Annotated in this window: 54 protein-coding genes, 1 other RNA gene and 1 pseudogene (2 of these 56 only partly in view); 46 read left to right on the top strand and 10 right to left on the bottom strand. The window is 64.5% G+C overall.

What is annotated here, in order from left to right; genetic code table 11:
• The 17 genes from HTY51_RS14375 to HTY51_RS14295 form a co-directional block, all read left to right on the top strand.
• On the top strand, positions 1-473 hold the 3' portion of the coding sequence (locus tag HTY51_RS14375; protein ID WP_174253361.1) for a hypothetical protein. 199 nt of this gene lie to the left of the window's left edge; 473 of the gene's 672 nt are visible here — the last part of the coding sequence; its start codon lies off the left edge, out of view; the stop codon is at positions 471-473.
• Positions 437-817, top strand: a complete 381-nt coding sequence (locus tag HTY51_RS14370) for a hypothetical protein (RefSeq protein WP_174253360.1) — start codon at positions 437-439, stop codon at positions 815-817. Before HTY51_RS14375 ends, HTY51_RS14370 begins: the two co-directional genes overlap by 37 nt.
• A gap of 14 nt (positions 818-831) precedes the next feature.
• Positions 832-1,383, top strand: coding sequence for a GNAT family N-acetyltransferase (locus HTY51_RS14365; RefSeq protein ID WP_174253359.1), 552 nt, complete (start codon positions 832-834; stop codon positions 1,381-1,383).
• A complete protein-coding gene (locus HTY51_RS14360; protein WP_174253358.1) occupies positions 1,384-3,078 on the top strand; it encodes a hypothetical protein in 1,695 nt (564 codons plus the stop codon).
• Positions 3,071-4,033: a phosphotransferase family protein gene (locus HTY51_RS14355; protein ID WP_174253357.1), complete on the top strand. Its 963-nt coding sequence runs from the start codon at positions 3,071-3,073 to the stop codon at positions 4,031-4,033. The genes HTY51_RS14360 and HTY51_RS14355 overlap by 8 nt, the downstream gene beginning before the upstream one ends.
• Positions 4,030-4,491, top strand: coding sequence for a hypothetical protein (locus HTY51_RS14350; RefSeq protein WP_174253356.1), 462 nt, complete (start codon positions 4,030-4,032; stop codon positions 4,489-4,491). The genes HTY51_RS14355 and HTY51_RS14350 overlap by 4 nt, the downstream gene beginning before the upstream one ends.
• 44 nt (positions 4,492-4,535) lie before the next feature.
• Positions 4,536-5,597 (top strand): DegT/DnrJ/EryC1/StrS aminotransferase family protein, encoded by a 1,062-nt coding sequence (locus HTY51_RS14345; protein ID WP_254606896.1) that lies wholly within the window; start codon positions 4,536-4,538, stop codon positions 5,595-5,597.
• The gene (locus tag HTY51_RS14340; protein WP_174253354.1) at positions 5,594-6,367 is read left to right on the top strand and encodes a class I SAM-dependent methyltransferase; all 774 of its coding nucleotides are present in this window, start codon (positions 5,594-5,596) and stop codon (positions 6,365-6,367) included. Before HTY51_RS14345 ends, HTY51_RS14340 begins: the two co-directional genes overlap by 4 nt.
• 10 nt (positions 6,368-6,377) lie before the next feature.
• Positions 6,378-7,592, top strand: a complete 1,215-nt coding sequence (locus tag HTY51_RS14335; protein WP_217448213.1) for a glycosyltransferase family 1 protein — start codon at positions 6,378-6,380, stop codon at positions 7,590-7,592.
• A 15-nt stretch (positions 7,593-7,607) separates the two neighbouring features.
• Positions 7,608-8,357 carry a glycosyltransferase family 2 protein gene (locus HTY51_RS14330; RefSeq protein WP_174253353.1) on the top strand — a complete coding sequence of 250 codons (750 nt, stop codon included), beginning with the start codon at positions 7,608-7,610 and terminating at the stop codon, positions 8,355-8,357.
• Entirely contained in the window at positions 8,354-9,289 is a 936-nt protein-coding gene (locus tag HTY51_RS14325) for an SDR family oxidoreductase (RefSeq protein WP_174253352.1), read from the top strand. The genes HTY51_RS14330 and HTY51_RS14325 overlap by 4 nt, the downstream gene beginning before the upstream one ends.
• Positions 9,289-9,849 carry a sugar transferase gene (locus HTY51_RS14320; protein WP_174254298.1) on the top strand — a complete coding sequence of 187 codons (561 nt, stop codon included), beginning with the start codon at positions 9,289-9,291 and terminating at the stop codon, positions 9,847-9,849. The genes HTY51_RS14325 and HTY51_RS14320 overlap by 1 nt, the downstream gene beginning before the upstream one ends.
• Before the next feature lie 28 nt (positions 9,850-9,877).
• Positions 9,878-10,255: an H-NS family nucleoid-associated regulatory protein gene (locus tag HTY51_RS14315; protein WP_174253351.1), complete on the top strand. Its 378-nt coding sequence runs from the start codon at positions 9,878-9,880 to the stop codon at positions 10,253-10,255.
• A gap of 16 nt (positions 10,256-10,271) precedes the next feature.
• Positions 10,272-12,137: a nucleoside-diphosphate sugar epimerase/dehydratase gene (locus HTY51_RS14310; protein WP_174253350.1), complete on the top strand. Its 1,866-nt coding sequence runs from the start codon at positions 10,272-10,274 to the stop codon at positions 12,135-12,137.
• Positions 12,138-12,176: 39 nt separating this feature from the next.
• Positions 12,177-13,067 (top strand): acetylglutamate kinase, encoded by an 891-nt coding sequence (argB, locus tag HTY51_RS14305; RefSeq protein WP_174253349.1) that lies wholly within the window; start codon positions 12,177-12,179, stop codon positions 13,065-13,067.
• Positions 13,068-13,161: 94 nt separating this feature from the next.
• Positions 13,162-13,806, top strand: coding sequence for a nucleoid occlusion factor SlmA (slmA, locus tag HTY51_RS14300; RefSeq protein WP_174253348.1), 645 nt, complete (start codon positions 13,162-13,164; stop codon positions 13,804-13,806).
• Between the two features lie 55 nt (positions 13,807-13,861).
• A complete protein-coding gene (locus HTY51_RS14295; protein WP_174253347.1) occupies positions 13,862-14,710 on the top strand; it encodes a fumarylacetoacetate hydrolase family protein in 849 nt (282 codons plus the stop codon).
• A gap of 50 nt (positions 14,711-14,760) precedes the next feature.
• Here the strand turns inward: HTY51_RS14295 and HTY51_RS14290 are convergent, their stop codons facing one another.
• Positions 14,761-15,324: a hypothetical protein gene (locus HTY51_RS14290; RefSeq protein ID WP_174253346.1), complete on the bottom strand. Its 564-nt coding sequence runs from the start codon at positions 15,322-15,324 to the stop codon at positions 14,761-14,763.
• Positions 15,325-15,590: 266 nt separating this feature from the next.
• Between HTY51_RS14290 and HTY51_RS14285 the strand changes: the two genes are divergently transcribed.
• Genes HTY51_RS14285 through HTY51_RS14245 form a run of 9 tightly spaced genes read left to right on the top strand, consistent with a single transcriptional unit; the run spans position 15,591 to position 25,263 of the window.
• Positions 15,591-16,346 (top strand): TetR/AcrR family transcriptional regulator, encoded by a 756-nt coding sequence (locus HTY51_RS14285; RefSeq protein ID WP_174253345.1) that lies wholly within the window; start codon positions 15,591-15,593, stop codon positions 16,344-16,346.
• A gap of 3 nt (positions 16,347-16,349) precedes the next feature.
• Complete coding sequence (locus HTY51_RS14280) at positions 16,350-18,146, top strand: acyl-CoA dehydrogenase C-terminal domain-containing protein (protein ID WP_174253344.1); 1,797 nt, start codon at positions 16,350-16,352, stop codon at positions 18,144-18,146.
• A 16-nt stretch (positions 18,147-18,162) separates the two neighbouring features.
• On the top strand, positions 18,163-18,594 hold the full coding sequence (locus tag HTY51_RS14275; RefSeq protein WP_174254297.1) for a DUF2147 domain-containing protein: 432 nt from the start codon (positions 18,163-18,165) through the stop codon (positions 18,592-18,594).
• 21 nt (positions 18,595-18,615) lie between these two features.
• On the top strand, positions 18,616-21,036 hold the full coding sequence (locus tag HTY51_RS14270) for a 3-hydroxyacyl-CoA dehydrogenase/enoyl-CoA hydratase family protein (RefSeq protein WP_174253343.1): 2,421 nt from the start codon (positions 18,616-18,618) through the stop codon (positions 21,034-21,036).
• 23 nt (positions 21,037-21,059) lie between these two features.
• Positions 21,060-22,253: an acetyl-CoA C-acyltransferase gene (locus HTY51_RS14265; protein WP_174253342.1), complete on the top strand. Its 1,194-nt coding sequence runs from the start codon at positions 21,060-21,062 to the stop codon at positions 22,251-22,253.
• A gap of 4 nt (positions 22,254-22,257) precedes the next feature.
• The gene (locus HTY51_RS14260; protein ID WP_174253341.1) at positions 22,258-23,187 is read left to right on the top strand and encodes an alpha/beta fold hydrolase; all 930 of its coding nucleotides are present in this window, start codon (positions 22,258-22,260) and stop codon (positions 23,185-23,187) included.
• Positions 23,184-24,008: an acyl-CoA thioesterase II gene (locus HTY51_RS14255; RefSeq protein ID WP_174253340.1), complete on the top strand. Its 825-nt coding sequence runs from the start codon at positions 23,184-23,186 to the stop codon at positions 24,006-24,008. Before HTY51_RS14260 ends, HTY51_RS14255 begins: the two co-directional genes overlap by 4 nt.
• A gap of 5 nt (positions 24,009-24,013) precedes the next feature.
• A complete protein-coding gene (locus HTY51_RS14250) occupies positions 24,014-24,778 on the top strand; it encodes an enoyl-CoA hydratase (RefSeq protein ID WP_174253339.1) in 765 nt (254 codons plus the stop codon).
• A complete protein-coding gene (locus HTY51_RS14245) occupies positions 24,778-25,263 on the top strand; it encodes a thioesterase family protein (protein WP_174253338.1) in 486 nt (161 codons plus the stop codon). The genes HTY51_RS14250 and HTY51_RS14245 overlap by 1 nt, the downstream gene beginning before the upstream one ends.
• Here the strand turns inward: HTY51_RS14245 and HTY51_RS14240 are convergent, their stop codons facing one another.
• Positions 25,264-25,683, bottom strand: coding sequence for an acyl-CoA thioesterase (locus HTY51_RS14240; protein ID WP_174253337.1), 420 nt, complete (start codon positions 25,681-25,683; stop codon positions 25,264-25,266). It abuts the gene before it with no gap.
• A 40-nt stretch (positions 25,684-25,723) separates the two neighbouring features.
• Here HTY51_RS14240 and HTY51_RS14235 point away from each other — a divergent pair, with 40 nt between their 5' ends.
• The 11 genes from HTY51_RS14235 to HTY51_RS14185 all read left to right on the top strand — a co-directional run bounded on the left by HTY51_RS14235 (position 25,724) and on the right by HTY51_RS14185 (position 37,879).
• Positions 25,724-27,541: an ABC transporter ATP-binding protein/permease gene (locus HTY51_RS14235; protein WP_174253336.1), complete on the top strand. Its 1,818-nt coding sequence runs from the start codon at positions 25,724-25,726 to the stop codon at positions 27,539-27,541.
• A 36-nt stretch (positions 27,542-27,577) separates the two neighbouring features.
• Complete coding sequence (locus tag HTY51_RS14230; protein WP_174253335.1) at positions 27,578-28,504, top strand: LysR substrate-binding domain-containing protein; 927 nt, start codon at positions 27,578-27,580, stop codon at positions 28,502-28,504.
• 118 nt (positions 28,505-28,622) lie between these two features.
• Positions 28,623-29,522 carry an amino acid ABC transporter substrate-binding protein gene (locus HTY51_RS14225; protein WP_174253334.1) on the top strand — a complete coding sequence of 300 codons (900 nt, stop codon included), beginning with the start codon at positions 28,623-28,625 and terminating at the stop codon, positions 29,520-29,522.
• 114 nt (positions 29,523-29,636) lie between these two features.
• The gene (locus tag HTY51_RS14220) at positions 29,637-30,359 is read left to right on the top strand and encodes an amino acid ABC transporter permease (protein WP_174253333.1); all 723 of its coding nucleotides are present in this window, start codon (positions 29,637-29,639) and stop codon (positions 30,357-30,359) included.
• 1 nt (position 30,360) lies between these two features.
• Entirely contained in the window at positions 30,361-31,029 is a 669-nt protein-coding gene (locus HTY51_RS14215; RefSeq protein ID WP_174253332.1) for an amino acid ABC transporter permease, read from the top strand.
• A 15-nt stretch (positions 31,030-31,044) separates the two neighbouring features.
• On the top strand, positions 31,045-31,782 hold the full coding sequence (locus HTY51_RS14210) for an amino acid ABC transporter ATP-binding protein (RefSeq protein ID WP_174253331.1): 738 nt from the start codon (positions 31,045-31,047) through the stop codon (positions 31,780-31,782).
• 174 nt (positions 31,783-31,956) lie between these two features.
• Positions 31,957-32,997, top strand: a complete 1,041-nt coding sequence (gene pyrC / locus HTY51_RS14205; RefSeq protein ID WP_174253330.1) for a dihydroorotase — start codon at positions 31,957-31,959, stop codon at positions 32,995-32,997.
• Entirely contained in the window at positions 32,973-33,722 is a 750-nt protein-coding gene (locus tag HTY51_RS14200; RefSeq protein WP_174253329.1) for a DUF3025 domain-containing protein, read from the top strand. Before pyrC ends, HTY51_RS14200 begins: the two co-directional genes overlap by 25 nt.
• A 114-nt stretch (positions 33,723-33,836) precedes the next feature.
• Entirely contained in the window at positions 33,837-34,712 is an 876-nt protein-coding gene (htpX, locus tag HTY51_RS14195) for a protease HtpX (RefSeq protein WP_174253328.1), read from the top strand.
• A gap of 150 nt (positions 34,713-34,862) precedes the next feature.
• Complete coding sequence (locus tag HTY51_RS14190; protein ID WP_174253327.1) at positions 34,863-37,592, top strand: EAL domain-containing protein; 2,730 nt, start codon at positions 34,863-34,865, stop codon at positions 37,590-37,592.
• Positions 37,589-37,879 carry a hypothetical protein gene (locus HTY51_RS14185; protein WP_174253326.1) on the top strand — a complete coding sequence of 97 codons (291 nt, stop codon included), beginning with the start codon at positions 37,589-37,591 and terminating at the stop codon, positions 37,877-37,879. The genes HTY51_RS14190 and HTY51_RS14185 overlap by 4 nt, the downstream gene beginning before the upstream one ends.
• A gap of 30 nt (positions 37,880-37,909) precedes the next feature.
• On the opposite strand, the gene HTY51_RS14180 is transcribed toward HTY51_RS14185, so the two are convergent.
• A complete protein-coding gene (locus HTY51_RS14180; RefSeq protein WP_174253325.1) occupies positions 37,910-39,643 on the bottom strand; it encodes an NAD(P)/FAD-dependent oxidoreductase in 1,734 nt (577 codons plus the stop codon).
• Between the two features lie 80 nt (positions 39,644-39,723).
• Here HTY51_RS14180 and rnpB point away from each other — a divergent pair.
• Positions 39,724-40,052: RNase P RNA component class A (gene rnpB / locus HTY51_RS14175), an RNA gene on the top strand.
• A 41-nt stretch (positions 40,053-40,093) separates the two neighbouring features.
• On the opposite strand, the gene HTY51_RS14170 is transcribed toward rnpB, so the two are convergent.
• Entirely contained in the window at positions 40,094-40,627 is a 534-nt protein-coding gene (locus tag HTY51_RS14170) for an Rrf2 family transcriptional regulator (protein ID WP_174253324.1), read from the bottom strand.
• 134 nt (positions 40,628-40,761) lie between these two features.
• On the opposite strand from HTY51_RS14170, the gene nhaR reads away from it, so the two are divergent.
• Positions 40,762-41,661 (top strand): transcriptional activator NhaR, encoded by a 900-nt coding sequence (nhaR, locus tag HTY51_RS14165; protein WP_174253323.1) that lies wholly within the window; start codon positions 40,762-40,764, stop codon positions 41,659-41,661.
• A 226-nt stretch (positions 41,662-41,887) separates the two neighbouring features.
• Here the strand turns inward: nhaR and HTY51_RS14160 are convergent, their stop codons facing one another.
• The 4 genes and pseudogenes from HTY51_RS14160 to HTY51_RS14145 form a co-directional block, all read right to left on the bottom strand.
• Positions 41,888-43,024, bottom strand: coding sequence for a M48 family metallopeptidase (locus HTY51_RS14160; protein ID WP_174253322.1), 1,137 nt, complete (start codon positions 43,022-43,024; stop codon positions 41,888-41,890).
• A gap of 3 nt (positions 43,025-43,027) precedes the next feature.
• Positions 43,028-44,251 (bottom strand): YjgN family protein, encoded by a 1,224-nt coding sequence (locus HTY51_RS14155; protein ID WP_174253321.1) that lies wholly within the window; start codon positions 44,249-44,251, stop codon positions 43,028-43,030.
• 64 nt (positions 44,252-44,315) lie between these two features.
• Entirely contained in the window at positions 44,316-45,032 is a 717-nt protein-coding gene (locus HTY51_RS14150) for an RNA pseudouridine synthase (protein ID WP_174253320.1), read from the bottom strand.
• Positions 45,029-45,880, bottom strand: a pseudogene (locus tag HTY51_RS14145) (MBL fold metallo-hydrolase); the annotation flags it as partial. The pseudogene HTY51_RS14145 and the gene HTY51_RS14150, both read right to left, overlap by 4 nt.
• A gap of 104 nt (positions 45,881-45,984) precedes the next feature.
• Here HTY51_RS14145 and HTY51_RS14140 point away from each other — a divergent pair.
• On the top strand, positions 45,985-46,965 hold the full coding sequence (locus tag HTY51_RS14140) for a tripartite tricarboxylate transporter substrate binding protein (protein WP_174253318.1): 981 nt from the start codon (positions 45,985-45,987) through the stop codon (positions 46,963-46,965).
• A gap of 497 nt (positions 46,966-47,462) precedes the next feature.
• Here the strand turns inward: HTY51_RS14140 and HTY51_RS14135 are convergent, their stop codons facing one another.
• Entirely contained in the window at positions 47,463-48,008 is a 546-nt protein-coding gene (locus tag HTY51_RS14135; protein WP_174253317.1) for a carboxymuconolactone decarboxylase family protein, read from the bottom strand.
• Between the two features lie 70 nt (positions 48,009-48,078).
• Between HTY51_RS14135 and dapF the strand changes: the two genes are divergently transcribed.
• Genes dapF through xerC form a run of 3 tightly spaced genes read left to right on the top strand, consistent with a single transcriptional unit; the run spans position 48,079 to position 50,606 of the window.
• Entirely contained in the window at positions 48,079-48,939 is an 861-nt protein-coding gene (dapF, locus tag HTY51_RS14130) for a diaminopimelate epimerase (protein WP_174253316.1), read from the top strand.
• Positions 48,940-48,977: 38 nt separating this feature from the next.
• Positions 48,978-49,640 carry a DUF484 family protein gene (locus tag HTY51_RS14125; protein ID WP_174253315.1) on the top strand — a complete coding sequence of 221 codons (663 nt, stop codon included), beginning with the start codon at positions 48,978-48,980 and terminating at the stop codon, positions 49,638-49,640.
• Between the two features lie 3 nt (positions 49,641-49,643).
• The gene (gene xerC, locus HTY51_RS14120) at positions 49,644-50,606 is read left to right on the top strand and encodes a tyrosine recombinase XerC (RefSeq protein ID WP_174253314.1); all 963 of its coding nucleotides are present in this window, start codon (positions 49,644-49,646) and stop codon (positions 50,604-50,606) included.
• 7 nt (positions 50,607-50,613) lie between these two features.
• Here xerC and HTY51_RS14115 read toward each other — a convergent pair whose 3' ends face one another.
• Positions 50,614-52,350, bottom strand: a complete 1,737-nt coding sequence (locus tag HTY51_RS14115; RefSeq protein ID WP_174253313.1) for a methyl-accepting chemotaxis protein — start codon at positions 52,348-52,350, stop codon at positions 50,614-50,616.
• A gap of 359 nt (positions 52,351-52,709) precedes the next feature.
• Between HTY51_RS14115 and HTY51_RS14110 the strand changes: the two genes are divergently transcribed.
• The 3 genes from HTY51_RS14110 to dksA form a co-directional block, all read left to right on the top strand.
• Positions 52,710-53,894, top strand: coding sequence for a class I SAM-dependent rRNA methyltransferase (locus HTY51_RS14110; RefSeq protein ID WP_174253312.1), 1,185 nt, complete (start codon positions 52,710-52,712; stop codon positions 53,892-53,894).
• A gap of 130 nt (positions 53,895-54,024) precedes the next feature.
• A complete protein-coding gene (locus HTY51_RS14105) occupies positions 54,025-55,089 on the top strand; it encodes a GTP-binding protein (RefSeq protein WP_174253311.1) in 1,065 nt (354 codons plus the stop codon).
• 289 nt (positions 55,090-55,378) lie between these two features.
• Positions 55,379-55,962 carry the 5' portion of an RNA polymerase-binding protein DksA gene (gene dksA, locus HTY51_RS14100; RefSeq protein WP_174253310.1) on the top strand. The gene runs 409 nt beyond the window's last position, so only the first 584 of its 993 coding nucleotides appear in the window; the start codon lies at positions 55,379-55,381; the stop codon falls past the right edge of the window.

Raw genomic sequence — 55,962 nt, 5'->3', positions numbered from 1 at the left:
GCGGTGCCTTACTGAACCTGCTGGGGGTGCAGCTGCTTCGCTACTATTTCTACAATCTTCGATATTTGGTGAGAAGTCGACGAGGTGCGACGGCAGCGGAAATCAGGTCTCGGGGAATTGTGGTCAAGAGGGGGGTGCTGCCACAGGAAAGTGTTGTGCGCTTGTTGGACTTTTATGCGAACAACCGTGTCAATTCCGCTAATCACTTTCTCGATTTTTCAGAGCTTGTAATTCTGAACAGCAAGGGGGTGACGCGGAAGGATCCTGCGTATGTAGAACTAGCCGAACATCTACTGAAAGATTGTGGCATCGACCTTCTGGGGCGTGATTTGACTGGTGTGAAACTGACCATCGCACCCTTTTCTCCATCCTTCACTACAAGTCCTACATCGATCAACAAGGCCAGTCTGATGGTCAGGATACGCCTCACGCCGACGTGTTCTATCCTTCATTCAAGCTGTTCGTGTATCTGAATGATGTCAACGAGTCGAATGGGGCGTTTCGTTATCTGCAGTGCAGCAACCGTTTCAGTTTCAAGGGCGCGATTAACGCTTACAAGGACTCACTTCGATACTACTTCCGGGGTGGAAAGCGTAGCTTGTATCCCACAGATGCCTCAATCGGCATGATCGGAGAGGGAGACGGGCTGGAATGGCTGTCCGCTTCAGGTCGGCCGGGCGATGGCGTTGTGTTCAATGTGCAAGGCATACACCGTCGTGGTGACTTCACCAAAGACCAGTATCGCGAGCGCTTGGTTCTGCTGGTGGACTTTCGTCAGGCTGAGGTCCCGGTCCAGCGTTTTGCCGCGAATGTCTGATGATAGGAGCCCACATGCTAATCCAGGGCCAACAAGTACAGCTTCAACCTTTCGATGTCAACCATCTTCATGACCCGGCCTACTACGGTTGGTTGTGTGACAAGGAAGTGGTCCGCTACATAGGTCGCGACGAGTTGCTGAAAGGTATTCCTTTTGAAGAGGCAGAGAAATACGTTCAACAACTGTGGCAAAACCCATTTTGCAGCTTCTTTGCCGTGCACGACACGGCCAGTGGAAAGTTCATCGGCACGGCCAAGGTGAACTTTATGTCCGAGGATGGGCGCAAGCACGGTATCGCTGACATCGGAATCATGTTGGGTGATCGCAATTACTGGGGCAGGGGCCTTTCGGTTGATGTGCTTCGCGCGATATCGAGTCATGCCTTTGATCAGTTGAAGGCTCGCAAATTGACTGCTGGCGCATTCTCGGTCAATGAGCCGGTGATCAAGGCATTTCTCAGAGTCGGGTTCAGGGTTGATGGTCGTGCCCGTCAGCAGCTTTTTGTCGGCGATGGCTACTGTGACCATGTTCTGATGAGCTGCTTTGAAGCGGAGTTGATTCGTTGAGTGGCCGAACAAATTCCGCTGGGTGATACGTCCTCTGCCAATTCGATGAGCAAGACATTTCAATACCTTTTCAAAGCGTACCGCGTGTTTTCCCGCGTCGTGCTTGAGTTGTTGTTTCTGTTGAGGCTGTGGACGCCAAGCGATAAGTCGCATGCTGCGGCGGTGCGCCGCTTCGTTGACGCCAACAACGAGCATGGCTGGTCGTATTCCAGCGGGAATTCAAAGGTGCTCGTGGAGGGGCATCTCGCAGAGTATGGGCCTAACTACATGTTTCGAACGGCATTGGCTGCAAAGGCCGTCGAGCAGGCGATGGGGGGGGCAGAGGTGGTGGTGGTGGTGGATGGTTTCTCGTACCAGTGGCGCACTGCGCATGAGTGTTACCGGTCTTTCGGTATCGGGAACTGGATTTATCTGGGGCGCCGTTTCATATTGCTGGTGCCTTTGCTGTTTGTGCTCTCCTTGTTTCGTGCATTGCTGTCATTTGCTCAGCTTCGAACGCCGCGCGATGTGATCGAGCTGAGGCACGGCAGCATCAAGGTGGGAGACCTGATCTACGACCAGGTGCTTCGCAGCACCAAATCTCCCACCATCCAATCCGTCGGATTCCCGATCTTCTTCAATCTGGTGAGAAGTTGGTATTACTACCATCAGTACGAGTTGCTGTTCAGGATGAGTCGATTTGCCTTTTATATCGCCACGCACACGGCGTATCCGCAATACGGATTGCTGTGTAGGGTGGCACTAGCGCATGGTGTGAAAGTCCTGGAAACCACGGACATTCAGATGTCCTTGTACAGCAAGATTGATCGGAACAACCTGCCAACCTACCATCAGGGCATTCACGACTCCATCAAAAAATCCTTGGACGCTGATGGCGCTGAACTTACACATCTCGAAGATGCTGCCAGAAAAAATCTGGAGAAGCGATTCAATTCAGAACTGGATCAGATCGATGCCATGAAGGCTTACTCGGGTAAGGTCTATGCCCGGCAGGAGCTGCTTGCAGAGTTGGGCGTGCCCCCGGGAACGAAGATAGGATTTGTGCTGAGTCATGTCTTTGTTGACTCGCCCCATCTCAGCAGTTCCATGCTGCACAACGACTACCATCACTGGCTTGTTTCAACGATCGATTGTTGTGCCAAGTCTGAAGGTATGGTCTGGGTCATCAAACCCCATCCTTCATCCGCCCTGTACGGAGAGCAAGGCATGGTGGAGTCGCTTGTCAAAGGAGCGCAAGCCCGGAACCTGTTCATTTGCCCTGCCGATTTGAACACGCGTTCTCTTGCGACCTGTGCAGATGTTGTCGTCACTGTGCACGGGACGGCCGGTCTGGAATTTTCCTGCTTGGGTATACCAGTGATTCTGGCAGGATCTCCCTTTTATGCCGGATTTGGTTTTACTCACGAACCACCATCGCAGGATGGTTACGAAGAGATCGTGAAGACGGCAGTCTCGCTTGAACCGCTGTCTTCGGAGCAGGTGAAGATTGCACTGCGTGTTTTCGGGGTTTGGGAAAGCGTTTTTGACTGGAACAACCCAATTATCACGTCTGAAGTGCAGGCCAGTGTCTGGGGCAATGGTACAGAAAGAGATTTGAACCGGGCGTTTGATATTCTGACCGGCAATTTGAAGCGCACGGATCCACGGCAGCTGAAATTGTGGGAATTCGCGAGCTCGGTGGCAAGGCATGAATAGCCTCGCAACAAGTTCACAGTGGACATATTTGCTGATGCGTATGGGGCGGTTCGTGTTGCGTCGCATCTCGATGCTGTTCCAGTATGTGTATGTGCTCTTGCTGGCAGCGCCTGCACTTTTGATCAAGAGAACGATTTCAATGCCTTTCCAGCTTGTTTTAGGGCATGGAGCGGTCCTGATCCTGTCTGATCGTTTGGTGGTCAAGGTGGCCAGCTCGATGCAATCCACGGTCTTGGTGGAATACGCTAATGCGCAACGCATGAGCAAGGCCAGCGCAAAGGTCTCGGCGTGTACGCCTTCTCTTCGCTTGAGTCGTGGTGCAGTATTGACCGGCCTCGTATTTGAGCGTTATCAGAAGGTGGCACCTGCTGACGTGCTCGACTGTGCGGTGGAGGTGAGAAGAAAATTCGACAGCGCCGGGTTGAAGCCAAGAGGGGCTTCGCTGGACCGATATTCACAGTTGCGCGCCGGGTTGGAGCAGGTCGCGCAACTGTTTGGAGATGAAGTGGCAAGCCGCATGGAAACGCTGGTCCGGCGGTATCTGGCAGAGGGCGACTACCACACCGGGCTTTGTCACGGGGACTTTCATTCGCGCAACATCATGAGGGATCAGGATGGCAATGTGCGTGTCATTGATCTGGATTGTGTCCGCTTCGAGGGTATTGTAGAGTTGGATGCCGTAAATTTCGCCCTCGAGTTGGAGTGGTCTGCATCTGGCGTGCTCTGGCTGGACACGCTTGCCAGCGCTATGGAAGGCCGTGGGGACAACATTGCGCAGTGCCTTTGCCGATTCTCAGTGCGCTGGAGCGAGGCCTTGGGTCTTGTCTACTTTCTGGATCGAGTGGGTCAGGAATACATTAACTACGGATTTAAATATCCCAAGCTGAAAATGCAGCGTGCGGTAGCCGCGATCCAACGCGCAAATGACGGAACGATTGACCTGGAGCCTGTATGACTAATGAACAACGCGTCTCATTTGTGGAGCAAATCCACCACAAAGACCGCCTTCTAGCGGTGATTCTCCGCACCAAATTCCGCAGTGAGGGCATCGAATTCTTCACGCCTGGGGACTTTTCGCAACAGCTTGGCTACATGAATCGGCCCCAAGGCTATGTGATTGCGCCCCATGTGCACAACCCTGTCCCGCGCCAGGTGAGTTACACAAAAGAGGTACTGTTTATTCGCAGTGGGCTGGTGCGCGTGGATTTTTATGACGAGGGACAAGGCTATCTGGAGAGCCGCATGCTTCATCCGGGCGACGTGATTCTGCTGGCCTATGGCGGGCATGGCTTCGAGATGATCGAGGCCAGCGAGATCATTGAGGTCAAGCAGGGCCCTTATGCCGGCGAGTCGGACAAGACCCGTTTCTCGCCCGTGCCCAGGGAGAAGCTTGTGATCGGAGAGCAAAAGTGATACCTGTTAATGAGCCGCTGCTGGACGGGAATGAGAAGAAATACTTGACCGAGTGCATCGAGACGGGCTGGATTTCTTCCGAAGGCCCGTTTATCAACCGCTTCGAAAATGAGTTTGCGGTCAAGGTCGGCAGAAAGTACGCCATAGCGGTGGCCAACGGGTCGCTGGCGCTCGACGCGGCGATGATGGCGCTTGATCTTGAGCCCGGCTCAGAAGTGATCATGCCCTCTTTCACCATCATTTCCTGTGCTGCCGCCATTGTGCGTGCCGGGTGTGTGCCAGTGGTGGTCGATGCCGATCCGTTGACCTGGAACATGGATGCGAATCAGATCGAGTCTCGCATCACCCCACGCACAAAAGCCATCATGGTGGTGCACATCTACGGCCTGCCCTGTGACATGGATGCGGTAATGGCGATCGCGCACAAGCACGGCTTGCGTGTGATCGAAGATGCGGCGGAAGCACATGGACAGGTCTGCGCGGGGCAGGCTTGCGGCAGTTTTGGTGATCTGAGTATTTTCAGTTTCTATCCCAACAAGCACGTAACCACCGGCGAAGGTGGCATGATCTTGACCGACAGCGTAGTGTTGGCCGATAAGTGCCGGGGCCTGCGAAACCTTTGCTTCATGCCTGAGCGCCGCTTCGTGCACGAGGCGCTGGGCTGGAACATGCGTATGACCAACATGCAGGCGGCGCTGGGCGTGGCCCAGTTGGAGCGGTTGGATGAGTTCGTGCAACGTAAGCGCAACATGGGTCGCCTGTACACGGAGCTTCTGGCTGATGTGCCGGGTATCCAGTTGCCTTTGGCCGCCACCGGATATGCTCAGAACATCTATTGGGTCTACGGCATGGTGCTGGATGAATCGCTCAACTTTGACGCCAAAGAGGCCATGCGTCGACTTTCGGAGGCCGGCGTCGGAACGCGGCCGTTCTTCTGGCCTATGCACGAGCAGCCCGTGCTTCGTCGCATGGGCTGGTTTGCCCAAACGCATTGCCCGGTGGCGGAGCGGATCGCGCGCCGAGGGTTCTACATTCCCAGCGGACTGGCGCTGAAAGAGGAGCAAATCCGTACTGTAGCCAAGGTTGTGCGGGAGGTCATTCGATGAGCGGCAGCTTTGGCCTTTACTCCCAATACTACGACCTCCTGTATGCCGACAAGGACTATGCCGGCGAAGTGGCCTATGTCCTGTCGCTGTTGGGCCAGCATGCGCAGAGCAAGGTGACCTCGCTTCTTGAGCTGGGGTGTGGGACTGGTATCCATGCGGCGCTGATAGCGAAGCAGGGCTTGGGCGTGCTTGGCGTCGATATGAGCGCTGAGATGCTCGCTGAGGCGAGGACGCGCGCCTCAGCGCAAGGGCACCTGCAAAAACAGCTTTCATTTGAGCAGGGAGATGCGCGTGATTTTCGTGCGAATCGGCGGTTCGATGCAGTGGTCTCGCTTTTTCACGTGCTCAGCTATCAATCACGTGAGGTAGATTTGCAGGCCATGATGCAGACGGCCGCCTCGCATCTGGAGTCCGGCGGGATTTTTGTGTTCGATTTCTGGTACGGGCCGGCCGTGCTCTGGCAGCGTCCGGCTGTGCGTATGAAGCGCCTGGCCAATCAGGAGATTACGGTTGAGCGCTTGGCGGAGCCCGTCGTGCTGGATGCCGAGAATGTCGTAGATGTTAATTACTCGGTGTCGATTCGAAACCTGAAGACAAATGCAATCGAGCAGATCAAGGAGACGCATCGCATGCGCTATCTGTTCATCCCCGAGATCGACAAGCTTCTCGGTGAGAATGGTTTCAAGAGGCTCCGGGCTGAGGAATGGATGACTGGACGTTCTCCGTCCGTCGATTCCTGGGGTGTCTGCGTCGTAGCTGCAAAGCATTGAAGGCCCGGGTGTGAAAGAGGCCGCTTTCTCTCGGCAGCCAGTCGAATTGGGGTTGTTTCTCGGCGTCGCGCCAACGGCCGGGGGAATGTTCCAGTATGCGCAGTCTCTTGCGGAGGCGCTGTCCAAGCTGGACCCGGTGCGGTACAAGGTGACCATCGCGTACAGCGACCAAGAGTGGGCGCCTATACTTGTCCGCCTGGGGCTCCAGGGGAAAACCTTAAAACACGTCAAGTGGGGGCAGCGAATCGCAAATGCCGCCATGGTGCTACAGATCCCCGCCGGCATGTGCCAACGTCTTCTGTGCTGGTTCAATCCACTTGTCAATGAATTGCGGCAGTTGCGGTGCGATGCGTGGATCTTTCCGGCGCAGGAGGCTCTAAGCTATCAGATGCCAGGACTGGTTGTGGGAACGATTCATGACCTGATGCATCGGTATGAGCCGCACTTTCCGGAGGTTAGCTCAGGCTTTCGCTTCCATATTCGAGAGCAACGCTTTCGCAATATTTCGCGTGCTTGCGTCGCCGTATTGGTCGACTCGAAGGTCGGCCAGGACCAAGTGGTGCAGAGCTACCATGTGGAGGCGTCGAAGATATTTTCTTTGCCATACGTCGCTCCGAGCTATCTTTCCAGCACCAACGAACGGGAGGATTTTGACAGGCACTATCAGTTGCCTTTCCGGTTCTTGTTCTATCCGGCGCAATTCTGGCCGCACAAAAACCATAAACGCCTGATCGAGTCGATAAAGACTGTGGCCCAACGCTATCCGGATGTGGCGTTGGTGCTTAGTGGCGGTTTTCGCCATGCCTACGAAGAGGTTCGGGACTATGCGGAAGCTCTAGGTATGGTTGAGCGGATTCGTTTTGTCGGTTATGTTCCCGACACCGATCTTCAGGGTTTCTATCGCCGAGCTCGCGCACTGGTGATGCCGACATTTTTTGGCCCTACAAACATTCCTCCGTTGGAGGCCATGGCGTTGGGATGCCCGGTGCTGGTGTCTGGGATTTACGGCATGTTTGAGCAATGCGGAGATGCGGCGCTTTACTTCTCTCCTCTGTCGGTGGATGAGATGACCGATCAGATCCTGAAGGTGTGGGGGGATGACGCTCTGGCTCAGGAGTTGGCGCGCAAGGGCATCGAGCGCAGCCAGGGGAAAACGCAGCTGCAATTCAATGATCAGGTCAGAACCATCCTTGATCGTGTATTCGCCGCAGTTGTTCAGAAATAGCACGGCTCGAATGGCATGAAGATCAGCGTTATCACAGTCTGCTTCAACAGCGAGGCCACGATAGCCCATACTCTGCAGGCGGTTGCCGCGCAGACGCACCCGGACGTTGAGCATGTCATCGTCGACGGCGGGTCGCGAGATGGTACGGTCAAGCTGGTCGAAACCTTGGGACGTAACGGCAGGGTCATCCTTTCAGAGCCCGACAAGGGCATCTACGACGCCATGAACAAGGGCCTGCGGCTGGCCACCGGCGACGTGATCGGTTTTCTCAATGCCGATGACATGTACGCCGACGATGGGGTGTTGGCGCGTGTCGATGCGCTCATGCAGCAGGACAGGCTCGACGCCTTGTATGGTGATACGGAGTTTGTGCATCCTGCTAATCTGAACAAGCCGGTGCGCCGTTACCGATCTGATCGTTTCCGGCCGGACCGTATTGCCTGGGGCTGGATGCCGGCGCATCCGGCGCTCTTCCTCCGGCGTCAGGTCTTTGAGCGCTATGGAGGTTTTCGTCCGGACTATCGCATTGCGGGTGACTTTGAGCTGGTCGCGCGTATCTTTCATCCGGGTGAGCTGTCCTACAGGCACATCCCCGAAGTCCTCGTGCGCATGCGCACCGGCGGCATCAGCACCGGGGGCTTGCGCAGCACCCTGCTTCTCAACAGTGAGGTGTTGCGGGCGTGCCGGGAAAACGGGATCAGCAGCAACTGGCTGATGATTCTTTCCAAGTATCCGGCCAAGCTTCTCGAGTATTTGCGCAAATGAAAGTCCTGGTGACCGGTGCCAATGGTTTTGTCGGCCGGACGCTTTGCGCGTGGCTGCTCAAGACGGGGCATGAGGCTGTGCCCGGCGTAAGGCGCGAGTACGGTATGCGGGGTGAGGCGGTGGTCGGAGATATCGATGCTGCCACACACTGGGCCGAGACGCTCGAGGGGTGTCAGGCGCTGGTTCACCTGGCGGCCCGCGTCCACGTCATGCGCGACACAGCCGCCGACCCGCTGGAAGAATTCCGCCGGACCAACGTGGCCGGTACCCTGAACCTGGCGCGCCAGGCTGCCGCGGCGGGGGTGCGGCGTTTTGTCTTCATCAGCTCGGTCAAGGTGAACGGGGAATCGACGCTGCCGGGGCGCCCGTTCACGGAACGTGACGCGCCGGCCCCGCAGGATGCCTACGGCCTGTCCAAGCTGGAGGCAGAGTTGGGCCTGCGTGCCATTGCGCAAGAGACGGGCATGGAGCTGGTCGTCATCCGCCCGCCGCTGGTCTATGGTCCCGGCGTGCGTGCCAATTTCCGTGCCTTGATGCGGGCCGTGGCCCGGGGCCTGCCGCTGCCGCTGGCGGCTGTGGACAACCGGCGCAGTTTGGTCGGTCTGGACAACCTGGTCGATTTCATCGTGACCTGCATCGACCACCCGTCGGCGGCACATGAGATCTTTCTGGTCAGTGATGGCGAAGACCTGTCGACACCCGGTTTGATCCGGGGCCTGGCCCAGGCCATGGGGCGGTCGCCGCGGCTGTTTCGCCTGCCCTTGTGGATGCTGTGGATCCCGGCAGCGCTGCTCGGGCGCCGGGCGACCCTGGAGCGGGTCTGTGGCAGTCTGCAGGTGGATATTTCAAAGGCACGCACAATACTCGGCTGGCATCCGCCGGTCCCTGTGAGTGAAGGGCTGGCACAGGTCGTGCGGCACCACACATCATGATGAAACGTTTGTTTGATTTCTTTCTGGCGGTCCTGGCCGCCCTGATGCTGTGCATCCCCATGCTGCTGGTCGCTTTGCTGGTCAGGCTGACCAGTCCGGGGCCTGTCTTGTACTGGTCCGACCGGGTGGGCAAGGACAACCGGATCTTCCGCATGCCGAAGTTTCGCAGCATGCGTGTGGGGACGGCAGCCGTTGCGACCCATCTGCTGGAGAACCCCGGGGCCTGGCTGACCCCCGTGGGTGGTTTCCTGCGCAAGACCAGCCTGGATGAGCTGCCGCAGTTGTGGAGCATCCTGAGGGGCGACATGAGTTTTGTCGGCCCCCGGCCGGCCTTGTTCAACCAGGCGGACCTGATCGCCCAGCGGACCGAGCACGGTGTCCATGCGCTGATGCCGGGCTTGACCGGCTGGGCGCAGATCAATGGGCGTGACGAACTGCCTATCCCGCAAAAGGTCGCGCTCGACGTCGAATACCTGAAGCGTCGGTCGTTCTGGTTCGATCTGCAGATAATCCTGGCCACGGCCGTGAAGGTCGTCCGCCGTGAAAGTGTTTCGCATTGATCGCAGACATCAACAAGAGGAGTACACCGTGGGCAATCTGATCGAGATCCAAACCCAGATCGAGAAGCTGCAGAAGCAGGCGGCCGAGATCAAGTCGCGCGAGTTCGACAAGACGGTGAAGCAGATCCAGGCCATGATGGAGGCCTTTGGCATCACGCTGCGCGACCTGCAGCAGGCCGCGGGAAAACCGCGTCAGCGTCGCGGTAAGGCCAAGGCCACGCCGGTCAGGAAGCCGGCAGTGAAGAAGGTGGTACGAAAAGCCGCGAGCAAAGCAGGCACCAAGGTGGCGGCCAAGTACCGCGGTCCCAAGGGAGAAACGTGGAGCGGCCGCGGCTCCATGCCGCGCTGGCTGGTCGAGCTGGTGGCCCAGGGCAAGTCGCGCGACAGCTTTGCCATCAAGGGCTGAGGAACCGGCAACAGAAATGCAGCACAAGATTCTTGCCTGGCCACGGGTCGTGAAGCGGCTGGTGGTCGTGGGTATGGACGTGGTCTTGTCGTTGCTGGCGACCTGGCTGGCCTTTTCCTTGCGCCTGGACAGCCCGCATTGGCCAGACGAGGTGCAGTTGCGCGTCTATGTGCTGGCGCCGCTGCTGGCCATTCCCGTGTTCATCCGGCTGGGCCTGTACCGGGCCATCTTCCGCTACACCGGCCAGGCTGCGCTGCTGACGACGGCCAAGGCCGTCGCGATCTACGGGCTGCTGCTGCTGGGTGTGTTGCTCTGGGCGCACTGGACCAATGTGCCGCGCAGTCTGGGGGTGCTGCAGCCCCTGATCTTCCTGCTGCTGGTCGGTGGCAGCCGGGCGCTGGCGCGTTTCTGGCTGGCCGGCTGGGGCCGGGCGCAGGCCGGCCAGGGCCGCGTCCTGATCTATGGCGCGGGGCTGGCGGGCGCGCAGACCGCGGCGGCGCTGGCCATGAGTGGCCAGTACAGCCTGCTGGGTTTTGTGGACGACGACCCGGCCAAGATCGGACGCAGCATCAATGGCGTGCTGGTGCATGCGGGGACGGATGTGTCGACCCTGGTGAGCCAGCTGGCTGTCACCGACATCCTGCTGGCTTTGCCCAGTGTGACGCGCGAACGCCGCAACCGCATCATCGAAAGCCTGCGCCATCTGCCGGTGCATATCCGCACCCTGCCGGGCATGGCCGACCTGACCAGCGGCCGCGTCACGGTGCAGGATTTCCGTGAGCTCGACATCGAGGACCTGCTTGGCCGTGATCCCGTGCCCCCGGATGCCGACCTGATGGCCCGGGATCTGGCGCAGAAGACCGTGCTGGTGACCGGCGCCGGCGGCAGCATCGGCGGCGAGTTGTGCCGCCAGATCCTGCGCCAGGGTCCCCGTCAGTTGCTGCTGCTGGACCACAGCGAGTTTGCGCTCTACAGCATGCACCAGGAACTGGAGGCGCTGTGCCGGAGCACGGGTCTGGCGACCCAGTTGCTGCCCTTGCTTGGCAGCGTCAACCATGAGGTGCGTTTGCTGGAGATTTGCCGGCAGTACCAGCCCCATACGATCTACCACGCCGCCGCCTACAAGCACGTGCCCATGGTGGAGTGCAATCCGGCCGAAGGCATACGCAACAACGTCTTCGGAACGCTGAACATGGCGCGGGTGGCGCGCGACTGCGGCGTCGCCCGTTTCGTGCTGGTGTCGACCGACAAGGCCGTGCGCCCGACCAACATCATGGGGGCCAGCAAGCGCATGGCCGAGCTGGTGTTGCAGGCCATGGCCGCCGAGGCCGGGCCGACCTGTTTCAGCATGGTGCGTTTCGGCAATGTGCTGGGCTCCAGCGGCAGTGTGGTGCCCCTGTTCCGCCGTCAGCTCGCAGCGGGCGGCCCGCTCACGGTCACGCATGCGGACGTGACGCGTTATTTCATGACCATCCCCGAAGCCGCCCAGCTGGTGCTACAGGCTGGCGCCATGGCGGGCGGCGGGGAGGTGTTCGTGCTGGACATGGGCGAGCCGGTACGTATCCTGGACCTGGCGCGGCGCATGGTCGAGCTGTCGGGGCTGACGGTGCGTGACCCGGAGCACCCCCGGGGCGACATCGAGATCGCCATCACCGGCCTGCGTCCCGGCGAAAAGCTCTACGAGGAGTTGCTGATCGGCGACAACCCCACGCCGACCGGCCATCCGCGCATCATGAAAGCGCATGAAGACTGCCTGCCTTGGCCCGAACTGCAGCTGCAGCTCGCGCGACTGCAGCGTGCGGCCGACACCGGTGACGAGGCCGGGATCCGCTTCGTGCTGCAGGCCTGTGTCCACGGCTTCCAGGCCGGGGTGTCACAGTGATCGGGCACAATCACCGCAATGTTTCCGTCTGATCCCACCATGACCGACACCCCCGCCATCCTTCCCCGCGACAAGGCCCAGATCCTGGCCCAGGCGCTGCCCTACATCCGCAAGTTCCATGGCAAGACCATGGTGATCAAGTACGGCGGCAACGCCATGACCGACCCGGCCTTGCAGGCCGCCTTTGCCGAGGACGTGGTGCTGCTCAAGCTGGTGGGCATCAACCCGGTGGTGGTGCACGGCGGCGGCCCGCAGATCGAGACGGCGCTCAAGCGCCTGGGCAAGAAGGGTGAATTCATCCAGGGCATGCGCGTGACCGACGCCGAGACCATGGAAGTGGTCGAGTGGGTGCTGGCCGGTGAGGTGCAGCAGGACATCGTGGGCCTGATCAACCAGGCCGGCGGCAAGGCCGTGGGCCTGACGGGGCGTGATGGCGGCCTGATCCGCGCCAGGAAGCTCAGGCTGGTGGACGCCAGCGACCCGAGCAAGGTGCACGACGTCGGCCTGGTGGGTGACATCGAGTCCATCGACCCCAGCGTGGTCAAAGCCCTGCAGGACGACGCCTTCATCCCGGTTGTCAGCCCCATCGGCTTCGGCGCGCACAACGAAAGCTACAACATCAACGCCGACGTGGTGGCCGCCAAGCTGGCCACCGTGCTGCAGGCCGAAAAGCTGCTGATGCTGACCAACATTCCGGGCGTGCTGGACAAGCAGGGCCAGCTGCTGACCGAGCTGACCATGAAGCGCATCGACGAGCTGGTGGCCGACGGCACCATCTCGGGCGGCATGCTGCCCAAGATCGCCGGCGCGCTGGACGCGGCCAAGAGCGGCGTGAACGCGGTGCACATCATCGACGGCCGTGTGCCGCATGCCATGTTGCTGGAAATCCTGACCGACCAGGCCTACGGGACCATGATCCGCTCCCATTGAAGGTGGCTCACGGCCCGAGGAGAGTGGGTGACCACTGAGGAAAAACCCCTAAGCGGGCCTGTGCGAGAATGAAGAAAAGGGATTTCCGAACACCATGTCTGACGCCGAAAACACCACCTCTGCTCCCGCTGAAACCCCGGTCCGCAAGCGTCCCAAGCCGGGCGAGCGTCGGGTCCAGATCCTGCAGGCCCTGGCCAGCATGCTGGAGCAGCCGGGTGCCGAGCGCATCACCACCGCCGCCCTGGCCGCCAAGCTGGAGGTGAGCGAAGCCGCCCTGTACCGCCATTTCGCCAGCAAGGCCCAGATGTTCGAGGGCCTGATCGAGTTCATCGAGCAGGCCGTTTTTACCCTGGTGGGCCAGATCGCCGAGCGCGAGGCCGCCGCCACCGACCCGGCCGCGGGGTCCCGTCACGCCGGCAAGGTGGTCACCATGCTGCTGCAGTTCGCCGAGAAGAACCCCGGCATGGTGCGTGTGATGGTGGGTGACGCCCTGGTGTTCGAGAACGAACGCCTGCAGCAGCGCATGAACCAGTTTTTCGACAAGATCGAGTCCACCCTCAAGCAGTGCCTGCGTGACGGCGCGCCCGGTGGCTCCATGACGCCCACGGCCGACGCCCAGGTGCAGGCTTCGGTGCTGACCGCCTTCGTGGTCGGCCGCCTGCAGCGCTTCGCCCGCTCGGGTTTTAGGCGCACGCCCACCGAGCACCTGGACGCCAGCCTGGGCCAGATGCTGCGCTGAGCGGCCTGTGCCGCACGGCCCGCTGACCGGGCCCCCATCAAAATCAGGAGACTCCATGAAACTCGTGCGTTATGGCCAGCCGGGCAAGGAAAAGCCGGGCCTGATCGATGCCGCTGGCAAGCTGCGTGACCTCAGCGGCGTGGTGCAGGATATCGGCCCGGCCCAGCTGACGGACGCCGTGCTGGCCAGACTTCTCAAGCTCAAGACCGACAAGCTGCCCCTGGTGCGTGGCAAGCCGCGTTTGGGCTGCCCGGTCAGCGGCATCGGCAAGTTCATCGCCATCGGCCTGAACTACAGCGACCATGCCAAGGAAGCCGGCATGCCCATCCCCAAGGAGCCGATCGTCTTCACCAAGGCCATCAGCTGCATCCAGGGGCCGGACGACGACGTCATGCTGCCCAAGGGCTCGGTCAAGGGTGACTGGGAGATCGAGCTGGGCGTGGTGATCGGCAAACAGGCCCGCCATGTCACGCAAAAGGCGGCGCTGGACCATGTGGCCGGCTACTGCCTGTCCAACGACGTCAGCGAGCGCGAGTTCCAGCTCGAGCGAGGCGGCCAGTGGGACAAGGGCAAGGGCTGCGACACCTTCGGCCCCCTGGGCCCCTGGCTGGTCACGAAGGACGAGATCGAGAACCCGCAGCGGCTGGCCATGTGGCTGGACGTCAACGGCCAGCGCATGCAGACCGGCAACACCCGCACCATGATCTTCAGCGTGGCCAAGATCGTCAGCCACCTCAGCGAGTACATGACCCTGATGCCGGGCGACGTCATCATCACCGGCACCCCGCCCGGCGTGGGCCTGGGCATGAAACCCCAGCGTTTCCTGAAGGCGGGTGACGTCATGACCCTGGGCATCGAGGGCCTGGGCACCCAGACCCAGCGCGTCGTGCCCTTCAAGCGCTGAGCCGGACGCCAGCAGGGAGCGTCTTCCCGCGGCGGCCAGCCAGTGGCGCTTCAGAACCGTTGTGTCAGCTGGGCGAACAGGACGGCCGGCATTTCACCCGCGTCGGTTTTGAAATGGGGGACGTACAGGATGTTCAGGCCCGTACCCGTTTTCTTGTATTCCAGGGACAGAACGGGAAGGGCGCCGGGGAGCCACATATGCTCACCGTCGAAGTGCAGCGCCCGGTAAAAAAGAAATACGCCGCCGCCGGCGTCGACAGACCACGCCGCACTGTCGAAGACGCGCTTTTGCCACACGGCGGCGCCGTAGGCTCCCCAGGACTCGACGCTATCCCGCATCACGCCTGCGGCCGTCTTGAAGTACCAGTCGGTCTCGCCCCACTTGGCGCGCGTCTCCAGGCCCAGGCCCGAGTGGGTTTCGTTCCATTTCCTGTTTTTTTCCTCAGGCGGTTGAAAGTGGTGGCTCATACCTGGCAGCAGGATGGCCACGGCCGGGCGACTGGTCAGGTCCCACAGCAGCTCTTCACCGGCGGGTGCATCTTGTTCCGCGCTTGCAGCAAAAGAAAAAAGCGACAAAAACAGAGGCAGCAGTACTGCCTTTAAAAGTCCATCCATGCAGTGTCCTTGCAGAAACTTGCGTTCAAGCGCGATATTCAGTGGGGCGACGCTTCGCGAGGTGGAAGGTATTTTCCCAAAGGGCGCTTTGTCCCGGTCAAAACAAATGCCGCCATTTACCCGGCCATTTGTACCGTGCTGGCCCCGTGCCTTTGGCTCAATTTGGTAACGGGGCTGTAACGAAGCCCTTCTTTTTTTGTCCCGGCTCTTGCGGATTGGCGCTTTTCGTGCAAAATAGCACGACCGTTCGTTTTTATCCCAAAGCCATGTCCCTAGTCTCACCGGCCAGCAAACCGCAGCGCAGCGCTCCGCGCGAGAAGACCCGCGACGGCCGTGCCCTGCACAAGGGGCAGCAGACCAAGCTGACCATCATAGACGCCGCCCTCGGCCTGGCCGCCCAGATCGGCCTGGAGGGCCTGAGCATCGGCGTGCTGGCCGAGGTCACGGGCATGAGCAAGTCAGGTGTGTTTGCCCACTTCGGTTCGCGCGAGGAGCTGCAGATCTCGGTGATCCGCGAGTATTTCAGCCGTTTCGAGCAGGAGATCTTCTACCCGGCCCTGCATGAGCCGCGCGGCCTGCCGCGCCTGCAGGCCCTGTTTTCCAACTGGATGAAGCGGGTGACCGTGGAAATCCAGTCCGGCTGCATCTTCATCAGCGGCGCCGTCGACTTCGACGACCGGCCCGGCCCCGTGCGCGATGCCCTGGCCAGCTCGGTCAAGACCTGGCTGACGGCCGTGCAGCGCGCCATCGTCCAGGCCAAGGAAGAGGGGCAGCTGCTGGCCGATGCCGACGAAGGCCAGATCGGTTTCGAGATCCACGGCCTGATCCTGGCCGTGCACTACGAGGCCCGTTTCCTCAAGACCCCCGGATCGATAGCGCGCGCCAACAAGGCCTTCGAGCAGATCCTGGCGCGTTACGGCGCCGAGGGCAAGGCCGTCAAGACCGTGACATCCAGAACGGCCATCGTCAAGCCGATCCGCAAAGCCCCCCCCAAATCCACCACCCTATCCAAACAGGAGTAAGCCATGCCCAGCTACAACCCGCCCCTGCGCGACATGCAGTTCGTCATGCACGAAGTGCTGAACGTCACCGAGCAGCTCAAGCAGATCCCGCGCCACGCCGACACCGATGCCGACACCATCAATGCGGTGCTCGAAGAAGGCGGCAAGTTCGCCGCCAATGTGATCTTCCCGCTCAACATCAGCGGTGACGCCGAAGGCTGCAAGCTGGACAAGACCACGCACGAAGTCACCGCGCCCAAGGGCTTCAAGGAAGCCTACGCCCAGTACGTGGAAGGTGGCTGGGCCGCGCTGAGCTGCGACCCGGACTACGGCGGCCAGGGCCTGCCCTTCGTGCTGAACCAGTGCATCTACGAGATGATGAACTCGGCCAACCAGGCCTGGACCATGTACCCCGGTCTTTCGCACGGCGCCTACGAGGCCCTGCACGCCCACGGAACCGACGAGCAGAAGAAGCTCTACCTGCCCAAGCTGGTCAGCGGGGAGTGGACCGGCACCATGTGTCTGACCGAACCTCATTGCGGTACCGACCTGGGCATGCTGCGCAGCAAGGCCGAGCCCCAGCCGGACGGCACCTATAAGCTCAACGGCGCCAAGATCTTCATCAGCGCCGGTGAACACGACCTGGCCGAGAACATCGTGCACCTGGTGCTGGCCCGCCTGCCCGACGCCCCCAAGGGCAGCAAGGGCATCAGCCTGTTTGCCGTGCCCAAGTACAACGTGAAGGCCGACGGCTCCCTGGGCACGCGCAACGGCATCTACTGCGGCGGCCTGGAGCACAAGATGGGCATCCACGCCAACTCCACCTGCCAGATGATCCTCGAGAACGCGGTTGGTACCCTGGTGGGCCAGCCCAACAAGGGCCTGCAGGCCATGTTCGTGATGATGAACGCCGCCCGCTTGGGCGTGGGCAACCAGTCCCTGGGCCTGACCGAAGTGGCCTACCAGAACGCCCTGGCCTACGCCAAGGACCGCATCCAGATGCGCTCGCTCTCCGGCGTGAAGGCCAAGGACAAGGACGCCGATCCGATCATCGTGCACCCCGATGTGCGCAAGATGCTGCTGACCGCCAAGGCTTACGCAGAAGGCGGCCGCGCCCTGGCCTGCTACTGCGCCATGCTGCTGGACCAGCACCTGTACCACCCCGACGAGAAGGTGCGCAAGGAAAGCGACGAGATGCTGGCCCTGCTGACCCCCATCATCAAGGCCTTCCTGACCGACAACGGCTTCGAAGCCACCGTGATGTGCCAGCAGGTCTTCGGTGGCCACGGCTACATCAAGGAATGGGGCATGGAGCAGTTCGTGCGCGATGCCCGCATCAACATGATCTATGAAGGCACGAACACCGTGCAGTCGCTGGACCTGCTGGGTCGCAAGATCCTGGGCAACAACGGCGCAACGCTCAAGAAGTTCGGCAAGCTGGTGGGTCAGCTGGTCGAAGCCGAAGGCGTCAACGAGAAGATGGCCGAGTTCATCAACCCCCTGGCCTACCTGGGCGACCAGATGACCAAGTTCACCACCGAAGTCGGCTTCAAGGGTTTCCAGAACCCCGACGAAGTGGGGGCTGCCGCTGTGGACTACCTGCGCGTGGCCGGCCACCTGGTCTTTGGTTATTTCTTCGCGCGCATGGCCTCGGTTGCGCTGAAGGAAATCGCTGCCGGCAACACCGATCCCTTCTACCAGGCCAAGCTGCAGACGGCACGCTTCTACTTCGCCAAGCTCTTCCCCGAGACCGCGTCGCTGATGCGCACCGCCCGTGCCGGCTCCAAGGTCCTGATGGACACCGATCTGGCCCTGGCCTGAAGTGGCGGTTGTCATGATGCGCTCCGCCCTGATCACATTCAGTCTCGGTATGGCGGCCTTGCCTGCCATGGCGCAACTGACGCCGGTGGGGCTGTGGCGCAACATCGACGACAAGACCGGCGTGGCCAAGGCCGAGATCCGCATCCGCGAAGGCGCCGATGGCGTCGTGACGGGTTTCGTGGAGAAGGCCCTGGTCACCTCCGAGCAGCCCAATTGCGATCTCTGCACCGATGATCGCAAGGGCAAGCCCAAGCTCGGTATGGAGATCATCCGTGGCGCGAAGAAGGTTGAGGGCGAAGACCACTGGGAAGGTGGCTACATCCTCGACCCCGACAACGGCAAGACCTACCGGCTGCGCATGAAGCCGCTTGACGGTGGCAGCCAATTGCAGATCCGGGGCTATCTGGGCCCCTTCTACCGGACCCAGGTCTGGATCCGCGTGCACTAACACTCAATCAGGAAGACAACCATGTCTCGATTCCAAGTCAGAAAAGTCGCCGTGCTCGGCGCCGGCGTGATGGGCGCGCAGATCGCCGCCCATCTGGTCAACGTCAAGGTGCCGGTCGTACTGTTCGACCTGCCGGCCAAGGAAGGCCCCAAGAACGGCATCGTCACCAAGGCCATCGACAACCTCAAGAAACTCAAGCCCGCCCCGCTGGGCGTGGCCGACGACGCCAGCCTGATCCTGGCGGCCAACTATGAAGAGAACCTGGGCCTGCTCAAGGACTGCGACCTCATCATCGAAGCCATCGCCGAGCGCATGGACTGGAAACTCGATCTCTACAAGAAGATCGCGCCCTTTGTGGCTAAGCACGCCATCGTGGCCTCCAACACCTCGGGCCTGTCCATCACCAAGCTGAGCGAGGTGCTGCCCGAAGCCATCAAGCCGCGTTTCTGCGGCATCCACTTCTTCAACCCGCCGCGTTATATGTACCTGGTGGAGCTGATCGCCACACCCACCACCCAGCCCGTCATCCTGGACCAGCTCGAGACCTTCGTCACCAGCGGCCTGGGCAAGGGCGTGGTGCGCGCCAAGGACACGCCCAACTTCATCGCCAACCGCGTCGGCATCGCCGGCATGCTGGCCACGATGAAGGAAGTCGAGAACTTCGGCCTGAGCTACGACGTGGTGGACGACCTCACGGGCAAGAAGCTGGGCCGCGCCAGTTCCGGCACCTTCCGCACCGCCGACGTGGTGGGCCTGGACACCATGGCCCACGTGGTCAAGACCCTGCAGGACAACCTGGACGAGAAGAGCGATCCTTTCTACGCCAGCTTTGGCACCCCGCCCGTGCTCAAGACCCTGATCGAAATGGGCAACCTGGGCCAGAAGAGCAAGGCCGGTTTCTACAAGAAGGTCGGCCGCGACATCCTGCGCTTCGATCTGGCCGGCAAGGAATACGTGCCCGGCGGCGAGAAGGCCGATGCGGTCTACGAGCGCATGCTCAAGAAGCCGGCCGGTGAGCGCCTCCAGCTGCTGCGCAACGCCGAAGGCGCGCAAGGCCGTTTCCTCTGGGCCATCCTGCGCAACAGCTTCCACTACGCCGCCGTGCACCTGGCGACCATAGCCGACACCGCGGCCGACGTGGACCTGGCCATGCGTTGGGGCTTCGGCATGAAACAGGGCCCCTTCGAGCTCTGGCAGGAAGCCGGCTGGCTCGAAGTCGCCAAGATGATCCAGGAAGACATAGCCGCTGGCAAGGCACTGAGCAAGGCGCCGCTGCCCAAGTGGGTGTTTGAAGGCCCTGTGGCCAAGGCCGGGGGTGTGCACACGCCCGAGGGTTCTTTCAACCCGAGCACGGGCAAGTTCCAGCCGCGACGCCAGTTGCCGGTCTACGGCATCCAGTACTTCCGCGAAAGCCTGCGTGGGGACGGTTCGCCCGACTACAAGACGGCCGGCAAGACCCTGTTCGAGGACGCGGCGATCCGCCTGTGGACGCTGGACGAGAACGTTGACGCCGCCAGCGGCAGCGTGCTGATCGCCAGCATCAAGAGCAAGATGCATGCGATCAGCCCGGACGTGGCCGAGGGCCTGGCACGTGGCGTCGAGATGGCCGAAGCCAATTACCAGGGCATGGTGATCTGGTCCGGTGACGAACCCTTTAGCGTGGGCGCCGACCTGCAGGCCATGTTGCCCGCCTTCATGATCGCCGGCGTCAGCGCCATCGACGGCGCCGAGCAGGAGCTGCAAAACCTCATGCTGCGCATCCGCTACGCGGGTGTGCCCGTGGTGTCGGCCGTGCGCGGCATGGCCCTGGGCGGTGGCTGTGAGCTGGCCGTGCACTCGGCACGCCGCGTTGTCGCGATGGAAAGTTATATCGGTCTGGTCGAGGTGGGCGTGGGCCTGATCCCGGGCGCCGGCGGTCTGACCTATATCGCGCGCCGCGCGGCCGAGAACATGGCCGCCTCCACGGGCAAGGACATCCTGCCCTTCCTGACCGAGGGTTTCACCGCCGCGGCCATGGCCAAGGTGGGCACCAGCGCGCTGGAATCGCGCAAGCTGGGCTACCTGCTGGACAGCGACTTGGTCGTGCCCAACAAGGACGAGCTGCTCTATACCGCGCTCAACGAAGCCCGTGCCATGTACCAGGGCGGTTGGCGTGCACCGCACAAGCGCCTGTTCCCGGTGGCGGGCCGCAACGGCCTGGCCACCATCAAGGCCCAGCTGGTCAATATGCGCGACGGCGGTTTTGTCAGCGCACACGATTTCCACATCGCCAGCCTGATCGCCAACGTGGTCTGCGGCGGTGACGTGGACGCCGGTACCCTGGTGAGCGAGGAATACCTGATGGCCCTGGAGCGCCAGGCCTTCTGCGCGCTCATCGTCCATCCCAAGACACAAGAGCGGATCATGGGCATGCTGTCTACCGGCAAGCCGGTGCGCAACTGATCGGCCGCAGCAAAGGAATCATCATGAAACAAGTTCAAGACGCCTACATCGTTGCCGCCACGCGCACGCCCATCGGCCGCTCGGGCCGCGGCTTCTTCCGCAACACCCGCCCGGACGATCTGCTGGTCGCCGCCATCAGGAGCGCCATGCTGCAGGTGCCCACGCTGGACCCCAAGGCCATCGAGGACGCCATCATCGGCTGCTCCTTCCCCGAGGCCGAGCAGGGCATGAACATGGCGCGTATTGCCGTGGGCCTGGCCTTCAACCACCCCGTGGGCGGCGTGACGGTCAACCGCTTCTGCGCTTCGGGCGTGACGGCCATCCAGATGGCCGCCGACCGCATCCGCGTGGGCGAGGCCGATGTGCTGATCGCCGGCGGCGCCGAGTCCATGAGCCTGGTGCCCATGGGTGGCGTCAAGCCCTCCTTCAACCCCGAGGTCTTTGCCCGCGACGAAAACGTCGGCATCGCCTACGGCATGGGCCTCACCGCCGAGAAGGTGGCCCAGCAGTGGAAGGTCACGCGCGAGATGCAGGACGCTTTTGCCCTGGAATCGCACCAGCGCGCGATCAAGGCGCAGAAGGCCGGTGAGTTCACGGCCGAGATGACGCCCATCGACGTGGTCGAGCGCACGCCCAATCTGGAAACCGGTGAAGTCAGCACCAAGAAGCGCACGGTGAGCCTGGACGAAGGCGCACGCGCCGACACCACGCTGGAAGCGCTGGGCAAGCTCAAGCCCGTGTTTGCTGCGCGTGGCAGCGTGACGGCCGGCAACAGCTCGCAGACCAGCGACGGCGCAGGCGCGCTGATCCTGGCCAGCGAGAAGGCCGTCAAGCAGTTCGGCCTCAAGCCCCTGGCACGCTTCGTGAGCTTCGCCGCGCGCGGCGTGCCGCCCGAGATCATGGGCATCGGCCCGATCGAGGCCATCCCCGCCGCCCTGCGTTACGCCGGTCTCAAGCACGAGGACATCGGCTGGTTCGAGCTCAACGAGGCCTTCGCGGCCCAGTCGCTGGCCGTGATCAACAGCCTGGGCCTGGACCCGAGCAAGGTGAACCCCATGGGCGGTGCCATCGCCCTGGGCCACCCGCTGGGCGCCACCGGCGCCATCCGCGCGGCCACCGTCGTGCATGCCCTGCATCGCCACAACCTGAAGTACGGCATGGTGACCATGTGCGTGGGCACGGGCCAGGGCGCGGCGGGCATCTTCGAGCGCGTCTGAGGCCATGAGCGCAGCGTTGGCACGCAGTCTGCCCCTCGAAGGCGGCGGCGCGCTCGCGTTGCGGGTCTACGAGCCATCCGGCGAGGCCCGGGCCACGGTGGTCATCGGCGGTGCCATGGGCGTGCCGCAGGACTACTACGCGCCCTATGCCAGCTGGCTGGCGGCACAGGGCTACCGCGTCTGGTCGTTCGACTACCGCGGCCACGGTGAATCACTGCCGCACACCCCCGGCCACAGCCTGCGCGGTTTCAAGGCCGACCTGTTCGACTGGGCGCGCGACTACGAGACCGTGGTGCTGACGGCCCGGCGCGAGCTGCCGGCGCGGCCGCTCTATCTGCTGGGCCACAGCCTGGGCGCGCAACTGCCCGGCCTGTTCCGCCATCCCGACCAGGTGGATGGCCTGTTCAGCATCGCGGCCGGCAGCGGCTACTGGCGCGAGAATGCGCCGCAGCTGCGCCGCCGGGTGCTCTTCTTCTGGCATGTCATGGTGCCGCTGGCCACGCGTGTCTGCGGTTATTTTCCGGGCCGGCGTCTGGGCATGGTGGGCAACCTGCCGGCGGGTGTGATCCATCAATGGCGCCGCTGGTGCATGCACCCGCGTTACAGCGCCGGTGCCGAAGGGGCCGAGGTGGCGCAGCGCTATGCATGTGCGCGCTTTCCCGTGCTGGCCTGGTCCTTCAGTGACGATGAACTGATGACGCTGCGCGGCACGCACAGCCTGATCAAGCTCTACAGTGCGGCCCCGAGCCAGGTCTTGACCCTCCACCCGGTGGAAGTGCCCTCACGCCGCATCGGTCACTTCGGTTTCTTCCGCGAGGCCATGCGTCCCACGCTGTGGCCGCGCAGCCTGGCCGCCCTGCAGTCCCTGGCTGCCTCCGGCGTCCCGCCGGGGACGCAAGGGGTGGCGACACCAGTGCACACTATGCAGCCATGAAACCACACGCCTTCGACGCCGCCACCGCGCTGGACTTGGTCGCCCCCGGCCGTTATGCAGGGCGCACCAGCGAGGCCTACTGGAACATGGTGGGGCCTTTCGGCGGCTGCACAGCCGCTACGGTGCTCAAGGCTGTCCTCGGCCATCCCGAGTTGCTGGGGGTGCCCCTGTCCATCACCGTGAACTATGCCGGTGCCTTGGCGCAAGGGTCCTTCGAAGTCCAGTTGTTGCCGGTGCGCACCAACCGCTCGACCCAGCACTGGACGGCGGCCATCGTGCAGAACGATGCGCAGGGCCAGCCGGTGGTGACCACCACGGCCACCGTCATCACCGCGGTGCGGCGCGAGACCTGGAGCCTGTCGGACCTGCCCATGCCCACGGTGCCCCGGCCTGCCGAGGCGCAGGCCATGCGCTATGACCAGGCCATGGCCTGGCTGGACCACTACGAGCTACGCCCGCTCAGTGGTCTGATCCCGCAGGCCTGGGACGGGCGCCAGCACGACCACAGCGTGTCGCAGCTGTGGATGCGCGACCAGCCGCCGCGCCCGCTGGATTTCTGCTCGCTGCTGGCCCTGTCCGACATCTTCTACCCGCGCGTCTGGCTGCGCCGTGCCACGCGTGTGCCGGCCGGCACGGTCTCCATCACGACCTATTTCCACGCCGGCGAAAAAGAACTGCGCGAGACGGGCAACGGCTACTTGCTGGGCCAGGCCCGTGGCCAGGAATTCCGCAACGGCTTTTTCGACCAGTCGGCCCAGCTCTGGAACGAGGCCGGCACCCTACTTTGCACCTCACACCAGATCGTCTACTTCAAGGAATGAACACCATGAGCGAGATCCTCGTCCACACCGAAGCCGGCGTCGCCACGATCAGTTTCAACCGTCTGGAGCGCAAGAACTCCATCACCTCGGCCATGTACGCCACCCTGGCCGACGCCGTGACCCAGGCCGCGACCGATGCAGCCGTGCGCGTGCTGGTGTTCCAGGGGCACGAGACCGTGTTCTCGGCCGGCAACGACATCGGCGACTTCCTCAACACGCCGCCGACCGGCGACGATGCCCCGGTGTGGCGTTTCATGCGTGCCTTGGCGGCGTTCCCGAAGCCCGCCATCGCCGCCGTTTGCGGCCCGGCCGTGGGCATTGGCACCACCCTGCTGTTCCACTGCGACCTGGTCTATGCCGGTGACAACGCGGCTTTCTCGATGCCTTTCGTGAACCTGGGCCTGTGCCCGGAGTTCGCCTCCAGCCTGACGGTGACGCAGATGTTCGGTTACCACCGTGCGGCCGAGGCGCTGTTGATGGGCGAGCCCTTCATGGCCGAGGCCGCGCTGGAAACCGGCCTGGTCAACCGCGTGCTGCCTCCGACCGAAGCCAATGGCTACGCGCAGGCGCAGGCGCGCAAGCTGGCCGCCAAGCCCCTGTCTTCCCTGGTTGAGACCAAGCGCCTGATGAAAAAGGGCCAGGCGGCCCAGATCATGGCGCAGATGGGCGAGGAGGGCGCCAGCTTCGGCCGCATGCTGCGCGAGCCGGCGGCGCGTGAGGCCTTTGGCGCCTTCATGGAGAAGCGCAAGCCCGACTTCTCCAAAGTCTGATGAAGGCCGCCGCGCCTTTTCCCGCCAGCGGTTTCGAGCCCGAGTTCGTCGCCGCACTCAAGGATATTTTCGAGCGGCAGATTGCGTTCAACCGGGTCCTGGGCCTGCAGATCACGAAGATCGCGCCCGAAGGCGTGTGCGCGCAGATCGCGATGAAGCCCGAGCTCATCGGTCACTTCGGGCACCAGCGCATCCACGGCGGTGTCATCAGTGCGGGACTGGACGCCATGGGCGGGCTGGCCATCATGGCCGCCATCGGCGCGCGCCATATGGACGAGGCGCCGCTGCAGCGCCTGCAGCGTTTCGGCAAGCTGGGCACCATCGACCTGCGCGTCGACTACCTGCGCCCGGGCATCGGTGAGCAATTCGAGTTGCGTGCCGAGGTGCTGCGCCTGGGTTCGCGCGTGGCCTCGACGCGCATGGAGTTCCTGGACGCCGGGGGCATGCTGCTGTCGACCGGCGCTGCCGCCTACATCGTGTCCTGATCAGGCCACGGGTCGATGGGGGACCAGTCGCGGTTTGCCCTGCTCGTCGATGGCCACGTAGGTCAGGTTGGCTTCCGTCACCTTGACGAACTGGCCCTGGGCCTGGAAGCGCTCGGCATAAACCTCCACCTTCACCGTGATCGAGGTCTTGCCGATACGGGTGAGCTTGGAATAGAAGGACAGGATGTCGCCCACACGCACCGGCTGTTTGAAGATGAACTCGTTCACCGCCACGGTGGCGATACGGCCGCCCGCATAACGGGCCGGGATCACCGAGCCGGCCAGGTCGACCTGGGCCATGACCCAGCCGCCGAAGATGTCGCCATTGGCATTGCTGTCGCCCGGCATGGGGATGACCTTGAGCACCAGTTCCTCGTCGGACGGGGGCTGGAGTGGGGCGGCGCTGGGAAATTCGCTCATGGGTGACAATCTCGGAAAAACTATCACCGGATTGTCCCCCATGCGCCGCTACGGTGAAACTGCCGCCTCTTCTTCTCCTGCCGCCCCGTCCTCCGCAGGCGTGCCGCGTTCCGACTGGTCCACGCTGCAGCGACTGTTCCCCTACCTCTGGGCCTACAAGTGGCGTGTCATCGCGGCGCTGAGCTTCATGGTGGGCGCCAAGCTGTCCAACGTGGGCGTGCCCCTGCTGCTCAAGGAACTGGTGGACGGCATGGGCCTGCGCCCCAGCGACCCCGCCGCTTTGTGGCTGGTGCCGGCGGCGCTGTTGCTGGCCTACGGCGCCCTGCGTTTCATGACCTCGCTGTTCACCGAGTTGCGTGAACTGGTCTTCGCCAAGGCCACCGAAGGCGCCGCGCGCACCATCTCGCTGCAGGTCTTCCGCCACCTGCATGCCCTGAGCTTGCGTTTCCACCTGGAGCGCCAGACCGGGGGCATGACACGCGACATCGAGCGCGGCACGCGCGCCGTGCACTCGCTCATCTCCTACTCGCTCTACAGCATCGTGCCCACGCTGATCGAATTCACGCTGGTGCTCACGCTGCTGGCGGTGAAGTTCGACTTCGGTTTTGTCTGGATCACGCTGGCGGCCCTGGTGAGCTATATCGCCTTCACGGTCACTGTGACCGAATGGCGCACGCGATTCCGCCGCCGCATGAACGAACTCGATTCCACCGCGCACAGCCGTGCGGTCGACTCGCTGCTCAACTACGAGACGGTCAAGTACTTCAACAACGAGGAGTTCGAGGCGCGCCGTTACGACGAGAACCTGGAGCACTACCGCCGCGCCGCCGTCAAGAGCCAGACCAGCCTGAGCCTGCTCAACACGGGGCAGCAGCTCATCATTGCCACCGGCCTGGTGGCCATGCTGTGGCGCGCCACCCAGGGCGTGATCGACGGCCGCATGACCCTGGGTGATCTGGTCATGATCAACGCCCTGATGATCCAGCTCTACATCCCCTTGGGTTTCCTGGGTGTGCTCTACCGCGAGATCAAGCAGAGCCTGACCGACATCGACAAGATGTTCACCCTGCTGGAGCGCGAGCGTGAGGTGGCCGATGCGCCGGGGGCGCTGCCCTTGCAGGTGGCGCAGGCCGAGGTGAGGTTTGAGCGCGTCAGCTTCTCCTACGAGCCGGCGCGTGCCATCCTGCATGAGGTGAGTTTCGAGATCCCGGCTGGCAAGACCGTGGCCGTGGTCGGCCCCTCCGGGGCGGGCAAGTCGACCCTGGCGCGCCTGCTCTACCGTTTCTACGACGTGAGCGACGGCCGCATCACCATCGCCGGTCAGGACATCCGCCAGGTCACGCAGTCCAGCCTGCGGCAGGCCATCGGCATCGTGCCGCAGGACACCGTGCTGTTCAACGACACGGTGGAATACAACATCGCCTACGGTCGTCCCGGCGCCAGCCGCGCCGAGGTGGAGGAGGCGGCACGCGCCGCCCACATCCATGCCTTCATCGCCGCTACGCCCAGGGGCTACGACACCATGGTGGGCGAGCGCGGGCTCAAGCTCTCGGGCGGCGAGAAGCAGCGCGTGGCGATTGCGCGTACCTTGCTCAAGAACCCGCCCGTGCTGATCTTCGACGAGGCCACCTCGGCCCTGGACTCGGCCAATGAGCGTGCCATCCAGGCCGAACTCAGGGGCGTGGCCCAGGGCAAGACCACGCTGGTGATCGCGCACCGCCTCTCGACGGTGGTGGATGCGCACGAGATCCTGGTCATGGAGGCCGGACGCATCGTCGAGCGGGGCTCGCACAGTGCGCTGCTGGCCCGCAACGGCAGCTATGCGCGTATGTGGGCCTTGCAGCAGAGCGCGGAATGAGCCCCGGCACGGGCCGGTCGCCGCATAATCCGCGCCATGGAAACCAAGTGGCTTGAGGATTTCGTCAGTCTGGCCGAGACGCGCAGTTTCAGCCGCTCGGCCCAGTTGCGCCACGTCACCCAGCCGGCCTTCTCGCGCCGTATCCAGTCTCTGGAGGCCTGGGCCGGCACCGACCTGGTGGACCGCAGCGCCTACCCCACGCGCCTGACGCCCGCCGGTGAAACCCTCTATGGCCAGGCGCTGGAGATGCTGCAGGCCCTGCAGCACACCCGTGCCATGCTGCGCAGCCACACGGCGGCCGGCGAGGATGTGATCGAGTTCGCCGTGCCGCACACCCTGGCCTTCACTTTCTTCCCGGCCTGGGTCTCCAGCCTGCGCGAAAACTTCGGCCCCTTCAAGAGCCGGTTGATCGCGTTGAACGTGCACGATGCGGTGATCCGCCTGACCGAAGGCAGCTGCGACCTGCTGCTGGCCTATCACCACCCTTCGCACCCCTTCCAGCTCGATGCGGAGCGCTACGAGCTCGTCAGCCTGGGGCAGGAGACCATCGCGCCGTATGCACGGCCCGATGCCCAGGGCCAGCCGCTGTTTCCGCTGCCCGGGCGTGCCGAGTTGCCCTTGCCCTACCTGGGGTATGCACCGGGCGCCTACCTGGGGCAGGTGGTGGATTTCATGCTCAAGCAGGCGGGCACGGCCATCCATCTGGACCGTGTCTACGAGACCGACATGGCCGAAGGCCTCAAGGCCATGGCGCTCGAAGGCCATGGCCTGGCCTTCCTGCCGCACAGCGCGGTGCGCAATGATCTGCAGGCCGGGCGGCTGGTCAGTGCTGCACCTGCCAGTGGTCTGCAGATCACCATGGACATGCGCCTGTATCGGGAGAAACCCCAAGGCAAACAGACGCCCAAGCGCACGGCCGAGGCACTCTGGCGTTTTCTGGCGGGGGGCGGGCCGGGTGCATGAGGGTAGACCTGTGTTGCCAAAATGACGGCAGCCGCTCTTTAATCACCCCAGGGGGCATATCCCGGCACGGGATTTGCTGGATACTCACAGTCTGAATTTCTCTTTTTAGGAGTTACGCATGAAGAAGCATCTGCTGGCACTCGCCATCGTCACCACCCTCGCTGCTGGGGCTCAGGCCCAGGGCAATGACACCCTGGCCAAGGTCAAGGCCTCGGGCAGCATCACCATGGGGGTGCGTGACTCTTCCGGCGCCCTGTCCTACACCCTGGGTGACGGCAAGTACGCCGGCTTCCACGTGGAGTTGTGCCAGCGCATCGTGGCCAATGTGGAGAAGGCCGTCGGCAAGAAGCTGGAGGTGAAGTACCAGTCGGTGACTTCGCAGAACCGCATCCCGCTGACCCAGAACGGCACCGTCGACATCGAGTGCGGCTCCACCACCAACAATGCCACCCGCCAGAAGGACGTGGCCTTTGCCGTGACCACCTTCGTGGAGGAAGTGCGCATGGCGGTCAAGGCCAACTCCGGCCTGACCTCGATTGCCCAGCTCAATGGCAAGAACGTGGCCACCACCACCGGCACCACCTCGGTGCAGACGCTGCGCAGGAACGAGCGCGCCCAGGGCATCAACTTCAATGAGATCTACGGCAAGGACCACGCCGACAGCTTCCTGCTGCTCGAGTCCGGCCGTGCCGACGCCTTCGTGATGGACGGCTCCATCCTGGCCGGCAACATTGCCAATGCCAAGAACCCGGCCGATTTCAAGATCGTGGGCGAGGTGCTCTCGGTCGAACCGATTGCCATCATGCTGCGCAAGGACGATCCGGCCTTCAAGAAGCTGGCCGACGACACGCTCAAGGGCATGATGCAGTCCGGCGAGATGGCCAAGATCTACGACAAGTGGTTCATGCAGCCCATCCCCCCGAAGAACAACAAGGTGGGCCTGGCCGTCAGCGACAGCACCAAGGGTGCCTGGGCTGCCCCGAACGACAAGCCCATGGAAGACTACGCCAAGAAATAAAGGGCGCAGGACTTTGCACAGGAAAAACCCCGCCCCGGACACCATCCGGGCGGGGTTTTTGCTTGGGCATGGAAGGCGACGCAAAATGCGTCAGGCCACACGGAGACACCGCACATGAGCTGGGACTGGCAGGTATTCCTCAACGACGACGGCAGCGGCCGCACCTATCTGGAATGGATGATCGACGCCTGGGGCTGGACGCTGGCCGTGGCCGGCAGTTCCTGGGTGGTGGCGGTGGTGATGGGCGCCCTCATGGGCACGCTGCGCACCCTGCAGGACAGCCCCTGGCTGGTGCGCCTGGCCACGGCCTGGGTCGAGCTGTTCCGCAACATCCCGCTGCTGGTGCAGGTCTTCCTCTGGTACTTCGTGGTGCCCAAGATGTTCCCGCTGTTCCAGCAGGTGCCGGGCTTCGTGCTGGTGGTCTTCGCCCTGGGTTTTTTCACCTCGGCACGCATCGCCGAGCAGGTGCGCGCCGGCATCCAGGCCCTGCCGCGCGGGCAGCGTTACGCGGCCCTGGCCATGGGCTTCACCACGGCGCAGGCCTACCGCTACGTGATCCTGCCCATGGCCTTTCGCATCATCCTGCCGCCGCTGACCAGCGAGTCCATGAACCTGCTGAAGAACTCGGCCGTGGCCTTTGCCGTGTCGATCGCCGAACTCACCATGTTCGCCATGCAGGCGCAGGAAGAAACCTCGCGCGGTGTCGAGGTCTACCTGGCGGTGACGGCGCTGTACATGCTGTCGGCCTTCGCGGTCAACCGCGTCTTCGCCTATATCGAGAAGCGGGTGCAGATCCCCGGTTTCATCGTCGCGGGCGGCACGGGCGGGGGACACTGACATGCTAGGCCTCGACCTCACCTTCCTGAGCTGGGACATCATCAGCAAGTTCGTGCTGGGCGGCCTGTGGTTCAGCATCAAGCTGACCCTCATCGCCACGCTGGGCGGCATCTTCTTCGGGACCCTGCTGGCGCTCATGCGCCTGTCCGGCAAGAAGGCGCTGATGCTGCCGGCCACCATCTACGTCAACGGCATGCGCTCCATCCCGCTGGTGATGGTGATCCTGTGGTTCTTCCTGCTGATTCCTTTCCTGATCGGCAAGCCCATCGGCGCCGAGGTGTCGGCCATCATCACCTTCATCGCCTTCGAGGCGGCCTACTTCAGCGAGATCATGCGCGCTGGTATCCAGTCCATCCCGCGCGGCCAGGTCTTCGCCGGCCAGGCCCTGGGCATGACGTATGGCCAGAACATGCGCCTGGTGGTGTTGCCGCAGGCCTTCCGCAACATGCTGCCGGTGCTGCTGACGCAGACCATCATCCTGTTCCAGGACACCTCGCTGGTCTACGCCATCGGCGCCTACGACCTGCTCAAGGGTTTCACCAATGCCGGCAAGATCTACGGCCGGCCCGAAGAGGCCTACCTGCTGGCCGCCGTGGTGTATTTCGTGATGTGTTTTGCCCTGTCCTGGCTCGTCAAGCGCCTGCAGGCCAAGATTGCCATCGTCCGTTAAGCATCGGAGTACAAGATGATTGAAATCAAGAACGTTTCGAAGTGGTATGGCCCGGTGCAGGTGCTCAACAACTGCTCGGTCAGCATCAGCAAGGGTGACGTGGTGGTGGTCTGCGGCCCCTCGGGCTCGGGCAAGTCCACGCTGATCAAGACCGTCAACGGCCTGGAGCCTATCCAGCAGGGCGAGATCCTGGTGGACGGTGTCAACCTTTATGACGCCAAGACCGACCTGCCCAGGCTGCGCTCGCGCGTGGGCATGGTGTTCCAGAGCTTCGAACTGTTCCCTCATCTTTCCGTGACCGAAAACCTGACCATCGCGCAGGTCAAGGTGCTGGGCCGCAGCATGGATGAAGCCAAGGTCCGTGGCCTCAAGATGCTGGACCGCGTGGGCCTGATGGCGCACAAGGACAAGTTCCCCGGCCAGCTCTCCGGCGGCCAGCAGCAGCGCGTGGCGATTGCCCGTGCCTTGAGCATGGACCCGATCGTGATGCTGTTCGACGAGCCGACCTCGGCGCTGGACCCCGAGATGGTGGGCGAGGTGCTGGACGTGATGGTGAGCCTGGCCAAGGAAGGCATGACCATGATGGTGGTCACGCACGAGATGGGTTTTGCCCGCAAGGTGGCCAGCCGCGTGATCTTCATCGATGTCGGTGGCCGCATCCTGGAAGACTGCAGCAAGGACGAGTTCTTCGGCCATCCCGAAAACCGCCAGCCGCGCACCAAGGATTTCCTGAACAAGATCCTGGCGCATTGAGCGCGAAAGATCCCAGGCGAGGGCTCAAGCAGAAGGCCTGGGGTGGGCGCCAGAGCGAAGTAAAGGAGGAGCAGCGGGCGCAGCCCGCCGCGGGGGACATGAGCGGCGGCGCTCGCCCCAGGCCTTTTGCGGGTGCCGGCCCAGGTTGTCCCTCGCTTTTGGGACAATAGCGCCATGACGCAAGAAATCACCCTCACCCGCCCCGACGACTGGCACCTGCACGTGCGCGACGGTGCGGCGCTGGCGGCCGTGGTGCCGCACACGGCGCGCCAGTTCGGCCGCGCCATCATCATGCCCAACCTCAAGCCGCCGGTGACCACCGCCAACGAGGCGGCGCACTACCGGGCGCGCATCCGCGCCGCCGTGCCTGCGGGCGTGGACTTCGAGCCGCTGATGACGCTCTACCTGACCGACAAGCTGCCGCCCGAGGAAATCGAGCGCGCCAGGGCGGCGGGTGTGGTGGCCTGCAAGCTCTATCCGGCTGGCGCCACCACCAACAGCGATGCCGGCGTGACCGACATCCGCAAGACCTACAAGACACTGGAAGCCATGCAGCGCGAGGGCCTGTTGCTGCTGGTGCATGGTGAAGTCACCAGCCCCGAGATCGACCTGTTCGACCGCGAGGCCGTGTTCATCGAACAGCAGTTGAAGCCCCTGCGCCGCGACTTCCCCGAGCTCAAGATCGTGTTCGAGCACATCACGACCAAAGAGGCGGCGCAGTACGTGATGGAGGGCGACCGCTACACCGGCGCCACCATCACCGCCCACCACCTGCTCTACAACCGCAACGCCATCTTCACCGGCGGCATCCGCCCGCACTACTACTGCCTGCCCGTGCTCAAGCGCGAAGTGCACCGGCAGGCCCTGGTGGCCGCGGCCACCAGCGGCAACCCGAAGTTCTTCCTGGGCACCGACAGCGCGCCGCACCCGGTGCACCTGAAGGAGCACGCCAGCGGCTGCGCCGGTTGCTACACCGCGCACGCCGCCATCGAGATGTATGCCGAGGCCTTCGACGCCGCGGGTGCGCTGGACAAGCTCGAAGGATTCGCCAGCTTCTTCGGTGCCGATTTCTATGGCCTGCCGCGCAACACGGGGACGATCCGCTTGCGCCGCGAGAACTGGACGCCGCCCGAGAGTTTCCCCTTCGGCGAAGCCGAACTCAAGCCCCTGCGCTCGGGCGAGACGCTGCCGTGGCGCATGGTCTGGACCGCATAGCCTGGCAGGCGCCCTGGCTGGCACCGTATCGCGCTGTCGGGGAGCCGCTGGCGCAGCAGGTCCAGGCCGGTCGCAGCTGCGCCGACGTTCTGGATGGTGCCGGTGCCCCGGTGCGCTTTGTGTCGCAGGCCGAGTTGCCGGCGGGGATGGCCTACGAGCAGTTCATCTTCGAGCAGCAGCGCGTGCCCACCCGCGACGGCCTGCACGATTTCTTCAACGGCCTCGTCTGGCTGCATTTCCCGCAGGCCAAACATCGCCTCAACCAGCTGCAGGCGGCGCAGATCGCGGCCGATGGCGTGTTGCCCGTGCGCGGGCCCGTGCGTGATGCCATCACCGTGTTCGACGAGAACGCCGCCCTGCTGCAGGCCCCCGATGCGTTGTGGGAGTCGCTGGCTGCGCGAGACTGGCAGCGCCTGTTCATCGGCCTGCGACCCTTGTGGTCCCAGGCCCGGCTGACACTGTTCGGCCACGCCCTGCTGGAGAAGCTGGTGTCGCCGCGCAAGGCCATCACTGCCCATGTCTACCGTGTGCCGCTGGACCTGGCGCCGGCCGGGCTGGATGCCTGGCTGGCGCAGGATCTGCAGGCGCCACGGCTGGCCGCAAAACCCTTCGTGCCGCTGCCGGTTCTGGGCGTGCCCGGCTGGTGGCCGGCCCAGCAGGACGCCGCCTTCTACGCCGATGCGCAGGTGTTCCGGCCACCGCGCCCCGCATCGATCCACGGATGACTCAATTCGCCACAGTTGATATGGAAATACCCCCCGGGTGCTTGAATTCGCCGGTTTCACCCTTACCATTCGCGCCATCGGTCCGCATGTGTCGGGCTGTCTGAGAAGGAAACCATGAAACGCATCATCCTGTTCGTCCTGACCAACCTCGCCGTGGTGGTCGTGCTGGGCATCGTGGCCAGCCTGCTGGGCGTCAACCGCTTCCTCACGGCCAACGGCCTGAACCTGGGCGCCTTGCTGGGCTTCGCGCTCATCATGGGCTTTGGCGGCGCCATCATCTCGTTGCTGATCAGCAAGCCCGTGGCCAAGTGGAGCGCCGGTGTGCAGATCATCGAGCAGCCGCAGACACCGGATGAGGCCTGGATCGTCAACACCGTGCGCAAGTTCGCCGACCAGGCCGGCATCGGCATGCCCGAAGTCGGCATCTTCGAGGGCGACCCCAACGCCTTCGCCACCGGCGCCTTCAAGAACTCGGCCCTGGTGGCCGTCTCCACCGGCCTGCTGCGCAACATGACGCGCGAGGAGGTCGAGGCCGTGATCGGCCACGAGGTGGCCCACATCGCCAACGGCGACATGGTGACCATGACCCTGATCCAGGGCGTGATGAACACCTTCGTGGTCTTCATCAGCCGTGTGGTCGGTTATGCCGTGGACAGCTTCCTGCGCAAGGGCGATTCGGAGAACTCCGGCCCGGGCATCGGTTATTTCGTGACGACCATCGTCATGGACATCATCCTGGGCTTCCTGGCCGCCATCATCGTGGCCTGGTTCTCGCGCCAGCGCGAATTCCGCGCCGACGCCGGCGCCGCGCAGCTGATGGGCCGCCGCCAGCCCATGATCAACGCCCTGGCGCGCCTGGGCGGCCTGCACACGGCCGAACTGCCCAAGAGCATGGCGGCCATGGGCATCGCCGGCGGCATCGGCCAGCTGTTCTCGACACACCCGCCGATCGAAGAGCGCATCGCTGCGCTGCAGAACGCGCAAGGCTGAGCCCTGACCTGAACATCGACCCCGGGGAATCCGTGTTTCCCCGGGGTTTTCGTTTTCCAGGGCATCGCTTGCATCGGGTCGGGGACATGTCCACAATGACACAGGTCGCTTGCTGCTGAGCGCATGCGGCCACCACCACCTGTGCCCTTCATGCCAGCCCCATCATCGCGCCCCACAGCCGCACCAGCCCTGCGCAACTTCATGACGCGGCTGGTGCTTGCCGTGGTGATCTTCAATCTGGGCCTGATCGCTTTTGTCCTCTGGGCCCTGCAGCAGAGCCGGCAGCAGTACGAGCGCCAGGCCGAGGTGACGACGGCCAACCTGGCGCGCCTGATGGAGCACGACATCGCGGCGTCCATCCGTGTGGTCGATCAGGCTCTGCAGACTGTGGCCAGTGAGGCCGCGCGGACATCGGCCGCTCCCGGCGCGGCGTCCTCGGCCCTGATCGAGGCGCTCATCGAACAGAAGCTGCAGCGGCTGCCCGAGCTGGACGGGCTGCGCGTGGCCGATGCGCAAGGGTGGCTGACCCACGGCACCGGGGTCAGGTCTGCCGGCCGGCTCAATATTGCTGACCGCGACTACTTTCTCCAGCTCCAGGCCGACCCGGGCGCCGGGCTGGTGATCGGCAAACCGGTGCAGGGACGAATCAGTGGCAAGTGGGTGCTCAACCTGGCGCGCGCCATCCAGCAGCGTGACGGCCGTTTTGCCGGGGTCGTGCAGGGCTCGGTGCCGCTGACCCTGTTCATCGAGCAGTTCATTCCCTTGCAGGTGGGCCCCAGCGGTTCGTTCACGCTGTTCGACGAGGATTTCAGGCTGGTGGTCCGGCAGCCCCTGCCGGGCGAGTTGTCACAAACCGTGGGGCGTCCCTTCGGTTCGGAAGCCTTGCGCGCACTGGTCCGCAGCGGACGGACAGAGGCCACCTACAAGGCCCGCTCCATCGTCGACAACGTCGAGCGGATTTCCTCCTACCGCCGCGTCCAGGGCACGGCCTACCACCTGGTCATCGGCCTGGCCGCAGAGGACTATCTGGTCGCCTGGCGGGGCGAGGCCTACAAGGCCGCCATCATGGTGCTGCTCTTCCTGCTGGTGAGCATCGTGTTTGCGTTTTTCATCCATCGCACCTGGCGCAGCCAGTATGCGGCGGTGGGCGCGCTCGAGCAGGCCTACCGCACGCTGGACGCCGAAAAGCAGCTGAACCAGACCATCATCCGCTCATCGCCCTTTGCCATTTACACGCGCGACCGGCGTGGTTTCGTCACGGCCTGGAACCCGGCGGCCGAGAAGCTGTTTGGCTGGCGTGCCGAGCAGATCGTCGGCAAACCCCTGCTCAGCGTGCCGCCCGGCAAGGAGCGCGAGACGGCGGAGCTGCGCGATCGGGTGCTGGGCGGCGAAAACATCATCGATTTCGAGGTGCAGCGCCAGAAACAGGATGGCACCTTGTTCGACCTCAGCACCACCCTGGCGCCCTTGCGGGATGCCACGGGGGAGGTCACGGGTTACCTGGCCATCGCGGCCGACATCACGGCGCGCAAGGCGGCGGAGGAGCAGATCGAATTCCTGGCCTACCGCGATGTGCTCACTGGCCTGCCCAACCGCCAGCTGCTGCTGGACCGCTTCGGCCAGGCGATGGCCCATGCCGAGCGCACGCGCAGCAAGGTGGCCCTGCTGTTCCTGGACCTGGACAACTTCAAGACCATCAACGATTCGCTGGGTCACGCCGTGGGGGATGCCCTGCTGCAGGAAATCGCCCGCCGTCTGGGCGAGTGCGTGCGTGAGACCGACACCATCAGCCGCCAGGGCGGCGACGAGTTCCTGATCGTGCTGCCCGACCTGGCCGGGACCGAGGCCATCCCGCCCGTGCTGCTGAAGATCCGTGAGCGCCTGCAGGCCTCTTTTCTGGTGGAGGGCCATGAACTCACCACCTCGGCCTCGATCGGGGTGGCGCTCTATCCCGACGATGGTCGCGATTTCGATACCCTGCTGAAGAAGGCCGATACGGCGATGTACCGCGCCAAGGACGCCGGGCGCAACCACTACCGTTTCTTCGACGAGCAGATGAACGTCGAGGCGGTTGAGCACCTGCACCTCAAGAGCGGACTGCGGCGCGCTCTTGCGTTGGGGGAGTTCGAGCTGCACTACCAGCCGCAGTTCGAGCTCGCCAGTGGCCGGGTGATCGGGGTCGAGGCCCTGATCCGCTGGCGCCACCCCGAGGACGGCCTGATTTCACCGGCGCGCTTCATCCCGGTGGCCGAGGACAGCGGCCTGATCGTGCCGATCGGCGAGTGGGTGATCCAGGAGGCCTGCCGCCAGGCCGTGGCCTGGCGCAGCGCCGGCCTGCCGCCGCTCATCATGGCGGTGAACCTGTCGGCCGTGCAGTTCCGCCGTGGCGACGTGGAGCAGACTATCGCCCGGGCGCTGCAGGCCACCGGTTTTGACCCGCATCTGCTGGAACTGGAACTGACCGAATCCATCCTGATCCACGATACCGAAAGCGTGCTCAGCAGCGTGCGCCAACTCAAGCAACTGGGCGTGAAGCTGTCCATCGACGACTTCGGGACCGGCTATTCGAGCCTTTCCTACCTCAAGCGTTTCGATGTCGACAAGCTCAAGATCGACCAGAGTTTCATCCGCGACCTGGCCAGCGACCCGGACGATGCCGCCATCGTGCGCGCCATCGTCCAGATGGCGGGCAGCCTGAACCTGCGTACCATGGCCGAAGGCGTGGAAGATGCGGCCACGCTGGCCCTGTTGCGCGAGTTCGCCTGTGACGAGGCCCAGGGCTATCACTTTGCCCGGCCCATGGAAGCCCAGGCCCTGGCCGATTTCATGGCGCAGGCGACGCGATCATCATCAAGCAGCGAGAAGGTAGGGATGCCATGAAGTCATACATCAGGACAGGGGTTTTGCTGGCCCTGCTGGGCATGGTTGGTGCGGCCACGGCACAAACCTGCGAGCAGGCCTGGGCGGACTACAACGAGTTCAAGAAGCGCGCCGAGATGGATCCGGCGCAGTACCCGCTGACAAGCTACGGGGCGGCGGTGCGTGCGGCCTGCGGGCCCGAGGCCTTGCCGGCGCCGCCCGGCACCGACACGCCGCCGCCGCCGCGCGTGCGCAAGTCCAAACCCGTGTCGCCGCCGGAAAAACCGAAGGCGCCGCCGACGAACTGAGGTCCCGTGCGCGTGGGGTGCCAGGCCGGTTCAGGCCAGCAGATCCAGCGCCAGCGCCTCGGCCACCTTGATGCCGTCCACACCGGCGGACAGGATACCGCCGGCATAACCCGCGCCCTCGCCGGCCGGGTAGAGCCCGCGCACGTTCAGGCTTTGCAGATCGTCACCTCGCGGGATCCGCAGTGGCGAGGAGGTGCGCGTCTCCACGCCGGTCAGGACGGCGTCCGGCATGTCGAAGCCCTTGATCTTGCGGCCGAAGGCGGGCAGTGCTTCGCGCATGGCCTCGATGGCATAAGCGGGCAGGGCGGCGTGCAGATCGCCCAGGTGCACCCCCGGTTTGTAGGAGGGCAGCACGTTGCCGAAGTCGGTCGACGGCTGGCCGGCGATGAAGTCACCCACCAGCTGGCCCGGTGCTTCGTAGTTGCAACCACCCAGCACGTAGGCCTGCGCCTCCAGCTTGCGTTGCAGCACGATGCCCGCCAGCGGGTGGTGTTGCGCGGGCTGCTGCTGCGCCATGGCGGCGGCCTGCAGGGCGTAGCGCAGGCCATCCTCGGCACCGAAGGCGGCCTGCCAGTCGGCCACGTCGCGGATGCCGTCCGGGTAGTCCGTCGGCTCGATACCGACCACGATGCCGGCATTGGCGTTGCGTTCGTTGCGCGAGTACTGGCTCATGCCGTTGGTCACCACGCGGCCCGGCTCCGAAGTGGCGGCCACCACCGTGCCGCCCGGGCACATGCAGAAGCTGTAGACAGCACGGCCGTTTTTCGCGTGATGCACCAGCTTGTAGTCGGCCGCGCCCAGCAGGGGATGGCCGGCGTATTTGCCCCAGCGGGCCCGGTCGATCAGGCCTTGCGGGTGCTCGATGCGAAAGCCGATCGAGAAGGGCTTGGCCGACATGCTCACGCCGCGGTCCCACAGCATAGCGAAGGTGTCGCGTGAGCTGTGGCCCAGGGCGATCACCGCATGCGAGGCGCGCAACTCGTAGGGCGTGCCGGTGGCCAGGTCCAGCACCGTCAGGCCGCGCAGTCGTTTCCCCCCAGGCGCGTCGTCCAGCAGCACATCGGTCACGCGCTGCTCGAAGCGGATCTCGCCGCCCAGCGCGATGATCTGCTCGCGGATGTTTTCCACCACCTTGACCAGCTTGAAGGTGCCGATGTGCGGGTGCGCCTCGACCAGGATCTCCTCGGGTGCGCCGGCCAACACGAACTCGTGCATGACCTTGCGGCCCAGGTGCCGCGGGTCCTTGATCTGGCTGTAGAGCTTGCCGTCGCTGAAGGTGCCGGCGCCGCCCTCGCCGAACTGCACGTTCGACTCCGGCTTGAGGACGTGCTTGCGCCACAGGCCCCAGGTGTCCTGGGTGCGCTGGCGCACCTTCGTGCCGCGCTCGATCACGATGGGCCTGAAGCCCATCTGTGCCAGCAGCAGCGCGGCAAAGATGCCGCAGGGACCGAAACCCACCACCACGGGCCGCTCCTGCAGACCGGCGGGGGCCTGCGCGACCGGGTGGTAGACGAGATCCGGGCTGGGGCGGATGTGCGGGTTCTGGGCGAACCGGGCCAGCAGCGTTGCCTCCAGTGCGGGCGGCAGTGCCACGTCGACGATGTAGACCTGCTGCAGCTCGGCCTTGCGCGCGTCGAAGCTGCGCTTGTAGACGGTGTGCTGGCTGATGTCGCCGGGCGCGATGCCCAGCGTCCTGGCGATGAGCGCAGGCAGCGCCTCGGGGGCGTGCTCCAGCGGCAGCTTGAGTTCGGTCAGTCGGATCATGGCTTGTGGTGATCAAGCAGAAGAAGGTCGCCATGATACGCGGCGGCACCATTCCGGTCTTGCTGGGATAATCACGCTGTGAAGTCAGCCAGACCGCCGCTGGTGCAATCTGGGAAACCAGGCACTGGAGGAACGTCCGGACTGCACAGGGCAGCGTAGGAGGTAACACCTCTCCACCGTGAGGTGAGGATCAGAGCAACAGAGACGAGTCGCAGTGGGGCAACCCGCTGCGGGTGAAACGGGCAATCTCTACGCGCAGCAATACCAAATAGGCACACGCTGACGGGGCCCCCCGAGTGTGCGGGTAGGTAGCACCGAGCCGGTGGGGCGACCCCCGGCCCAGATTAATGGCGGTCACACCGCGGGCAACCGCGGCGCACAGAATCCGGCTTATCGGCTGACTTCACACTTATCAGCAGGGGCGCTGCCTGGGCAGCGCCCCTTTCTTTTTCAGCGTTTGGTGGCCAGCGCGCCGGCCAGGGCGAACACCGAGTTCGGCACGGTCACCTTGGGGGCCTCGGACTTGCGCTGGGTGAAGATGCCGCGCCGGCTGGCGGGGCGCTCCTCGACCGGCACACCCTTGGCGCGCTGTTCCTGGCAGAGCTGCAACAGCTTGATGGACTGCAGGTGCTCCATCATGCGGCTGTTCAGACCGCTCCACAGATCCTGTGTCAGCTGCCAGCCGGCTTCACCGGCCTCGGTGGCGGCATCGGCCTGCAGGGCACGAGTCCCCTCGACGGCACGGATGATGTCGGCCACGCTGATGAGCTGGGCGCTGCGGCCCAGGGTGTAACCCCCGCCCGGCCCGCGCGTGCTCTCCACCAGCCCTTGCTGACGCAGCTTGCTGAAGAGTTGTTCCAGATAGGACAGGGAGATCTGCAGCCTTTGCCCGATGGAGTTCAGGGGCACAGGCCCCGAACTCTCGCGCAAGGCGAGATCAATCATGGCGGCGACGGCAAACCGGCTCTTGGCGCTTAAACGCATGGCAGTTTCCTTTCTGCAGACAGAGGGCACGGACGGAAAGCGTCCGCACAAAGAACTGTAGGGCGCATCGATCTTCCGGTAAATTCGAATTTTCAGGATAATTACTTCGAGAAAACCGAAGTGAAAGAGTTCCCATGAATTTCAAACATCTGCATTATTTCTGGGTCGCAGCCAGATCTGGCGGTATCTTGAGAGCGGGTGAGCAGTTACATACAACACCCCAGACGCTGTCCGGGCAGATCAAGCTGCTGGAAGAGCGACTGGGGCGCAAGCTGTTTCGCAAGAGCGGCCGCCAGCTCGAGCTGACCGATGACGGTCGCGTGGCCCTGGGCTATGCCGACGAGATCTTCACACTCGGGGCCGAACTGGAAGCCGCCCTGCGCCAGCCGCTGAGCGGGCCGCGGGTGCTGGACTTCCGTGTGGGGGTGGCGGACTCGGTGGCCAAGTCGGTGGCCTACCGCCTGCTGGAGCCGGCCATGGACCTGGAGCTGCCGGTGCGCCTGATCGGCGTGGAAGGCAAGTTTCCCGACCTGCTGGCGCAACTGGCCCTGCACCGGCTGGACCTGGTGATTGCCGACGAACCGCTGACGCGGCGCATCAGCGTGAAAGCCTACAACCACGCCCTGGGCACCTCGCGCATGAGCTTTTTCTGCGCCCCGGCGCTGCGCAGCCAGCTGCAGGGGGCTTTCCCGCAGTGTCTGCATGGCGCGCCCATGCTGATCCAGGGGGCGGCTTCCTCGGTGCGCCAGCAGCTCGACGCCTGGCTGGCGCGCCATCAGATCCAGCCGCGTTTCGTGGGCGAGTTCGACGACGGCGCGCTGATGACGGCCTTCGGTCGTGAGGGGCGCGGGGTGTTCATGTCGCCCAGCGTGCTCGAAGCCGAGACCGTGGCCCATTACGGCGTGGAGGTGCTCGGGCGCGGCGATGAGGAGCTGGTCGAGGAGTTCTATGCGGTCTCGGTGGAGCGGCGCATCAAGCACCCGGCGGTGGCCGCCATCACGCAGGCAGCGCGCGGCCGACTGTTCCGCGCCTGAGAACTTGCGAATAAATCTACTGCGCAACCCGATCGCCGCGTTGGGCGGTGTTGGCTCTGGCCGCTGCGCTTAACTTTCGCTCCACGAAAGTTAGCCTGCGCCGCAACTGCGTTGTCGCCATCCTCACGTACGGAAAGTACGTTCCGGTGGCTGCGCTCCGTCCGCCTTGCGCTCGGGCTGCTCGCTACGATTTCTTCACAAGTTCTGTTCGCAGGCTGCCAGGACTTCAGCCCGGGCAGGTGGCGGCGCCCAGCCCGGCCTTGAGCCGCTCGGCGCGCTCCGGCGTGGCCGGGTGGGTGCTGAACCAGTCGCCCATCGTGCTGCCGCCGGCTTTGGCGGCCGGCTCGGCTGTGGCCTTGCCGCGGCCGGACATGCCCAGCAGCAGGTCGGCCATGGGGGCGGTGGGACGCTGCGCCAGGGTCATCAGCTGCAGCGCAAAGCAGTCGGATTCGTTCTCGTGCTGGCGCCGGTAGGCCAGGCCGGTCAGGACCGTGCTGGTCATGGACACCAGGCTGGAGACGTCACCCAGGGCCAGCCCCAGGCCGACGTTGAGCACGCCCTGTTCGACCACCAGCCGGGTGCCGTGGCGGTGCTCGACGTGGCCGATCTCGTGCGCCAGCACGCCCAGCAGCGCGTCGTCGCCCAGGCCCTGTTTGGCGGCCGTCTCGACCAGTTCGTCGGTCATCACCAGGGTGCCGCCCGGCAGGGCAAAGGCGTTGGGGCCCATGCCGCGGCGAAAGTGCAGCTCGTAGCGCGGGGCGTAGGCCGGATAACGCTTGAGCTGCGGGGACAGGCGGGCCAGCAATTCGGTGAATTGCGTGCGCAACTCGGCCTGGCGTTGCGGATCGAGTTGACTGGGCTTGAGCCAGGCCTGGTCGATCTGCGCCAGGGCCTGCTGGCTCAGGCTGAGTTCCCAGGCCAGCGGCACGTGACGGCTGAGTTGCGCCGCAGCCCAGGGCGTGCCCCAGCGGTAGAAGGCCAGCAGGCCGGCCACGGCCAAGAGCAGCACGCCCAGCAGCACGGGCCAGCGGGTCTGCATGCGCTGCGCCAGACTGGGGCGGGCGCCGGCGGCGGCCAGCGCCAACTGCCAGGCCTGGGGCTGGTCGATCTCCACGCTGCCGTGGTCGCGCAGCGCCACGGTGATGCGTTCCGGGGCGCGCCCCGCGCTCCATAACGGGGGCCACTCGACCTCGCCGTATTCGAAGCGGCGCGAGGCGGCATGGGGCAGGTCCAGCACATGCAGGTGCAGGGCCGGGCCCCGCGGGCCGGGCTCCAGCGCAATCATCACCTCGCGCGCGCGGCTGTGGCGGCCGTTGAACCATTTGGCCCGGATGGGGGCGGCCGGCTTCGGTGGCGTGGCCATTGGTCAGCCGACGATGTCAAGGCCGGCGGCGTCGGCCAGCGCATCGCCCAGGCCGTCCTGCTGGTGCACCAGCTCGCCGACCAATTGGTCCAGCCCGCCCTTGACATGCAGGGTGACCGAGTCGGACTTCATGCGGTATTCGCTGACGCGGGCGAAGGGGCGGTAGAAGCCCAGGGTCAGGAAGGTGAGCAGGATGTTCTTGATGCGCAGGCGCACAAAGGCCCAGTGCTGCAGATCGCATTTGAAGCGGGCGATCTGGCTCAGGCCCACATTGCTCCAGATCAGCTTGAACATGCGGGCCTCGCGGTAGGCACGCGCCGGTGCCGAGGCGATGACCAGGGCCAGCAGGGCCGCTAGCACGAAGGCGATGATGAGGATGAACTGCAGCAGCCCCATGCCGCGCATGTTCTCGAACAGGGCCTGGGCGGAGAAGATCAGGCCGGCGCCCAGGGCCAGCACCAGCGCTACCCCGGCGAGGAACACCACGATGGTGGCGCCCCAGATGCGCACGAAGTCGCTGTAGACTGGTTTCCAGCGGCCACGCTGCTTGCCGATGCCGGCGCGCAGCACCAGCAGGCTCTTGTAGTTGAACTCGACGCGGATGACGCACAGCACGCTGAGCACGATGCCCAGGGCGATCAGCCCCCACATGGGCGGGCTCACGGCGGGCCAGGCGGGCGCGGGGGCGCCGCGTGAGGTGCGCGCGGCTGGGGCGGGCAGGTCGGCGGCCAGGGCATCGAGCCCGTAGTTGATGGCCACCCAGATCGCGGCCATCAGGAAGATGGGCCAGCTGGCCAGGTAGACGTCCTTCCAGCGGGCGGCAAAGTGCAGTTGCAGGCCGCGCCAGCGTGTACTGGCCAGGCGAAAGCGCATGGCGCTGCCCCAGAGGTAGGGCGCCAGCAGGGCGGCGCCCACGATGAAGACCAGCACCATGGTCTCCTGCCCGGTCTCGGCGGCGATCTTGTAGGCCAGGTAGAGCAGGACGAAGAGGATGAAACTCACCACCATCTTGCGCAGCGGCGCGGTGAACTCCAGCGGGCTGCCGGCGATCACGGTGTGGTCGTAGAAATAACGCGCGGTGCGCCGGCGGGCCCAGGGGGTGTACAGGCCCAGCGTGACGATGGACAGCAGCAGGTTGATGATCCAGACGCGGAAGTACTCGCCGCCGCTGCCGGAAAACCGCAGCCGGTAGGCGGCGATGCCGTGGCGCTGTGTTGTGCTGTCCATCTCTCCCCCTGTAATGTGCTTTGCGCAGGCAGTTTAGCAGCGCCGCGGGCGCGCAGGCGCGACCCTAGAAGCGCTCGTTCGCCTGCAGATAGCGCCACTGTCCGGGCGGCAGCTGGGTCATGGGCACGCGGCCGATGCGGATGCGTTTCATGGCCAGGATCTGCAGGCCTGCGCGTTCGCACACATAGGCGATCAGGCCGGGGTGCACGCCCTTGATGGCAAAACGCAATTTGCTGCGGCCCTCGGCGCTGCTGTTGAGGCTGGCCTTGACCATCGGTAGCGGCTGCCCGCGTGTGTCGGTGTCCCGCATCAGCAGCGCCAGCTGGGCGGCCGAGACCTCGCCCTGGACTTCGACCGTCACTTCCACCTCGATCAGGCGCTCGTCTTCGGTCAGTTTGCGTGCCACGCGCCAGTCCTGGCTGTACACCAGCATGCCGCTGGCCGCAGGCTCCAGCGGGACCAGGGGGGTGAGCTGGCTGAAGTGGCGCTTGAGCACGCGGATGCCGCTGGGGTCGTCCTGCCAATGGGTGGCTGCGCTCAAGAGCTGCAGGGGCGCGGCCTGGCCGGCGGGTTTGTGCAGCAGCAGCGTCACCGGTGGCAGCTCCATCAGCCGGGCCTCCGGGTCGAGCTCGACCTTCTCGTCCAGCACCCGGAAATGGGGCTCTTCGACCACCTGGCCGTTGACCCGGACCCAGCCGCCTTCGATGTACTGTTCTGCTTCCTTGCGCGAGCAAGGAAGCAGGGCGGCCACTCGTTTGGATAGGCGCACGGGTTCACTCATGGTGTGCCACCTGCAAGGGATTGCAGGCGTTCGACATGGGCCAGCAGCGAGCGCTTGGCCAGCGGCCAGATGTCTTGCGGGACGTCGTCATAGGCGAGGGCCACCCAGTCATCCAGCGTGCCTTGCGGTCGCGCCTGCATGGCGACCCGCACCTTGGCTTCGCGCGCCAGCCGGTGGGCTTTCAGCTTCGCGATGACGGTACGTGCCTCGTCCATCACGTGGCCGTGCGCCGGCAGGATGTAGCCCAGGCCCAGGGTGACACAGGCCGCGTCCAGCGCGTCCAGCGCGTCCAGGTAGGCCGTCATCTGGCCGTCGGGCGGATTGATCACCGTGGTGCTGCCGTTGAGGATGTGGTCACCCGAGAACAGCAGGCCGTCCTGCGCCAGCAGCAGGCAGAGGTGGTTGGCCGCGTGGCCCGGCGTGTGGATGACCTGCAGGGTGTGGCGCGCTTGTCCGTCGGCAGCCTGCAGCGTGAGGGGCTCGCCGTCGGCCAGGGCCCGGTCCGGCACGAAAAGGCTGCCGGGCTTGGCCGTGGGCGCCGAAGGCAGGCCCAGCACCGGCGGCGTGCCGCCGCCGCGCTGTGCACACAGGGCCTGCAGGGGGCGCGCGGCCGGCGCATGGTCGGCATGCGAATGGGTGCAGACGATGAGGCGGATGTCGCCGCCCGTCGCCTGCCACAGGCGCTCGATGTGGGCGGGCTCGTCCGGCCCCGGGTCGATGACCAGCCAGCCCGTGGCGCTTTCACCGACGAGGTAGCTGTTGGTGCCGGGGCCGGTCATCAGCCCCGGGTTGGGAGCGGTCAGGCGCCGCACGTGCGGCAGCAGGGCCACGGCCAACTCGTGCTGCCAGGCGGGCGCGGCCAGCAGGCCGGACTGGGGTTGTTGCGGGGTGGACATGCGGGGCTTTGGACTTAGGATGCAACGACAACCCCAACTCTATAGGAGACACGGACATGAACAAGAGAACCCCCTTGCGCCTGCTGCTGGCGCTGGCCGGCGCCGCCTGCCTGGGCCTGGCCCAGGGCGCGCTGGCCCAGGAATGGCCGGCCCGTCAGGCCATCAAGCTGGTGGCGGTGTTCCCTCCCGGTGGCTCGGTGGACCAGGTCTCGCGCCTGCTGGCGCCCCACCTGCAGCAGGAGCTGGGGCAGAACATCATTGTCGAGAACAAGGGCGGTGCATCCGGCTCCATCGGTGCGGCCGCCGTGGCTGCAGCGCCGGCCGACGGCTACACCTTCGCCGTGGTCTTCGACACCCATGGCGTCAACCCCAGCCTGATTCCCAACCTGCCCTTCGATTCGAAGAAGGACCTGAGCACGGTTATCGTGATTGGCACCTCGCCCATGGTGCTGGCCACGCACGCCGGCTCCGAGTTCAAGAGCTTTGCCGATGTGGTGGCCTCAGGTAAGGCGGCCAAGGGTGCGAGCTACGGCTCCATCGGCTCGGGCAGCCTGGGCCACCTGGCCATGGCACTGCTGGGGCGCAACGGTGGCATGAGCTTCAACCACATCCCCTACAAGGGCGGCGGCCCGCTGATGAACGACGCAGTCGCCGGCCACGTGCCGCTGGCCATCGGGTCGGTGTTCGTGGTCAAGCCGCACATCGACAGCCAGCGCATGCGCGCCCTGGCGGTAACGACTTCCAAGCGGGCGCCGCAGTTGCCCAGTGTGCCGACCATCGCCGAGAGCGGTTTTGCCGGTTTCGACGCACCGGCCTGGTGGGCCGTGCTGGCCCCGGCCAAGACGCCGCCGGCCATCGTGCAGCGCATGAATGACGCCATCAACAAGGTCATGAAGAACCCCGAAGTCGCCAAGCGGCTGGAGAGCCAGGGCATCGACGTGCTCGGCGGCACGCCCCAGGTTGGCCAGGCCTTCATCGAGCGCCAGATGGACATCTGGGCCAAGGTGGTGAAGGACAACAACATCAAGCCGGATTGACGCTGTTGTCGTTGCCAATTGCGGTTTGCTTCCTCTGAAGAAGCTGCATTCTGCTGGGCTTCTTTTCCCCCACTCACTCCCCCAACCCCTCTCCCGCCCCGCCGGGCGGAAGAGGGGAGCCTCATTTGACCGCGCGCGCCGGCGACGGAATCACGGGCGAGGCTTTGCCACCGCGACTTCACGCGGAGATTTCAGGGCAACGGTCGTAGTCAATGGCCAGGGACGGGCGCAGCACAGACAGGCCCCTTTCCCCGCTCTCGTCTCGCTGCTGGCACGCAGTAGCCAGCCGGAGCCGAGCCTGTGTCCACAGAGGTCTCTACGACCGTAGGCGTGAAATATTGCCCAGAAGAAAAAAGTGGCGACGTCTGCGTCGTAGAAGCTGAATCGGAGACCAGAAGCCAAATCCAAGCCCCCTCTTCCGCCCGGCGGGGCGGGAGAGGGCGGGGGAGTGAGTGGGGGAAAGAAGCCCTGTGGAACAGAGGCCCAACAAAAAGAAGTCAGCTTTCCGGCGTGACCTGCAAGGCCACCAGAAATCGCGCCACCATGTTGTAGGTCGCAATCGCGCTGGTCAGCTCGACGATCTGGGTCTCGTTGAAATGCTGGCGCAGGGCGTCGAAGACTTCATCGGTCACTTTCACGTCCAGCGTCATCTGCGCGGCGTAGCGGATCACCAGCGTTTCCAGCTCGTTCAAGGAGGGATCGCGCGGGATGCCGCGCGGATCGGTCTTGACGAAAGCGTTGAGCGCATCCAGTTGCGCCTGCGTGCCGCCGGCGCCCAGGAAATCCGGGGCGTGGTGGTGATACTCGTATTTGGCGCCGGTGAGCAGGGCCACGGTGCAGATGCCGAGTTCGCGCAGCTTGAGGCTGGTGGGCAGTTCGCTACGGACGGCCTTGAGGTAGGTGTTCCAGCCACGTGCCAGGGGCTCGCTCCACAGCAGGGCCTTGTCCAGGTTGATCAGGGTGCCGCCGCGGCGCGCGAGGATGGCGTCCACCAGGTCCTGCGGTTGGGGCTTGCGCTCGGGGGTCCATTCGGGCAGTCGCATCGTTGTTTTCTCGTCGGTGGCGGAGGGAGGCCTCAAGGATAAACCTTGAATGGGCGGATAATTTGTCGCCATGCGTATCCGCTTTACCAAGATGCAGGGTGCGGGCAATGACTTCGTCGTGCTCGACGAAACCCGGGGGCGGCTCGGCCTGTCCACTGCCCAGTACCGCTGGCTGTCCGACCGCCACTTCGGCGTCGGCGCCGACCAGATCCTGACCGTGCGCCCGGCGCCCGCTGCAGGCATCGATTTCGAGTATGTGATCCACAACGCCGACGGCGCCGAGGTCGAGCAGTGCGGCAACGGCGCGCGCTGCTTCGCGCGCTACGTGCGCGAGCAGGGGCTGACGACCAAGGATGTGATCCGCGTGCAGACCCTGGGCGGTCTGATCGAGCCGCGCCTCACGCCCGACGGCCGTGTCACGGTGGACATGGGCGCCCCCATCTTCGAGCTGCCGCGCATCCCCTTCGATGGCGCTGGCCTCACGCCCCTGACCCATGGGGGCTGGGTGACCTGGCCCTTGCCAGTCGATGGCGTCACCGTGCCGGTGGCCGTGGTCTCCATGGGCAACCCGCATGCGGTGCAGCTGGTGGCCGATGTGGAGACGGCGCCCGTGCAGGCGCAAGGGCCCTTGATCGAAAACCATAAGCGCTTCCCGCGCCGCGTCAACGCCGGTTTCCTGCAGGTGGTCGACCGCACGCACGTCAAGCTGCGCGTGTGGGAGCGCGGTGCCGGCGAGACCCTGGCCTGCGGCACCGGGGCCTGCGCGGCCGTGGTGGCCGGCATCCGCCTGGGCCAGCTCGATGCGCGCGTGGACGTGCAGACGCGTGGTGGCATGCTCACGATTGAATGGGCCGGCAACGAGGCTCCTGTGTTCATGACCGGGCCCGCGACCACCGTGTTCCAGGGCGAAGTCGACGTGCCCGCCCTCTGATCCTGCTCAACCCCGAACGCTCAACGCTCAAGCTCCCCATGACCGAACAAGACATCGCCAACTACCTGCAGACCAACCCCGAGTTCTTCGAGCGCCAGGCCGACCTGCTGGCCGCCGTGCGCCTGATCAGTCCGCACAGCCGGCGCACGGTCAGCCTGCAGGAACGCCAGGCCGAGATGCTGCGCGAGAAGATCCGCATGCTCGAAGGCCGGCTGATCGAGATGATCCGCCACGGCAGCGATAACCTGGCGCTGTCCGACCGCATGTTGTGCTGGGCGCGCGACCTGTTTCTCACGCAGGATGCGGACGCCCTGCCCGAGGCGATCGCCGAGTCGATCCAGCTGCAGTTTGCCGTGCCGCAGGTCGCCATCCGGGTCTGGGACGTGAATCCGGATTTCGCCGGTGCATCTTTTGCGCAAGGCGTGAGCGAGGATGCGCGCCTGCTGGCCAACTCCCTGCGCGAGCCCTTCTGCGGTGTCAATTCCGGTTTCGAAGCCACCGGCTGGCTGGCCCATCCATCGCAGGCCATCTCATTGGCCCTGCTGCCGCTGCGGTCCCTGGAAGCCGGCAGCAACGGCCCGGCCTTCGGCATGCTGGTGCTGGCCTCGCCCGACGCCCAGCGCTACACCAGCACCATGGGCACGGACTTCCTGTCGCGCATCGCCGAGGTGGCAAGTGCGGCGCTGACACCCTTGAGGTAAGGCATGACGAGCCCCGCTGTGCCGGATGACGCGGATCAAATACTGATCGAGCGCTATCTTGAGCACGTACGGGTCGAAAAACGCCTGGCGCAGCGCACCGTCGAGCTGTACGCGCTGGACCTGCAAAAACTGGCCGAATTCTCGACCCTGGCCCAGGTGCCCCTGCTGCAGGTGCACAGCGCCCACGTGCGCCGCTGGATCGCGCAGATGCACGGCGGTGGGCGCAGCGGGCGCGGCATCGCGCTCATTCTTTCCGGCTGGCGGGGTTTTTATGCCTGGCTCGGGCGCGAAGGGCTGGTGGCCAGCAACCCGGTGCAGGATGTGCGCGCCCCCAAGGCGGCCAAGCCCCTGCCCAAGGCCCTGAGCGTCGACGATGCCGTGCAATTGGCCGGTTTCCATGCGGAAGACAACGATCCCTGGCTGGAGGCGCGCGATGCTGCCATGGTGGAGTTGCTCTACAGCAGCGGCCTGCGCGTGAGCGAGTTGACCGGTCTGGACGTGGCGGCCAGTGCCGCAGCGCGCGGCTGGGTTGACCTGCAGGCCGGTGAGGCGCACGTGCTGGGCAAGGGCAGCAAGCGGCGCAGCGTGCCGGTGGGCTCGGCCGCGATGTCAGCCCTCAAGCGCTGGCTGGGCTTGCGCGCCCAAGCCGGTGTGCCGGCCGAGCAGGTGGCGCTCTTCATCGGCCGCAACGGCACGCGCCTGACGCCGCAATCCATCTGGTTACGCCTCAAACGCCGTAGCCTGCAGTCCGGGCTGGCCACGCCCGTGCATCCGCACATGCTGCGCCACTCCTTCGCCAGCCATGTGTTGCAGTCCAGCAGCGATCTGCGCGCGGTGCAGGAACTGCTGGGCCATGCCAATATCAGCACGACGCAGGTCTACACCCGGCTCGATTTCCAGCACCTGGCACGCGCCTATGACGCGGCGCATCCGCGCGCGCGCAGCAAGATACCCGGCAAGGGCTGAAGATTTCCTAGAAAGTTTCCCAGTCGCTGTCGGCGCCAGCGGACGATCTGGCTGGCGCCGTGGCCAGGGCCGGCGCTGCCGCCTTGGGGGCGGCAGGCGCGCCCAGGCGGCGTGCCTGCCCCGGGGGCTGTCGGGGCGCGGGGGCGCGTATCGCCGCAGCCGGCCGCGCGGCCGCTACGGGGGGCGGGGTGCTGGCTCCGGCGGCCAGCTTGAACACCGCCACCGATTGCACCAGGTCCTGCGCCTGGCTCTTGAGGCTGCTGGCGGCGGCGGCCATCTGCTCCACCAGCGCCGCATTCTGCTGCGTGGTCTGGTCCATGCTCGTGATGGCCTCGCCGATCTGGCTGACGCCCTGGCTCTGCTCGGTGCTGGCCGAGCTGATCTCTCCCATGATGTCGGTCACACGCCGGATGGCGGCCACCACCTCGTTCATGGTGGCGCCGGCCTGGTCGACCTGGGCGCTGCCCTGCTCGACCCGTTGCACGCTGTCGGTGATCAGGTTCTTGATCTCCTTGGCGGCCTCGGCGCTGCGCCCGGCCAGGCTGCGCACCTCGCTGGCCACCACGGCAAAGCCCCGGCCCTGCTCGCCGGCGCGCGCGGCTTCCACCGCGGCGTTCAAAGCCAGGATGTTGGTCTGAAAGGCAATGCCGTCAATCACGCTGATGATGTCGTGGATCTTGCGCGCGCTGTCGTTGATGCCCTTCATGGTGTCGACCACCTGGGCCACCACCTCGCCGCCCTTGACGGCCACCGTGCTGGCGCTCTGGGCCAGCTGGTTGGCCTGCCGGGCGTTGTCGGCGTTCTGCTTCACGGTGGAGGAGAGCTCTTCCATGCTGGCCGCGGTTTCTTCGAGGGCGCTGGCCTGGGACTCGGTGCGCGCGCTCAGGTCGTGGTTGCCTTGGGCGATCTCGGAGCTGGCGGTGGAGACACTTTCACTGCCCTGGCGCACACGCGAGACCACCTGGGCCAGTGAGGACTGCATGTCGCGCAGGGAATGCAGCAGGGTGCCGATCTCGTCGTGGGTGTTGGGGTTGATGGGGGAACTCAGGTCGCCCTGGGCCACCTTGCTGGCCAGGCTGGCGGCGTATCCCACGCCGCCCGAGATGGCGCGGCTCAGGGTGCGGGCGATCAGCAGGCCCAGCACGATGGTCACGAGCAGGGCGCCCAGATTGCCGATCATCACATTGCGCTGCAGGCTGGCATTCGTGTCACGCGCCAGGATGGAGCCGTCCTGCGACAACTCGGACAGCGCGCGCAACTCGGCCAGCATGGCGTCGAAGGTCTGCAGCCCCGGACCCTTGAGGATGTCCATGGCTTCCTCGTCACGGCGCTGGCGTGCCAGCCCCACGATCTCGGCCTGCTGCGCCTGGTACTTCTTCCATTCGCCCTGGAACTTGTCGAAATGGGAGGTCTCTTCACCGGCCTTGATGATGCGGGCGTAGGCCTGCGACTCGGTGTTGACGGCCTCCCGCAGGCCCTCGATCTGCTTTTCGATAGCCCGGCGCTCGTCCTCGCCAAAAATCAGCAGGTGCTGGAACTGCGCCGCGCGCAGGCGGCTGGCCTGGGTGCCGAGGAAACCCGTGTGCAGGGCGCTGGGCAGGAGGTGGTCCGAGACCTGCTGGGAGTTGGCGTTCAGCGCGTTCGTGCCGAAGACGGCCAATACGGACTGGATGGCGGCCAGAAACAGGACCAGGATGAAGCCCCCCATGAGCTTGGTTCCCAGCTTGACGTCCTTCAATCGCATGCTTATCTCCTCGGGCTATGGCCCTGTAAGGATGGTATTCAGAATTCCCACCGTGCGCGGCGTGGTTTTTGCGGGATGAGCCGCAAGGCGCAAAACCCAAGGCAAGCCTGGACGGCTTGCCTGGTTTTGCAACGAAGTGGATCGCCCGCAAAACCACGCCCCTTCGGGTTCGAACCAAAACGGGCCCTTTGCCCACCAAACCCCTTGCGTGTGCTGTCGGCACACGCTGCGTGGTGTTGGCGGTCAAATCATCCCGTTTTGGACTCGAACGCGCATGGTGGGAATTCTGAACACCATCCTTGACCACTCTAACCCCATTGGCGCGGAAGGGAACCCCGGAAAAGCCCGACAATTCAGGCATGAAAGTGATACGCATCAAGGAAGGCAAGGAACGCTCGCTCTTGCGTCGCCACCCCTGGCTCTTCGAGTCGGCCCTGGCCAAGGGCGGCGGGGACGCCGGCGAAACCGTGCGCGTGGAGTCCGTGCAAGGGGAGTTTCTGGCCTGGGCGGCCTTCAGCCCGTCCTCCAAGATCCGCGCGCGGGTCTGGAGTTTTGACGAAAAACAGCGCATCGATGCCGCTTTTCTCGCCAGCCGGGTGGCCGCTGCCATCCGTGCCCGCACACGTTTCGACATCCGGAGTGACGGTCTGCGCCTTATCCATGGCGAGGCCGACGGCCTGCCCGGCCTGATCGTGGACCGTTATGGGGACACCCTGGTCGCCCAGTTTCTGAGTGCCGGCACCGAGCGCTGGAAGGAGGCGCTGGCCGATGCGCTGCTGGCCGAAACCGGCCTGGGCCGGCTCTACGAGCGGTCCGATGCCAGCGCGCGCGGGCTCGAAGGCCTGCCGGAGCTGAGCGGCTGGCTGCGCGGCGAGGGCCCCACCGGGCTGGTGCTGCGCGAGCATGACTGGTGCCTGGGCCTGGACATCGCCCAGGGCCACAAGACCGGCTTTTACCTGGACCAGCGCGACAGCCGCAAGCGTTTTGCCGACTACGCGGCCCGGCTCAAGTTCCAGCGCGTGCTCAACTGCTACTGCTATACCGGGGGTTTCAGCGTGGCGGCACTGGCGGGTGGGGCGGCGCACGTGACCTCGATCGACTCTTCCGGGCCGGCCATCGAGCAGGCGCGCGCCAATGTGGCGCTCAACGGTTTCGACCTGGCCCGCACCGAGTTTCTGGACGCCGACGTCAATGCCAGCCTGCGGCGTTTCGCGCAGGAAGGCCGCAGCTTCGACGCCATCGTGCTGGACCCGCCGAAGTTTGCGCCCACCGTGGCGCATGCCGAGCGCGCGGCGCGTGCCTACAAGGACATCAACCGCCTGGCTCTCAAGATCCTGGAGCCCGGTGGTGTGCTCTTTACCTACTCGTGTTCGGGCGGCATCTCTGCCGACCTGTTCCACAAGATCGTCGCCTCGGCCGGCACCGATGCCGGTGTGGACGGCTACATCCACGAGCGCATGGGCGGCGCACCGGACCACCCCATGACCATCAATTTCCCGGAAGGCGAGTACCTCAAGGGCCTGGTGGTCATGCGCAAGGCCTGAGGCGGGGCGAGACCCTGCCCCGGCCTGCTCTTGACGATCTCGCTAAACTCCCCATCTATCCCCCGTCTTCGTCACCCCACCGCTTGCGCGCTGCGCAAGTTGGCGGACATTCCTTTCTGAGAGCACATCCATGGCCCTGATCCCCGCCACCATCCTCACCGGCTTCCTAGGCTCCGGCAAGACCACCCTGCTCAAGCGCGTGCTGCAGGAAGCGCACGGCCAGAAGATCGCCGTGATCGAGAACGAGTTCGGCGAGGAGAACATCGACACCGACATCCTGGTCGCCGACACCACGGAGCAGATCATCCAGATGAGCAACGGCTGCATCTGCTGCACCATCCGGGAAGACCTGCGCACCACCCTGCAGGACCTGGCGGCCCGCAAACGCAAGGGCGAACTGGATTTCGAGCGCGTGGTGATCGAGACCACGGGCCTCGCCGATCCCGGCCCGGTGACCCAGACCTTCTTCATGGACGACGAGATTGCCGAGAGCTTCCTGCTGGACTCCGTCATCACCCTGGTGGATGCCAAACACGCCGCCCAGCAGCTCAATGACCGGCAGGAGGCGCGCCGCCAGGTGGGTTTTGCCGACCAGGTTTTCATCAGCAAGACCGATCTGGTCTCGGCCGATGACGTGGCGGCGCTGCAGCACCGTCTCAAGCACATGAACCCGCGGGCGCCGCAGAAGGCGGTGCATTTCGGCGAGGTGGCCATCAGCGAGGTGTTCGACCTGCGCGGCTTCAACCTGAATGCCAAGCTGGAGATCGATCCGGATTTCCTCAAGGACGAGCACGACCATGCGCACGGGCATGAGCACCACGACCATGACCACGAACATGGCGAGCACTGCAACCATCCCTCGCACCAGCACGGCCATGGTCACCACCATCACCATGACGATGATGTGAAAAGCTTCGTCTTCCGCTCCGAGCGCGCCTTCGATCCAGCCAAGCTGGAGGACTTTCTGGGCGCCATCATCAACATCTACGGCCCGCGCATGCTGCGCTACAAGGGCGTGCTGCACATGAAGGGCACGGACCGCAAGGTGATTTTCCAGGGCGTGCACCAGCTCATGGGCAGTGACCTGGGGCCCGCCTGGGCCGAGGGCGAGCAGCGCCTGAGCAAGATGGTCTTCATCGGCATCGACCTGCCCAAGGACATCCTGCTGCAGGGCCTGGAGCAGAGCCTGGTCTGAGAACCTGTGATAAATCTACTGCGCTCCGTCCGCCTTGCGCTCGGGCCGCTCGCTACGATTTCTTCACAGGTTCGGAGTCTCCCGCCTTGCCCGCGCGCTCAGGGGTAGTGTCTCGATTTCGCAACCCCTGCGTCAGTCCTGTGAAAGACGGTACGTTCGCGCGCCATAAATTTTGGCCGGAACCCGTGGCCGGGCCTGCAATGCGGGTATAACAGCAGGCCAGAAGAAACTAGCGCAGGCCCAGCTTGCCAGGAGACAAGAAGTGAAAGCCAAACCAGGAAAGGTGTCCGTGTCTTCCAAAGCCAAATCTGCAGTGGGCAAGGTCAAACCGGCCCCCAAGAAAGCTGCTGCCAAGCCGGCGACCAAGGCCAAACCGGCCGTGAAGACTGCCAAACCTGTGGCGGCCAAGAAGGCTGTGAGCAAGCCGCCTGCCAAGAAGGCGGCGGCCAAACCGGCCCCCAAGAAAACGGCTGCCAAACCGGCGGCCAAGAAGGTTGCTGTCAAGGCGGCCGCCCCCAAGAAAGCTGTTGCCAAACCGGCGGCCAAAGCCGGCAAAACCAGCGCCAAAGCACCGGTCAAGGCGCCTGCCAAGACCCCGGTCAAGGCGGTGGTGGCCAAGTTGCCGGTCAAGGCGCCTGCGCCCCTGCCGGTGAAGGCGACGCCGGCCATGCCGGATTCGCCCGCGCGCACGGCCAAGGCCTCGGCCCGTCTGGCACAGCTGACCGTTCCCTCCATGGCCCAGTCGGTGGCATCCACCGCTGTCAAGGCCAGTTACACCCCGACCATGTCCCAGACCCTGATTGCTCCCCCCCTGCCTTCCTCCGTCAAAAAAGACCCCAAGCTCGTCAACAACTGGAAGACCAAGCCGGGCGA

Origin of the sequence: Rhodoferax sp. BAB1 (genome assembly GCF_013334205.1) — a bacterium.
GTDB lineage: Bacteria > Pseudomonadota > Gammaproteobacteria > Burkholderiales > Burkholderiaceae_C > Hylemonella.
Note: the sequence above shows the minus strand (reverse complement) of the source record. Positions and strands in the feature narration are given on the sequence as shown.

Excerpts from the sequence above, each read along its gene's own strand:
- HTY51_RS14365 (WP_174253359.1), top strand. The coding sequence starts at position 832 with ATGCTAATCCAGGGCCAACAAGTACAGCTTCAACCTTTCGATGTCAAC.
- HTY51_RS14355 (WP_174253357.1), top strand. The coding sequence starts at position 3,071 with ATGAATAGCCTCGCAACAAGTTCACAGTGGACATATTTGCTGATGCGT.
- HTY51_RS14350 (WP_174253356.1), top strand. The coding sequence starts at position 4,030 with ATGACTAATGAACAACGCGTCTCATTTGTGGAGCAAATCCACCACAAA.
- HTY51_RS14340 (WP_174253354.1), top strand. The coding sequence starts at position 5,594 with ATGAGCGGCAGCTTTGGCCTTTACTCCCAATACTACGACCTCCTGTAT.
- HTY51_RS14330 (WP_174253353.1), top strand. The coding sequence starts at position 7,608 with ATGAAGATCAGCGTTATCACAGTCTGCTTCAACAGCGAGGCCACGATA.
- HTY51_RS14325 (WP_174253352.1), top strand. The coding sequence starts at position 8,354 with ATGAAAGTCCTGGTGACCGGTGCCAATGGTTTTGTCGGCCGGACGCTT.
- HTY51_RS14320 (WP_174254298.1), top strand. The coding sequence starts at position 9,289 with ATGAAACGTTTGTTTGATTTCTTTCTGGCGGTCCTGGCCGCCCTGATG.
- HTY51_RS14310 (WP_174253350.1), top strand. The coding sequence starts at position 10,272 with ATGCAGCACAAGATTCTTGCCTGGCCACGGGTCGTGAAGCGGCTGGTG.
- argB (WP_174253349.1), top strand. The coding sequence starts at position 12,177 with ATGACCGACACCCCCGCCATCCTTCCCCGCGACAAGGCCCAGATCCTG.
- slmA (WP_174253348.1), top strand. The coding sequence starts at position 13,162 with ATGTCTGACGCCGAAAACACCACCTCTGCTCCCGCTGAAACCCCGGTC.
- HTY51_RS14295 (WP_174253347.1), top strand. The coding sequence starts at position 13,862 with ATGAAACTCGTGCGTTATGGCCAGCCGGGCAAGGAAAAGCCGGGCCTG.
- HTY51_RS14290 (WP_174253346.1), bottom strand. The coding sequence starts at position 15,324 with ATGGATGGACTTTTAAAGGCAGTACTGCTGCCTCTGTTTTTGTCGCTT.
- HTY51_RS14285 (WP_174253345.1), top strand. The coding sequence starts at position 15,591 with ATGTCCCTAGTCTCACCGGCCAGCAAACCGCAGCGCAGCGCTCCGCGC.
- HTY51_RS14280 (WP_174253344.1), top strand. The coding sequence starts at position 16,350 with ATGCCCAGCTACAACCCGCCCCTGCGCGACATGCAGTTCGTCATGCAC.
- HTY51_RS14275 (WP_174254297.1), top strand. The coding sequence starts at position 18,163 with ATGCGCTCCGCCCTGATCACATTCAGTCTCGGTATGGCGGCCTTGCCT.
- HTY51_RS14270 (WP_174253343.1), top strand. The coding sequence starts at position 18,616 with ATGTCTCGATTCCAAGTCAGAAAAGTCGCCGTGCTCGGCGCCGGCGTG.
- HTY51_RS14265 (WP_174253342.1), top strand. The coding sequence starts at position 21,060 with ATGAAACAAGTTCAAGACGCCTACATCGTTGCCGCCACGCGCACGCCC.
- HTY51_RS14260 (WP_174253341.1), top strand. The coding sequence starts at position 22,258 with ATGAGCGCAGCGTTGGCACGCAGTCTGCCCCTCGAAGGCGGCGGCGCG.
- HTY51_RS14255 (WP_174253340.1), top strand. The coding sequence starts at position 23,184 with ATGAAACCACACGCCTTCGACGCCGCCACCGCGCTGGACTTGGTCGCC.
- HTY51_RS14250 (WP_174253339.1), top strand. The coding sequence starts at position 24,014 with ATGAGCGAGATCCTCGTCCACACCGAAGCCGGCGTCGCCACGATCAGT.
- HTY51_RS14245 (WP_174253338.1), top strand. The coding sequence starts at position 24,778 with ATGAAGGCCGCCGCGCCTTTTCCCGCCAGCGGTTTCGAGCCCGAGTTC.
- HTY51_RS14240 (WP_174253337.1), bottom strand. The coding sequence starts at position 25,683 with ATGAGCGAATTTCCCAGCGCCGCCCCACTCCAGCCCCCGTCCGACGAG.
- HTY51_RS14235 (WP_174253336.1), top strand. The coding sequence starts at position 25,724 with ATGCGCCGCTACGGTGAAACTGCCGCCTCTTCTTCTCCTGCCGCCCCG.
- HTY51_RS14230 (WP_174253335.1), top strand. The coding sequence starts at position 27,578 with ATGGAAACCAAGTGGCTTGAGGATTTCGTCAGTCTGGCCGAGACGCGC.
- HTY51_RS14225 (WP_174253334.1), top strand. The coding sequence starts at position 28,623 with ATGAAGAAGCATCTGCTGGCACTCGCCATCGTCACCACCCTCGCTGCT.
- HTY51_RS14220 (WP_174253333.1), top strand. The coding sequence starts at position 29,637 with ATGAGCTGGGACTGGCAGGTATTCCTCAACGACGACGGCAGCGGCCGC.
- HTY51_RS14215 (WP_174253332.1), top strand. The coding sequence starts at position 30,361 with ATGCTAGGCCTCGACCTCACCTTCCTGAGCTGGGACATCATCAGCAAG.
- HTY51_RS14210 (WP_174253331.1), top strand. The coding sequence starts at position 31,045 with ATGATTGAAATCAAGAACGTTTCGAAGTGGTATGGCCCGGTGCAGGTG.
- pyrC (WP_174253330.1), top strand. The coding sequence starts at position 31,957 with ATGACGCAAGAAATCACCCTCACCCGCCCCGACGACTGGCACCTGCAC.
- htpX (WP_174253328.1), top strand. The coding sequence starts at position 33,837 with ATGAAACGCATCATCCTGTTCGTCCTGACCAACCTCGCCGTGGTGGTC.
- HTY51_RS14190 (WP_174253327.1), top strand. The coding sequence starts at position 34,863 with ATGCCAGCCCCATCATCGCGCCCCACAGCCGCACCAGCCCTGCGCAAC.
- HTY51_RS14185 (WP_174253326.1), top strand. The coding sequence starts at position 37,589 with ATGAAGTCATACATCAGGACAGGGGTTTTGCTGGCCCTGCTGGGCATG.
- HTY51_RS14180 (WP_174253325.1), bottom strand. The coding sequence starts at position 39,643 with ATGATCCGACTGACCGAACTCAAGCTGCCGCTGGAGCACGCCCCCGAG.
- HTY51_RS14170 (WP_174253324.1), bottom strand. The coding sequence starts at position 40,627 with ATGCGTTTAAGCGCCAAGAGCCGGTTTGCCGTCGCCGCCATGATTGAT.
- nhaR (WP_174253323.1), top strand. The coding sequence starts at position 40,762 with ATGAATTTCAAACATCTGCATTATTTCTGGGTCGCAGCCAGATCTGGC.
- HTY51_RS14160 (WP_174253322.1), bottom strand. The coding sequence starts at position 43,024 with ATGGCCACGCCACCGAAGCCGGCCGCCCCCATCCGGGCCAAATGGTTC.
- HTY51_RS14155 (WP_174253321.1), bottom strand. The coding sequence starts at position 44,251 with ATGGACAGCACAACACAGCGCCACGGCATCGCCGCCTACCGGCTGCGG.
- HTY51_RS14150 (WP_174253320.1), bottom strand. The coding sequence starts at position 45,032 with ATGAGTGAACCCGTGCGCCTATCCAAACGAGTGGCCGCCCTGCTTCCT.
- HTY51_RS14140 (WP_174253318.1), top strand. The coding sequence starts at position 45,985 with ATGAACAAGAGAACCCCCTTGCGCCTGCTGCTGGCGCTGGCCGGCGCC.
- HTY51_RS14135 (WP_174253317.1), bottom strand. The coding sequence starts at position 48,008 with ATGCGACTGCCCGAATGGACCCCCGAGCGCAAGCCCCAACCGCAGGAC.
- dapF (WP_174253316.1), top strand. The coding sequence starts at position 48,079 with ATGCGTATCCGCTTTACCAAGATGCAGGGTGCGGGCAATGACTTCGTC.
- HTY51_RS14125 (WP_174253315.1), top strand. The coding sequence starts at position 48,978 with ATGACCGAACAAGACATCGCCAACTACCTGCAGACCAACCCCGAGTTC.
- xerC (WP_174253314.1), top strand. The coding sequence starts at position 49,644 with ATGACGAGCCCCGCTGTGCCGGATGACGCGGATCAAATACTGATCGAG.
- HTY51_RS14115 (WP_174253313.1), bottom strand. The coding sequence starts at position 52,350 with ATGCGATTGAAGGACGTCAAGCTGGGAACCAAGCTCATGGGGGGCTTC.
- HTY51_RS14110 (WP_174253312.1), top strand. The coding sequence starts at position 52,710 with ATGAAAGTGATACGCATCAAGGAAGGCAAGGAACGCTCGCTCTTGCGT.
- HTY51_RS14105 (WP_174253311.1), top strand. The coding sequence starts at position 54,025 with ATGGCCCTGATCCCCGCCACCATCCTCACCGGCTTCCTAGGCTCCGGC.